This window comes from Borrelia puertoricensis (assembly GCF_023035875.1).
Classification (GTDB): Bacteria; Spirochaetota; Spirochaetia; order Borreliales; family Borreliaceae; genus Borrelia; species Borrelia puertoricensis.
Genome location: NZ_CP075401.1, coordinates 1 through 57671, shown reverse-complemented (window position 1 = coordinate 57671; position 57671 = coordinate 1). Strand labels below are relative to the sequence as shown.

44 protein-coding genes and 14 pseudogenes (1 of these 58 running past the window's edge) are annotated in these 57671 nt (G+C 32.3%); 28 read left to right on the top strand and 30 right to left on the bottom strand.

Going from position 1 to position 57671, the window contains the following annotated elements; genetic code table 11:
* The 23 genes and pseudogenes from bpuSUM_RS09850 to bpuSUM_RS09740 all read right to left on the bottom strand — a co-directional run.
* A protein-coding gene (locus bpuSUM_RS09850) for a Vsp/OspC family lipoprotein (protein WP_430644684.1) crosses the window boundary here: on the bottom strand, window positions 1-614 show its 5' portion. Its footprint begins 22 nt before the window's first position; only the first 614 of its 636 coding nucleotides appear in the window; the start codon lies at window positions 612-614; its stop codon lies beyond the left edge, outside the window.
* A 124-nt stretch (window positions 615-738) separates the two neighbouring features.
* Entirely contained in the window at window positions 739-1797 is a 1059-nt protein-coding gene (locus bpuSUM_RS09845) for a variable large family protein (protein WP_430644685.1), read from the bottom strand.
* Between the two features lie 122 nt (window positions 1798-1919).
* The gene (locus bpuSUM_RS09840; protein WP_430644691.1) at window positions 1920-3017 is read right to left on the bottom strand and encodes a variable large family protein; all 1098 of its coding nucleotides are present in this window, start codon (window positions 3015-3017) and stop codon (window positions 1920-1922) included.
* Window positions 3018-3204: 187 nt separating this feature from the next.
* Entirely contained in the window at window positions 3205-3837 is a 633-nt protein-coding gene (locus bpuSUM_RS09835; protein ID WP_247068326.1) for a Vsp/OspC family lipoprotein, read from the bottom strand.
* Between the two features lie 122 nt (window positions 3838-3959).
* Window positions 3960-5003 (bottom strand): variable large family protein, encoded by a 1044-nt coding sequence (locus tag bpuSUM_RS09830; RefSeq protein WP_430644686.1) that lies wholly within the window; start codon window positions 5001-5003, stop codon window positions 3960-3962.
* 125 nt (window positions 5004-5128) lie between these two features.
* Window positions 5129-6181 (bottom strand): annotated as a pseudogene (locus bpuSUM_RS09825) (variable large family protein).
* Between the two features lie 124 nt (window positions 6182-6305).
* Window positions 6306-6931, bottom strand: a pseudogene (locus bpuSUM_RS09820) (Vsp/OspC family lipoprotein).
* Between the two features lie 120 nt (window positions 6932-7051).
* Window positions 7052-8056: pseudogene (locus tag bpuSUM_RS09815) on the bottom strand (variable large family protein); the annotation flags it as partial.
* A gap of 98 nt (window positions 8057-8154) precedes the next feature.
* Window positions 8155-9207, bottom strand: a pseudogene (locus bpuSUM_RS09810) (variable large family protein); the annotation flags it as partial.
* Between the two features lie 170 nt (window positions 9208-9377).
* The gene (locus bpuSUM_RS09805; protein WP_347343316.1) at window positions 9378-9995 is read right to left on the bottom strand and encodes a Vsp/OspC family lipoprotein; all 618 of its coding nucleotides are present in this window, start codon (window positions 9993-9995) and stop codon (window positions 9378-9380) included.
* Window positions 9996-10208: 213 nt separating this feature from the next.
* The gene (gene bdr, locus bpuSUM_RS09800; RefSeq protein WP_247068082.1) at window positions 10209-10763 is read right to left on the bottom strand and encodes a Bdr family repetitive protein; all 555 of its coding nucleotides are present in this window, start codon (window positions 10761-10763) and stop codon (window positions 10209-10211) included.
* Between the two features lie 300 nt (window positions 10764-11063).
* Entirely contained in the window at window positions 11064-12113 is a 1050-nt protein-coding gene (locus tag bpuSUM_RS09795; protein WP_430644687.1) for a variable large family protein, read from the bottom strand.
* Window positions 12114-12230: 117 nt separating this feature from the next.
* Complete coding sequence (locus tag bpuSUM_RS09790) at window positions 12231-13280, bottom strand: variable large family protein (RefSeq protein WP_430644705.1); 1050 nt, start codon at window positions 13278-13280, stop codon at window positions 12231-12233.
* Window positions 13281-13329: 49 nt separating this feature from the next.
* Complete coding sequence (locus bpuSUM_RS09785) at window positions 13330-14406, bottom strand: variable large family protein (protein ID WP_430644688.1); 1077 nt, start codon at window positions 14404-14406, stop codon at window positions 13330-13332.
* A gap of 117 nt (window positions 14407-14523) precedes the next feature.
* Window positions 14524-15633 carry a variable large family protein gene (locus tag bpuSUM_RS09780; protein ID WP_247068134.1) on the bottom strand — a complete coding sequence of 370 codons (1110 nt, stop codon included), beginning with the start codon at window positions 15631-15633 and terminating at the stop codon, window positions 14524-14526.
* Window positions 15634-15750: 117 nt separating this feature from the next.
* Window positions 15751-16732: pseudogene (locus bpuSUM_RS09775) on the bottom strand (variable large family protein).
* A gap of 179 nt (window positions 16733-16911) precedes the next feature.
* Window positions 16912-17541, bottom strand: a complete 630-nt coding sequence (locus tag bpuSUM_RS09770; RefSeq protein ID WP_247068084.1) for a Vsp/OspC family lipoprotein — start codon at window positions 17539-17541, stop codon at window positions 16912-16914.
* A 218-nt stretch (window positions 17542-17759) separates the two neighbouring features.
* Entirely contained in the window at window positions 17760-18620 is an 861-nt protein-coding gene (gene bdr / locus bpuSUM_RS09765; RefSeq protein ID WP_247068325.1) for a Bdr family repetitive protein, read from the bottom strand.
* A 286-nt stretch (window positions 18621-18906) separates the two neighbouring features.
* Window positions 18907-19980, bottom strand: a complete 1074-nt coding sequence (locus bpuSUM_RS09760; RefSeq protein ID WP_247068324.1) for a variable large family protein — start codon at window positions 19978-19980, stop codon at window positions 18907-18909.
* A gap of 208 nt (window positions 19981-20188) precedes the next feature.
* The gene (locus tag bpuSUM_RS09755; RefSeq protein WP_283848874.1) at window positions 20189-20815 is read right to left on the bottom strand and encodes a Vsp/OspC family lipoprotein; all 627 of its coding nucleotides are present in this window, start codon (window positions 20813-20815) and stop codon (window positions 20189-20191) included.
* Window positions 20816-21044: 229 nt separating this feature from the next.
* On the bottom strand, window positions 21045-21653 hold the full coding sequence (gene bdr, locus bpuSUM_RS09750; protein WP_247068323.1) for a Bdr family repetitive protein: 609 nt from the start codon (window positions 21651-21653) through the stop codon (window positions 21045-21047).
* A gap of 41 nt (window positions 21654-21694) precedes the next feature.
* Window positions 21695-22992: pseudogene (locus tag bpuSUM_RS09745) on the bottom strand (PBSX family phage terminase large subunit).
* Window positions 22980-23546 carry a DUF603 domain-containing protein gene (locus bpuSUM_RS09740; RefSeq protein WP_247068322.1) on the bottom strand — a complete coding sequence of 189 codons (567 nt, stop codon included), beginning with the start codon at window positions 23544-23546 and terminating at the stop codon, window positions 22980-22982. Before bpuSUM_RS09740 ends, bpuSUM_RS09745 begins: the two are co-directional and overlap by 13 nt.
* A 166-nt stretch (window positions 23547-23712) precedes the next feature.
* Here bpuSUM_RS09740 and bpuSUM_RS09735 point away from each other — a divergent pair, with 166 nt between their 5' ends.
* The 3 genes and pseudogenes from bpuSUM_RS09735 to bpuSUM_RS09725 all read left to right on the top strand — a co-directional run bounded on the left by bpuSUM_RS09735 (window position 23713) and on the right by bpuSUM_RS09725 (window position 26201).
* Window positions 23713-24141 (top strand): Mlp family lipoprotein, encoded by a 429-nt coding sequence (locus tag bpuSUM_RS09735; protein ID WP_247068321.1) that lies wholly within the window; start codon window positions 23713-23715, stop codon window positions 24139-24141.
* A 422-nt stretch (window positions 24142-24563) separates the two neighbouring features.
* Window positions 24564-25013 (top strand): Mlp family lipoprotein, encoded by a 450-nt coding sequence (locus tag bpuSUM_RS09730; protein ID WP_247068320.1) that lies wholly within the window; start codon window positions 24564-24566, stop codon window positions 25011-25013.
* A gap of 447 nt (window positions 25014-25460) precedes the next feature.
* Window positions 25461-26201, top strand: a pseudogene (locus bpuSUM_RS09725) (tyrosine-type recombinase/integrase).
* Between the two features lie 82 nt (window positions 26202-26283).
* Here bpuSUM_RS09725 and bpuSUM_RS09720 read toward each other — a convergent pair.
* The 6 genes and pseudogenes from bpuSUM_RS09720 to bpuSUM_RS09695 form a co-directional block, all read right to left on the bottom strand.
* Window positions 26284-26699 (bottom strand): annotated as a pseudogene (locus tag bpuSUM_RS09720) (DUF261 family protein).
* The gene (locus bpuSUM_RS09715) at window positions 26696-27658 is read right to left on the bottom strand and encodes a DUF244 domain-containing protein (protein ID WP_247068319.1); all 963 of its coding nucleotides are present in this window, start codon (window positions 27656-27658) and stop codon (window positions 26696-26698) included. Before bpuSUM_RS09715 ends, bpuSUM_RS09720 begins: the two are co-directional and overlap by 4 nt.
* A 593-nt stretch (window positions 27659-28251) precedes the next feature.
* Entirely contained in the window at window positions 28252-28827 is a 576-nt protein-coding gene (locus bpuSUM_RS09710) for a chromosome replication/partitioning protein (protein WP_247068318.1), read from the bottom strand.
* Between the two features lie 51 nt (window positions 28828-28878).
* Window positions 28879-29637 (bottom strand): ParA family protein, encoded by a 759-nt coding sequence (locus tag bpuSUM_RS09705; RefSeq protein ID WP_247068317.1) that lies wholly within the window; start codon window positions 29635-29637, stop codon window positions 28879-28881.
* Window positions 29613-30173: a DUF226 domain-containing protein gene (locus bpuSUM_RS09700; protein ID WP_247068316.1), complete on the bottom strand. Its 561-nt coding sequence runs from the start codon at window positions 30171-30173 to the stop codon at window positions 29613-29615. Before bpuSUM_RS09700 ends, bpuSUM_RS09705 begins: the two co-directional genes overlap by 25 nt.
* A 16-nt stretch (window positions 30174-30189) precedes the next feature.
* On the bottom strand, window positions 30190-30894 hold the full coding sequence (locus bpuSUM_RS09695; protein ID WP_247068315.1) for a plasmid maintenance protein: 705 nt from the start codon (window positions 30892-30894) through the stop codon (window positions 30190-30192).
* Between the two features lie 203 nt (window positions 30895-31097).
* Here bpuSUM_RS09695 and bpuSUM_RS09690 point away from each other — a divergent pair, with 203 nt between their 5' ends.
* From bpuSUM_RS09690 to bpuSUM_RS09575, 25 genes and pseudogenes are all read left to right on the top strand, one after another.
* Window positions 31098-31280: a hypothetical protein gene (locus tag bpuSUM_RS09690; RefSeq protein ID WP_247068314.1), complete on the top strand. Its 183-nt coding sequence runs from the start codon at window positions 31098-31100 to the stop codon at window positions 31278-31280.
* Between the two features lie 118 nt (window positions 31281-31398).
* Window positions 31399-32532, top strand: a complete 1134-nt coding sequence (locus bpuSUM_RS09685; RefSeq protein ID WP_430644704.1) for a variable large family protein — start codon at window positions 31399-31401, stop codon at window positions 32530-32532.
* A 120-nt stretch (window positions 32533-32652) separates the two neighbouring features.
* Window positions 32653-33273: a Vsp/OspC family lipoprotein gene (locus tag bpuSUM_RS09680; protein ID WP_347343323.1), complete on the top strand. Its 621-nt coding sequence runs from the start codon at window positions 32653-32655 to the stop codon at window positions 33271-33273.
* A gap of 191 nt (window positions 33274-33464) precedes the next feature.
* Window positions 33465-34458 (top strand): annotated as a pseudogene (locus bpuSUM_RS09675) (variable large family protein); the annotation flags it as partial.
* 137 nt (window positions 34459-34595) lie between these two features.
* Window positions 34596-35231, top strand: coding sequence for a Vsp/OspC family lipoprotein (locus bpuSUM_RS09670; protein WP_347343322.1), 636 nt, complete (start codon window positions 34596-34598; stop codon window positions 35229-35231).
* A 221-nt stretch (window positions 35232-35452) separates the two neighbouring features.
* The gene (locus bpuSUM_RS09665; RefSeq protein ID WP_247068332.1) at window positions 35453-36475 is read left to right on the top strand and encodes a variable large family protein; all 1023 of its coding nucleotides are present in this window, start codon (window positions 35453-35455) and stop codon (window positions 36473-36475) included.
* A 294-nt stretch (window positions 36476-36769) separates the two neighbouring features.
* A complete protein-coding gene (bdr, locus tag bpuSUM_RS09660; protein ID WP_247068313.1) occupies window positions 36770-37150 on the top strand; it encodes a Bdr family repetitive protein in 381 nt (126 codons plus the stop codon).
* Window positions 37151-37359: 209 nt separating this feature from the next.
* Window positions 37360-38433, top strand: coding sequence for a variable large family protein (locus bpuSUM_RS09655; protein WP_247068312.1), 1074 nt, complete (start codon window positions 37360-37362; stop codon window positions 38431-38433).
* A gap of 113 nt (window positions 38434-38546) precedes the next feature.
* Window positions 38547-39008 (top strand): annotated as a pseudogene (locus bpuSUM_RS09650) (variable large family protein); the annotation flags it as partial.
* 68 nt (window positions 39009-39076) lie between these two features.
* A complete protein-coding gene (locus bpuSUM_RS10125; protein ID WP_430644703.1) occupies window positions 39077-39214 on the top strand; it encodes a variable large family protein in 138 nt (45 codons plus the stop codon).
* Window positions 39215-39335: 121 nt separating this feature from the next.
* Window positions 39336-39959: a Vsp/OspC family lipoprotein gene (locus bpuSUM_RS09645; protein WP_430644702.1), complete on the top strand. Its 624-nt coding sequence runs from the start codon at window positions 39336-39338 to the stop codon at window positions 39957-39959.
* 143 nt (window positions 39960-40102) lie between these two features.
* Window positions 40103-41127 (top strand): annotated as a pseudogene (locus bpuSUM_RS09640) (variable large family protein); the annotation flags it as partial.
* Window positions 41128-41243: 116 nt separating this feature from the next.
* Window positions 41244-41715 (top strand): annotated as a pseudogene (locus tag bpuSUM_RS09635) (variable large family protein); the annotation flags it as partial.
* 477 nt (window positions 41716-42192) lie between these two features.
* Window positions 42193-43251, top strand: coding sequence for a variable large family protein (locus bpuSUM_RS09630; RefSeq protein WP_247068330.1), 1059 nt, complete (start codon window positions 42193-42195; stop codon window positions 43249-43251).
* Between the two features lie 106 nt (window positions 43252-43357).
* Window positions 43358-44417 (top strand): annotated as a pseudogene (locus bpuSUM_RS09625) (variable large family protein).
* 284 nt (window positions 44418-44701) lie between these two features.
* On the top strand, window positions 44702-45214 hold the full coding sequence (gene bdr, locus bpuSUM_RS09620) for a Bdr family repetitive protein (RefSeq protein WP_247068310.1): 513 nt from the start codon (window positions 44702-44704) through the stop codon (window positions 45212-45214).
* Window positions 45215-45433: 219 nt separating this feature from the next.
* Window positions 45434-46510, top strand: coding sequence for a variable large family protein (locus bpuSUM_RS09615; protein ID WP_430644701.1), 1077 nt, complete (start codon window positions 45434-45436; stop codon window positions 46508-46510).
* A gap of 173 nt (window positions 46511-46683) precedes the next feature.
* The gene (locus bpuSUM_RS09610) at window positions 46684-47709 is read left to right on the top strand and encodes a variable large family protein (RefSeq protein WP_247068308.1); all 1026 of its coding nucleotides are present in this window, start codon (window positions 46684-46686) and stop codon (window positions 47707-47709) included.
* A gap of 534 nt (window positions 47710-48243) precedes the next feature.
* On the top strand, window positions 48244-49293 hold the full coding sequence (locus bpuSUM_RS09605) for a variable large family protein (protein WP_430644700.1): 1050 nt from the start codon (window positions 48244-48246) through the stop codon (window positions 49291-49293).
* A gap of 308 nt (window positions 49294-49601) precedes the next feature.
* A complete protein-coding gene (gene bdr, locus bpuSUM_RS09600; RefSeq protein ID WP_247068306.1) occupies window positions 49602-50255 on the top strand; it encodes a Bdr family repetitive protein in 654 nt (217 codons plus the stop codon).
* A 217-nt stretch (window positions 50256-50472) separates the two neighbouring features.
* Complete coding sequence (locus bpuSUM_RS09595; protein ID WP_247068327.1) at window positions 50473-51525, top strand: variable large family protein; 1053 nt, start codon at window positions 50473-50475, stop codon at window positions 51523-51525.
* 178 nt (window positions 51526-51703) lie between these two features.
* Complete coding sequence (locus bpuSUM_RS09590; protein WP_247068304.1) at window positions 51704-52300, top strand: Vsp/OspC family lipoprotein; 597 nt, start codon at window positions 51704-51706, stop codon at window positions 52298-52300.
* A gap of 113 nt (window positions 52301-52413) precedes the next feature.
* Window positions 52414-53402 (top strand): annotated as a pseudogene (locus bpuSUM_RS09585) (variable large family protein).
* A 379-nt stretch (window positions 53403-53781) separates the two neighbouring features.
* Window positions 53782-54690, top strand: coding sequence for a P12 family lipoprotein (locus bpuSUM_RS09580; protein WP_247067875.1), 909 nt, complete (start codon window positions 53782-53784; stop codon window positions 54688-54690).
* A gap of 635 nt (window positions 54691-55325) precedes the next feature.
* The gene (locus bpuSUM_RS09575; RefSeq protein ID WP_247068303.1) at window positions 55326-56183 is read left to right on the top strand and encodes a complement regulator-acquiring protein; all 858 of its coding nucleotides are present in this window, start codon (window positions 55326-55328) and stop codon (window positions 56181-56183) included.
* Between the two features lie 85 nt (window positions 56184-56268).
* Here bpuSUM_RS09575 and bpuSUM_RS09570 read toward each other — a convergent pair whose 3' ends face one another.
* A complete protein-coding gene (locus bpuSUM_RS09570; RefSeq protein WP_247068301.1) occupies window positions 56269-57549 on the bottom strand; it encodes a hypothetical protein in 1281 nt (426 codons plus the stop codon).
* Window positions 57550-57671: the final 122 nt, after the last annotated feature.

Sequence of the window (57671 nt, the reverse complement as noted above, 5' to 3'; positions counted from 1 at the left end):
GAAGTTGTAAGCTCATTAATTGAAGCTGTTACTGCAGCGTCTGCAGCTGTTAACAATGCATCAATTGCTGTGTTTAGTTCACCGAGCTCTTCCTTACCTTTACCTCCAGTATTATCATTTTTATCTATAGCTTTTTTTGCATCAGCATCAGAAGCATCTTCTTTACCAAGAGCTGCATTCTCACCTTTCAATTTGTCTAAGAATTTTTTACTTGATTGCTCAGCAGCAGTAACCTTTGCCTTAAGTGACTCAGGGAGTTTAGCTGACTGCTTTAATGATTTCAACTTGGTTTCTACAGTCAATATTACTTGAAACACCCCAGCAAGTAACGCTCCATTATGACCAGAATTGGTAGTATCAAGCTCATAAGAATCTTTAATTTTCGCTCCAATAGCTTTAGCAAGGTCATCAATAGACTTAACTAAAGAATGAACTTCTTTAACATCTTTAGCAAAAGCAACAGAATCTGTAATGTTCTTAGTTATTTTAGCTAGGTCAATAACAGAACCATCAGATTTAGCCACTTCATCATCTTTAAGATTTTTTCCTGAATTATTACAAGATAAGAGTAAAAATAAAGTCATTAATAACGCACATAAAGTAATTCTTTTCATTATCACGTGCCTCCTTATTACATCACAAGGGCAAAAATACAAACAAAAGGAAAACAATTCTCACAAAGATAAAAGTTTTCCTCAAATGACTTTATTTAGTTATGTATATTTTAATAATTATTTATTATTGCTGGCTACCGGTTGCTGAGTCTGCAGGTGTAGTAGAATCTAAAGATTTATCTTCTTGTGTAACTGTAGCAAGAGCATCACTAATTGTCTTTAAACCACTATCAACAGTATTTCTTATTGCTATTATTAGAGTCCTTAAAGTCTTACCAACAGCATTAGCTGCTATTCCATTGACTGCATTGGCAGATTTCTCTTCATTCTTAGCAGCAAATTTACCATCCTTAGCCATAGCTCTCAGTGCAATACCTGCAGCAATAACAGCGTCTTTCTTTGCTGAATCTTCTTTAATTTCCGTCTTGTTAACAGCAGGAACAATAGCGATCTCAGCTGCATCTTTGGCTTTTTCAATTCCATTAGCATTATCAACTTGAGGATCTTCTTTAGAGTTAGCAATAGCTTGTAAAATATCAGCACCAGTTACAGCTCCAATGCTAGCTGATGCCTTTGCAATATTTTCTTCTTTTGAACCATCTTTACCAGCATCATTAATAAAAAGATTACCAACGTCCTTTTTATCATCCCCTGTTTTATTAGCTCCTGCATCCCCCTCATCCTTTTTTAGAACCACTTCAACAATAGTCTTAATCCCTTTAACAAGAGAAACAACTGAATCCTTACTAGCAGGAGTAGCCCCATGTCCAGTTGCAGTAGCATTACCAATAACATCACCAGTAGCCCCTTTAGCAGCTTCCTTTGCTCCTGCTGCGATCTTGTCTAATGTGTTAGTGATAAAGGTATCAACAACTGTTTTAAGTTTTGAGTAATTCCCATTCTTAGCAACTTGATCTTGTAACTTCTTTTTAACAGATGTCATAGTTGTTTCAATAGAAGTGAAATAGTTACCAATGTCAGATTTCTTAGTCTCAGCATTAATGCCAAAAGCCCCAGTAACCATATCAGAAAGAGAAGTAAAAACATCTAAGAACCCTTTACCCAAATTAGCAATAGAGTTTAAGAATGTGATTTTAGGATCCTCAGCACTAGTACTGCCACTACCACAACTGAGAAGTAAAAATAAAGTCAAAAATAACGCACATAAAGTAATTCTTTTCATTATCACGTGCCTCCTTATTACATCACAAGGGCAAAAATACAAACAAAAGGAAAACAATTCTCACAAAGATAAAAGTTTTCCTCAAATGACTTTATTTAGTTATGTATATTGTTATTAATCCTTTATTGTTGTTGTCCAGTAGTTGCTGCTTCTGCAGGTGTAGTAAAATCTGCAGACTTATCTCCTTGTTTAACAGCTGCTAGAGCATCACTAATTGACTTTAAACCAGTATCAACAGTATTCCTAATAGCAATAATAAGAGTACTTAATGCTTTGCCTACAGCACTAGCAGCAACTCCTTTAGCAGACTCAGCTTCAGTCTTCTTTTCAGCAGTATCCTTAACAATAAATTTACCATCTTTAGCCATAGCTCTTAATGCTATTCCTGCTGCAATCACTGCATCTTTTTTGGATTCTGCAGTAGTAAGTTGATCATCATTAGCAGTAGAAGTACCCTTAGCTAAAGCCAAACCTGCTGCATCTTTCACTTCCTTAACTTTACCACCCTTCGTAGCATCAGCATTAGCAGCAGCAATAGCTTGTAATATGTCAGCCCCAGTTACCGCCCCTATTGATGCACTAGCAGCCGCTACATGTTTCTCTTCAGCACCCTTATCATCGGCAGTTTCAGCTCCAAATAACTTACCAATATTCTTTTTATCATCATCAGCTGGGGTAGTTTTATCTGCTTGTCCATTACCTTCTTTTATTACCAAATCAACAATTTGTTTAATCCCTTTAACAAGGTTCTTTACACTTTCTGCATCAGGACCATCACCAGCAGCATTAGATTTGACAACCTCACTAATAGCATTACCTGCAGCCCCAGTAGCAGCTGTCTTAGCTCCTTCAGCGATCTTGTCTAATGTGCCTGTAATAAAAGTATCAACAACTTCTTTTAATTTTGGATAGTTACCATTCTCTGCCACTACAATGTTTAATTTCTTTTTAACAGATGTCATAGTTTTTTCAATAGAAGTAAAATACTTACCAATATCAGATTTCTTAGTCTCAGCCTTAATACCCAAAGCTCCAGTAATCATATCAGAAAGGGAAGTAAAAACATCTAAGAACCCTTTACCCAAATTAGCAATAGAAGTTAAAAATGTGGCTTTAGGATCCTCCATCTTAGTAGTACCACTGCCACAACTAAGAAGTAAAAATAAGCAATCTAAATTATCATTAAATGATAAAACAAGATAAAAACAAGATATAAATATAAGTCTAAAAGACAAAAGTAATCAAAGGTATCATAAGAAGTATAACAAAGTAGTAAAGGAAATAAAGAAAGAAATAAAATAACAAAAAAAGCTAAGAGAAGCAAACTCTTAGCTTATTATTTATAGACTTTATTTTATAAGAAAATTACTATTAATTAAAAACTAATCTTATAATAATAATATATCTTTAGTTAGAGGATTTAACAGGACTTGTAAGCTCATTAATTGCAGATTCTACAATCTCTTTAGCGGCCTTTGATAAATCAGTAATTGCTGTGTTTAAATCATCAATCTCTTGTGCTCCTTTAGTTTTAGTTCCATGATTTTTAAGTATGGTTTGTTGTGTATGCTCTGCAGTAGCGTCATCTTTACAAAGATCATTGTCCTTTTTTACTTTTTCTAAAAATGCTGTACTTAAATTTTCAGCAGCACCAATTTTGGCCTTCAGTTCATCATAATCAAATTTTGACTTCAATGCTGTCAATTTAGTGCTTATATGTAACATTATACTATATGCTCCTGCAACTACCGCACTATTCTTATCCTTATGTGTTGCATTATCTTCAAGTTCTCCAGTATTTTTAACCTTCTTTCCAATACCCTTAGCAAGCTCATCAATGGACTTAACTAATCCCTCTATTTCCTTAATACTTACTGCAAGATCATTCGCTGATTTTATTTTCGAACTTGCTGATTTTAAATCAATAAGAGTGCCATCAGATTTAGCAGCCTGCCCATCTTTAGTAGCAGACCCTGAAGTATTACAAGAAATAAGTAAAAATAAAGTCATTAATAACGCACACAAAGTAATTCTTTTCATTATTACGTGCTTCATTTTTACCTCAGGAAGGCAAGATACAACTAAAAGGAAAACGAATCTCATGAAGAGAGAAAAGTTTTCCTCAAATGACTTTATTTAGTTATGTATTTGTTATTAATTCTTTACTGTTGCTGTCCACCAGTTGCTGCTTCTACAGGTGTAGTAGAATCTACAGATTTATCTTCTTGTTTAACTGCTGCTAGTGCTTCACTAATTGTCTTTAAACCACTATCAACAGTATTTCTTATTGCTATAGTTAAAGTACCCAATGCCTTAGTTACTGCGCTTAAAGCCGCATCCTCTACTGTTTTCTTCGCATCAGCATTAGCATTATCACTAGGACCAGCAAATTTACCACCCTTAGCCACAGACCTTAAAGCTACAGCACCTGCTATAGTTCCATCTTTAGGAGCAGCTCCAGCATTACCATCATTACCCTTAGCTAACTTAGCAGCAACACCATCATTCTTAATCATAGCTTGTAAGATGTCAGCACCAGTTACAGCCCCAACAGCCTTAGCTACATCAGCCGCTGATTTCTTTGCATTCTCAGCAGTGCCAGCATTAGCAGCAAATAATTTACCTGCTTCACCATCTCCAGCAGCAGCGGTTCTTACGGTAAGACCATCGGATTTTTTATCAGTCCCAGCCTCAGGATTACCTTTGTCTCTAAGCACTACACCTATAATCTTTCCAATTCCTTCACTAAGAGACTTAACCGAAGCTTCTTCACCAGCAGCACCTGCATTTTGATCAGCAACATTAGCAATTGGGTCATTACCTTCAGCCCCTTTAGCAGCTTCTCTAGCCCCTTCAGCGATCTTGTCTAATGTGTTAGTGATAAAGTGCTCAACAACCGATTTAAGCTTTACGTAATTCCCATTTTTTTCAACTTCATCTTGTAACTTCTCTTTAACAGATGTCATAGTTTTTTCAATATCAGAAAAGTATTTCCCTATATCGCTCTTTTTAGTATCAGCCTTAATACCCAAAGCCCCAGTAATCATATCAGAAAGAGAAGTAAAAATATCTAAGAACCCTTTACCTAAATTAGCAATAGAGTTTAAGAATGTGGTTTTAGGATCCTCAGCACTAGCACTACCACTGCCACAACTAAGAAGTAAAAATAAAGTCATTAATAACGCACATAAAGTAATTCTTTTCATTATCACGTGCCTCCTTTTTACCTCAGGAAGGCAAGATATAACTAAAAGGAAAACGAATCTCATGAAGAGATAAAAGTTTTCCTCAAATGACTTTATTTAGTTATGTATTTGTTATTAATTATTTATTATTGTCCACTAGCTGTTGAGTCTGCAGGTGTAGTAGAATCAGGATTAAATTTCATAGCATCTTTAACAGTCTTAAGCCCCCTGTCAATAGTATTTCTTATTGCTATAGTTAGAGTACCCAATGCTTTAGTTACTGCACTTGATGCTGTTCCTTTAATTTCAGAAGCAACTGCCCCTTGATCATCAGCACTAGCATTAGCAAATTTACCATCCTTAGCCATTGCCCGCAGTACTATACCTCCTGCAATGATTGCATCTTTAGGTCTACCAGTAGCGTTAACAGCTGCAACATTATTTTTAGCTAATTTAGCAGCAGCAACATTATCCTTAACCATGGCTTTCAAGATGTCAGCACCAGTTACTGCTCCAACAGCCTTAGAGGCATCAGCTACTGATTTCTTAGTTTGACCGGCATCCCCAGCATTACCAGCACCAACAAATAATTTAGTTGCTTAACCATCACCCGCATTGCCCTCAGACCTTTGCCCGCCATCTTCAGCTTTTTTATCAGTACCAGCATCAGGATTTCCTTTATCTCCCAGTACCACGTTTACAATTGATTTGACTCCCCTAATTAAATTTTCAACACTATCAGACCTCGCACCAGCACCATGAGAAGTATTATCACCAGCACCCTTATCAGAAATATTACCAAGCAGCTCATCACCTGTAGTACCAATGGCCTCACTAGCGGTCTTAGCACCCTCAATTATTTTATCAAGAGTATTAGTAATTAGAGATTGTACAGCGGTCTCAGCTGTAGCAGCATTAGGATTATTCTCAGTCTTCATATCAGCAATAATTTTCTCAAGGGATGTCTTAGTTGTTGTTAAGCTTTTTTCTATAGTCTTAAAATAGTTCCCAACATCAGATTTTTTAGTAGTAGTATTAAAACCTAAAACCCCTCCAACCATATCAGAAAGGGAAGTAAAAACATTTAAAAAGTCATTACCTAAACTAATAACCGATTTTAAGAATCTACTCTGAGTATCCCCAGCACTAGTACTCCCACTACTACAGCTAAGAAGTAAAAATAAAGTAATAAAGCAAATAAAGAAAGAATTAAAGAAACAAAAAAAGCTAAGAGAAGCAAACTCTTAGCTTATTATTTATAGACTTTATTTTATAAGAAAATAACGATTGATTAAAAACTAATCTTATAATAATAATTTATCTTTAGTTAGAGGGTTTAACAGAAGTTGTAAGCTCATTAATTGCAGATGTTACTGCATCATTAGCGGCTTTTAACAACTCATCAATTGCTGTATTTAATTTTTTAAGGTCAGTAGCAGAAGCATCGGTTCTATCTATAGCTTCTTTTGCATGAGCATCAGTAGCAGCACCATCTGCCTTACCAAGATCAGCATTTTGTCTTTAAATTTATTTAATAAATCAGTACTTGCGGTCTTAACTGCAGTAACTTTTGTTTTCAGCTCATCAGAGATTCCTTCCTTTTTCTCCAATTGTGTCAATTTAATCTTCACATGTAACACAATATTAAATGCTCCTGCTATCAATGAAGTGTTTTTGTCTTTATTATCAGCAAGTTCAGTATCAGAGTCTTTAATTTTTTTCCCAATAGCATTAGCAAGTTCATCAATGGATTTAACTAAGGTTTCTATTTCTTTAACACTCTTAGCAAAAGCAACAGAGTCTTTGATGTTCTTAGTTATTTTAGCTAAATCAATAACAGTGCCATCAGATTTAGCCACTTCATCATCTGTAAGATTCTTTCCTGAAGTATTACAAGAAATAAGCAAAAATAAAGTCAAAAATAACGCACATAAAGTAATTCTTTTCATTATCACGTGCCTCATTTTTTACTAAGGGAGGTTTTATATATAGATAAAAGGAAAACGAATCTCATGAATAGAGAAATAGTTTTCCTCAAATGACTTTATTTAGATTATTTAATAGATAATTTATTTAGCAACAGTAGGTTGAATCGAACTAGTTTCAGTGGATTCAGTAGTAATCTCAGAGTACTGTATTCCCTTAACAGCTTCTCTTATCTTATCTAGATTGCTTAATACTGTTTTCCTAATTATCAAGTCAAGTATTCCTAATACCTTATTTACAGCAGTTACAGCAGCAGCTTTAACTGCTCCATCTTCATTAGCAGCAGCACTAAATTTGCCAGCCTTAGTTATAGCTTTAAGAACAACAGCAGATGCTAGGTCAGCATTAGTAGCTGCTTTAGAACCATTAGCTTGATTAGGAGTACCAGTTGCCAATTCCCCAGCACCATAATTGGTAGCAGCATTAAGTTGAGCATTATCAGCTTTAGCATTCTTAATTTTATCAATAATTGCCCACGGATCTGCTTTTGATACTTCAGCTGCTAGTTTTGCAATTGCTCCTTGACCAGCACCAGCATTGGCAGCAATCGCAGCAGGTGCGTCAGTATTAGCATCAGCATTTACTGCATTACCAGCGTTTCCAGATTTAATTTCTATTCCAGATTTCTCTGCTGCTCCAATAATATCTTTAACCCCTGCAATAATAGCTTCAACGCTAGGTTTATCAGCAGCAACTACAGTAGCATTATTAGCAGTATCACCAATATCAGTATTACCAGCCTCTTTAGCAGTATCAGCAAGTTTAGTTAGAGCAGCAATTAGTTGCTCAAAGACATCACTAGCACTGTTAATTACACTCTTAACAAATTCAATTGTGCTGCTATTAGCATTTTTTGCTCCAGATATTTCACCTGATAACTCTTTTAACTTATTCTTAGTAGTTGTAAGTCCATCACCTATAATCTTAAAGTGTTCACCAACTATACTTTTCTTGTCACCTGATTTAACTGCTGTAAGTCCCAAAGCATCCCCAATAGTATTACCAAAAATACCAAAAATCTCTTGAAATCCTTGACCTATCTTAACTAATGAATCTAAGAAAGTATTCTTACTTTCAGCAGCCAATTTAAATTCTTAAGTTTAATTACAAATAATATAGAAGGCATCCTAAAGTTATCTCTAAGATTGCCTTCTACTCTAATTACTTAATAATTTAATTATCTATTTTATTGCTGAGCTGCTTCTTTTGGAGCTCTTGCCTCATCTATTTTTGTTTTTGCTTTCTCAAGAACATTCCTTACCGTTTTCTTAATTATATCCTCTACTGCTACTAATAGTTTATTTGCAGCAGTAACTCCTACCGCTTGTACTGCTTTTTCGTCATTATTTGCATTATGTGAAGCTAATTTACCACCTTTAACTAATGAACGTAATGCGATTCCTCCACTCACTGCACTCGGCTTTACTGCACCTTGGGCCAAATGAGCTGAATTATTTCCTCCTTTTGCAAATTCTAATGCACTTGTGTTGACATCTGCATTATTTCCTATTGTTTTATCCGCATCTCCTTCCTGTGACTTAACTATTGATGCTAATATTTCCTCACCACTTACTGCTGCTACTATTAATGCTGCTTTATCTCCCACAGCTGCTCCGGCAGCACCTGTTGTTAAGACCTTAGCTCCGTGTTCTGGATTATCTACTCCTATTATTCCTGCATTCATTTGAACATTACCCTCTTTTAGCTCTCCAACACCTACTTTATCTGCTGTGTCCACTATTCCTTTTAACGCTTTATATGCTGCTTTTAATTCATTTATACTCACTGAGGCTCCCTGTTTGTTAGCACTTGGTACCTCACCTACTACATCTTCATTGCCTACTTGACCTAAAGACTCTAGATGTGTTTTCAATGTGTTTAAAGTAGTCTTAGCCTCATCAACAGCTTCCTTAATTACCTTGTTTAGATCACCTTTATCAAGCTCTGTTTTTGATTTTTTTGCTACCTCTTCTAATTCGTCTGATGCTTGTCCAAGCTTATCACCTAGACTGTTAAAATAATTTCCTACCTGTTGCTTAGTTGTATCCTTAGTTACTCTTAAACCTAATGTACCAGAGAGTAATTCTAAAAATGAATAAAAAGCATTCTCAGCACTTCGTCCTACATCCATTAGAACTGAACTTAAAGTTCTCCCTCCTGTAGCTGCCCCGCCACCATTAGCAGCATCAACAGATTGTTGTCCACTGCCACAGCTAAGAAGTAAAAATAAGCAATATAAATTATCACTAAATGATAAAACAAGATAAAATCAATGCTAAAGGAAGTAAAGGAAGAATAAAAGAAACAAAAAAAGCTAAGAGAAGAAAACTCTTAGCTTATTATTTATAGACTTTATTTTATAAGAAAATTATCATTAATTAAAACTAATCTTATAATAATAATTTATCTTTAGTTAGAGGGTTTAACAGAAGTTGTAAGCTCCTTAATTGCAGATTCTACTGCATCCTCAGCGGTCTTTAACAACTCGCCAACTAATTGGTTGAGAGCCTTAAGTTCATTACCACCTTTACTGCCATCACCCTTAATTATATCTATAGCTTTTGCTGCATCAGCCTGATCTTTTGACTCCTCTAACTTATTTAAAAATTCATTACTTTTAGCCTTAGCTTCACCAAGCTTTTTCTTAAGTGTATCAGGGATTCCAACTTCTGTTTCTAATGCTATTAATGCAACTTTTACGGTTGATATTACTTGAAATGCTCCCGCAATTAAAGATCCATTATGATTTTTTTCACCAGCACCATCCACAAGTTGATGAGTTGCGTTATCAACTTTTTGGTCAATAGCTTTAGCAAGTTCATCAATGGACTTAACTAAAGTATGAATTTCTTTAACACTCTTAGCAAAAGCAACAGAGTCTTTGATGTTCTTAGTTATTTTAGCTAAATCAATAACAGTGCCATCAGATTTAGCCACTTCATCATCTGTAAGATTCTTTCCTGAAGTATTACAAGAAATAAGCAAAAATAAAGTCAAAAATAACGCACATAAAGTAATTCTTTTCATTATCACGTGCCTCCTTTTTACCTCAAAAAGGGGCAAGATGGATAACAAGCTTTGATAAGCACAAAACAAAAGCTAAAAGAATAAGTACTTTAACATCGCAGAGGCTGTGTGTGATTCAACGATTAATGAAGTTAAATTGTATTTTACAATTTAGTGTTTTGTAAAAAAATAATTGACAGAAAATCAATTAAATAAGGGGGTAGGTAAATAAATTTACTTTACTAATAATGACATTAATGCTAAAAATATTCCTATATTAAGAGTAATAAGGGTTCCAAACATCCAATTATGTAATCTTGATGTACTTTTAAATTCTGATGCGGTTTTATCAAGTTTATTATCAAGCTCCATCCTATTAATTTCCATATCTTTTCTAACAAGAGAAACCTCATTTCTAACATTATCTATCTTATTATCAAGTTCATTGAATTTAGTATCAATCTTGTTATCAAGTTCATTAAATTTAGTGTCAATTTTCGCATTTAAGTTATTCTCAACAGAGTCTATTTTGTTATCAAGTTCGGTTTTCACAAAAATAACTTCAGATTTTAAACTACGCTCTAACATCTCAAGCTTAAGATTAAAATTACTCTCTAAATATTCAATATCCCTATAAGTCAGTTCATTACGGTAATATCTTTTAGAGAGATCATTCGCAATAAAATCTTGCATACCCATCTTTACAAATTCTTGATATATAATCTCCTCTGTAACATGCCCATTAAAAATTTGTGTACTCTCAACAGAATGTAGCGATGAATCTTGCATAAAATCTCCTTATGTAATTATTATATAATATCTTAAGTATTATAGGAACCGTATGTTAGTAATATGTAATTTAAGAGGGTACCTAACCATAACATAAATGTTTAGTCTATTTTTTTATCTTATAAAAAAACTCAAATGTAGTCTTACAATCAATCTGTTGTTAAAGGATTGCTATCACTATGATTTAGGACCTGAGTATGATTACAGATAGTAAAAAAGGAAAACGGTTCTCATAAATAGAGAAATAGTTTTCCTCAAATGACTTTATTTAGTTATGTATATTTTATTGATAATAATTTATTATTGTCCACTAGCTGTTGAGTCTGCAGGTGTAGTAATTTCTGCAGACTTATCTTCTTGTGTAACTGTAGCAAGAGCATCACTAATTGACCTTAACCCACTATCAACAGTATTTCTAATAGCAATAATAAGAGTACTTAAAGTTTTACCAACAGCATTAGCAGCAACACCATTGACTGCATCAGCATCTTTAGCATTTTGATTAGCCGCAAACTTACCATCCTTAGCCATTGCCCTCAGTGCAATACCAGCAGCAATAACAGCATCCTTCCTTGCTGCCTCTTTAATCTCTTTTTTATCATCTTCCTTCTTAGCTGAAGCAATACTTGCAGCGTCTTTTGCTTCTTCAATATTTTTACTATTATCAGCAGTCTCTCCAGATCTAGCAATAGCTTTCAAGATGTCAGCACCAGTTACAGCCCCAATAGAAGCACTAGCTGCAGCAGCATGTGCTTCTGCACCATCAGCGTCTTTAGTACCAAACAACTTACCAATTGATTTTTTCTCTGTGTCACCAGTCTTAGTAGCATCTGCTTTACCCTCATCTTTTTTTAGCACGATCTCAACTATTTGTCCAATACCTTTAACAAGAGCGTTGACACTTGAAGTATCAGCCGGTGCAGCATTTTGACCTTCTTTAGGAGCACCACCAATATCAGTATCAGTTGTAGCACCACTAGCAGCAATCTTAGCCCCTTCTGCAATTTTATCTAATGTGTCAGTGATAAAGTTATCAACAACTTCCTTTACCTTTGGATAATTACCATTCTCTGCCACTACAATGTTTAATTTCTTTTTAACAGATGTCATAGTTTTTTCAATAGAAGTAAAATACTTACCAATATCAGATTTCTTAGTCTCAGCATTAATACCAAAAGCCCCAGTAACCATATCAGAAAGAGAAGTAAAAACATCTAAGAACCCTTTACCTAAATTAGCAATAGAGTTTAAGAAAGTGGTTTTAGGATCCTCAGCACTAGTAGTACCACTGCCACAACTAAGAAGTAAAAATAAAGTCATTAATAACGCACATAAAGTAATTCTTTTCATTATCACGTGCCTCCTTATTAACCTAAAGGGGCAAAAATACAAATAAAAGGAAAACGGTTCTTATGAAAAGAAGAGTTTTCCTCAAATGACTTTATTTAGATTATTTAATTAGATAATTTATTTAGCAGCTGTGGGTTGAGTAGTAGTACTAGCTTCGGTTGTTTCTGTAGTAATCTCAGAGTACTGTATTCCCTTAACAGTTTCTCTTATCTTATCTAGATTGCTTACTACTGTTTTCCTAATTATCAAGTCAAGTATTCCCAGTACCTTATTTACAGCAGTTACAGCAGCAGCTTTAACTGCTTCAGCATCATTAGCAGCAGCATTAGCACTAAGTTTACCATCTTTAATCATAGCTTTAAGAGCAACAGCAGCTGCTAGGTCAGCATTAGTAGCAGCTTTAGCACCATTAGCATCACCCACATTAGCACCAGTAGCTAAAACTCCTGCATCATTATTATCCCCATTAAGTTGAGCAGTATTAATTGTAGCATTTTTAATCTTATTAATAATAGCCCATGGATCAGCCTTAGCAACTTCTTCAGCAAGTTTAGGACCAGCTCCCTGTCCAGCTGCTCCAGTAGCATTAATAATAGCAGGTGCAGTAGCAGCACCTTTAGCCACTTCACCACCAGCATCTCCAGATTCGATCTTTACTCCAGACTTTTCGGCAGTTCCAATTATATTCCTAACTTCTTTAATAACAGTTTCAACGCTATCTTTATCGGCAGCAACAGCATTACCAGCACTAGAATCACCAATTGGGTTACCATCATTAGTTACACCAGCCAAATTGGTTAAGGAATCGATTAATTTATCAAAAGCATCACTAGAACTGTTAATTGCACTCTTAACAGATTCAATTGTGCTACTATTAGCATTCTTTGCATTAGATATTTCACCTGATAGCGCTTTTAACTTATTATTAGTATCTCCTAAACCTTTTTTTATCTTCTCAAAGTGTTCACCAACTTTACTTCTCTTATCACCCGATTTAACAGCTGTAAGTCCCAAAGCATCACCAATAGCATTACCAAAAAAACCAAAAACCTCTTGAAATCCTTGACCTATCTTAACTAATGAATTTAAGAAAGTGGTTTTAGATTCAGCATCTAATTTAACTTCATAAGCTCTATTACAACGAAAAAAAAAGGCAGACTTAGAGATAAGCTTGCCTTCTAATCTTAATTTTAAGTAATTAATCTAACTATCTATTTTACTGATGAGCTGCTGTTTTTGGTGCTCTTGCTTTATCTATTTCTCCTTTTGCTTTCTCAAGAACATTCTTTACTGTCTTTTTAATTATATCCTCTACTGCTACTAATAACTTATTTACTGCGGTTATTCCTACGCCTTGTACTTCTTTTTCTCCCCCTGTAGCATTATCAGCAGCACCTGCTGCTAATTTACCTGTTTTAACTAAAGAACGTAATGCTATTCCTCCTGCTACCGCTGCTGCTTTAGCTGTATCTTTTGCTAAATTATCTGCAGTACCTCCTTTAGCAAATTCCAATGAGGTTGTATTTGCAGTTGCAGCTGCTGTTACTGCTTTAACATCTCCTTCTTGTGATGCAACTATTGAAGCTAATATTTCCTCCCCACTGACTGTTGCTAGTATTGCTGCTGCTTTAGCTACATCTGCTGCTGCTGGATTACCAGCACTTGTAGCCAATATCTTAGCCCCATCTTTATTATCTTCGCCTCCATTTGCTTGTAATGTTGTAGCTCCTGCTTTTAAGGCTGTAACACCTACATCTGTTGCAACTTTTACTATCTCCTGCAAAGCCTTAAGGAATTTATTTGATTCAGCATCATCTGCTTTTGTCCCCGCACCTTGAGCATTATGTGCATGACCTACTATATTACCATCACCTATATCTTTTAAGGACTCTAAATGAGTCTTTAATGTGATTAAAGTAGCCTTAGCTGTCTCAATAGCGACTCTAATAGGATCTTTAGATGCATCGCTTGTATCAACACCTGCTGTTGCTTTAACTGCCACTTGTTCTAACTCTTCTGACGCTACTCCAAGCTTTTCACCCAAGCCGTTAAAATAGCTTCCTACATCATTTTTCTTTGTAGTTGATTTAGCAGTAAAACCTAATGTATCAGAGAGTAACTCTAAAAAAGAATAAAAAGCATTCTCAGCACTTCTACCTATATCCATGAGAACAGAACTTAAACTGCTCCCTCCTGTAGCAGCCCCGCCACCCATAGCAGACTGATGTCCACTGCCACAGCTAAGAAATAAAAATAAAGTTATCAATAACGCACATAAAGTAATTCTTTTCATTATCACGTGCCTCCTTATTACTAAAGAGGGTAAGACATAGATAAAAGGAAAACGGTTCTCATAAAGAGAGAAGAGTTTTCCTCAAATGACTTTATTTAGATTATTTAAATAGATAATTTATTTAACAACAGTAGGTTGAATAGCACTAGTTTCAGTTGATTCAGTAGTAGTCTCAAAGTACTGTATTCCCTTAACAGCTTTTCTTATCTTATCTAGTTCGCTTGCAACTGTTTTCCTAATTATCAAGTCGAGTATTCCTAATACTTTATTTACAGCAGATAATGCAGCAGCTTTAACTGCATCAGTATCTGCAGCATTAGCACTAAATTTACCACCCTTAGTAATAGCTTTGAGAGCAACAGCAGCTACTAGGTCAGCATTACTTTTAGCACCAGCATTAGCAGAAGCATTATTATTAGAAGCGGCTAATATACCAGCATCTTTCTCACCAGCATCAAGTTGAATACCATCAGTAGCCTTAGCATTTTTAATCTTATCAATAATAGCCCACGGATCAGCTTTAGCTACTTCAGATGCTAGCTTATCACCAGCTCCAGCAGAAGCATTGGCAGTATTACCTCCAAGAACAGCAAGAGCATCAGTAGTATTAGCTGCAGTAGCTATTGGACCACCAGAATTTCCAGATTCAATTTTTACACCAGACTTATCAGCTGCTCCAATAATATCTCTAACTCCTGCAATAATAGCTTCAACCCCAGCCTTTTCATCAGCACCAGGAACAGCATTAGCATTATCACCAATGTCAGCACCATCATTAGTTATCCCCGATAATTTGGTTACAGAGCTAATTAGTCGTTCAAACACATCACTAGCACTGCTAATTGCACTCTTAACAGCATCAATTGTACTGATATTAGCATTCTTTGCTTCAGATATTTTATCTGATAGCGCTTTTAACTTCTCCTTAGTAGTTGAAAGCCCATCACCTATAGTCTTAAAGTGTTCACCAACTTTACTTTTCTTATCACCCGATTTAACTGCTGTAAGTCCCAAAGCGTCTCCAATAGCATTCCCAAAGATGCCAAAAACCTCTTGAAATCCATGACCTATCTTAACTAATGAATCTAAGAAAGTGGTTTTAGGATCCTCAGCACTAGCACTAGCACTGCCACTGCCACTGCCACTGCCACTGCCACTGCCACTGCCACAACTAAGAAGTAAAAATAAAGTCATTAATAACGCACATAAAGTAATTCTTTTCATTATCACGTGCCTCCTTATTACCTCAAGGGGACAAAAATACAAATAAAAGGAAAACAAATCTCATAAAGAGAGAAATAGTTTTCCTTAAATGACTTTATTTAGATTATTTAATTAGATAATTTATTTAGTAGCAGTAGGTTGAGCAGCACCAGCTTCAGTTGATTCAATAGTAGTTTCAGAATATTGTATTCCCTTAACAGCTTCTTTTATCTTATTTAGATTGCTTGATACTGTTTTCCTAATTATAAAATCAAGTATTCCTAAAACCTTATTTACAGCACTTACAGCAGCTGATTTAACTATTTCTGCATCTGCTGCATTAGCACCAAATTTACCACCCTTAGTCATAGCCTTAAGAGCAACAGCAGCTGCTAGGTCAGCATTGGTTTTTGCAGTTCCATTATCATTCTGAGTATTACCACCAAGAGCAAGTGGACCAGATTCTGCACCAGCAGCATCAACAGCATTTCCATCGGTTTTAGCATTTTTAATCTTATCAATCATAGCCCATGAATCTGCCTTAGCTACCTCTTCAGCAAGTTTAGAACCCGTATTAGCATCAGCAGCAGCATTGTGAACCACTACTTTAAGTCCATTAGCATTTTCTACTTGACCACCAGCATCTCCAGTTTCAATCTCTACTCCAGATTTCTTTGCTACATCAATAATTGAATTTACACTTTTAATTATAGTATTAACTCCATCCTTATCAGCTGCAGCAGGAGCAGCTCCTACATTAGCATCACCAATTGGGTTCCCATCATTAGTTACCCCCAGCAAGTTTAGTTAAAGCAGAAATTAGTTGTTCAAAGACATTACTAGCATCTTTAATCGCACTTTTCACAGCTTCAATTGTGCTGACATTAGCATTTTTTGCTTCAGATATTTTATCTGATATCTCTTTTAACTTCTACTTAGTATCACCTAAACCTTTTTTTACTTTCTCAAAGTGTCCACCAACTTTACTTTTCTTGTCACCCGATTTAACTGCTGTAAGTCCCAAAGCATCACCAATAGCATTACCAAAAATACCAAAAATCTCGTAAAACCCATAACCTATCTTAACTAATGAATTTAAAAACGTGGTTTTAGGATCTTCCATCTTAGTAATCCCACTGCCACAGCTAAGAAGTAAAAGTAAAATAGTAAAGCAAGTAAAGGGAGAATTAAAGAAGAAAAAAAAAGCTAAGAGAAGCAAACTCTTAGCTTATTATTTATAGACTTTATTTTATAAGAAAATAACGATTGATTAAAAACTAATCTTATAATAATAATTTATCTTTAGTTAGAAGGTTTAGCGGGTGTTGTAAGCTCCTTAATTGCAGACGTTACTGCAGCATCAGCAGCCGTTAACAACGCATCAATTGCTGTATTGAGCTTAATAAGTTCATCAACTCCTTTATCTTTAGTACCATTACTTACAAGTATGGCTGCTTTAGCATCAGCATCACTAGCACCTTCTTTACCCAGATCAGCATTCTTCTCTTTCAGCTTATTTAAAAGTGATGTATTTGCAGCCGTTGCAGCATTAACTTTTTGCTTCAATTCATCAGAAAGTTCATTTGTTTTTGCTAATGTTCCTAATTTAGACTTTACAGTTGATATTATCTGAAATGCCCCTGCAAGCAATGATCCATTCTTACCATCCATAGTATCAAGAGTATCATCATTTTTAATTTTTTTCCCAATAGCTTTAGCAAGTTCGTCAATGGACTTAACTAAAGTATGAATTTCTTTAACACTCTTAGCAAAAGCAACAGAGTCTTTGATGTTATTAGTTATTGTAACTAGGTCAATAACAGTACCATCAGATTTAGCAGCCTGCCCATCTTTAGTAGCATTCCCTGAAGTATTACAAGAGCTAAGTAAAAATAAAGTCAAAAATAACGCACATAAAGTAATTCTTTTCATTATCACGTGCCTCCTTATTACTTCAAGGGAGAAAGATGACTAACAACATTTGATAAGATAAAAACAAAAACTAAGAACATAGGCACTATAATCTTAAAGATATTGAGCATGATATAACAATTAACAAATTTCTATTGTTATCAATAAAATTAATTAGTTTTGGTAATAAAGATAATTGATATGTAATCAATTAAAGAAAAGGTTTACTAAATTTAAATCTACTTATTCAACAATGAATAGACTATGGACATTAATGTTAAAAAAATTCCTATATTAAGGGTAATAATTGTTCCAAACATCCAACCATGAAGTCTTAGTGTACTCTTAAGTTCCATTTTGTTAACATCAATTTTGGAATCAAGTTCATTGAATTTAGTATCAATCTTAGTGTTAAGATTATTCTCAACATTGTCAATCTTGGTGTTAAGATTATTCTCAACATTGTCAATCTTGGTGTTAAGATTATTCTCAACAGTATCAATCTTATTATCCAGGTCTTTAATGTCAGATTTTAATTCATTTCTAACGTTGTCAATTTTATTATCAAGGTCTCTGATATCAGATTTTAACTCATTTTTAACGTTGTCAATTTTATTATCAAGGTCTCTGATATCAGATTTTAACTCATTTTTAACGTTGTCAATTTTATTATCAAGGTCTCTGATATCAGATTTTAATTCATTTCTAACGTTGTCAATTTTATTATCAAGGTCTCTGATATCAGATTTTAACTCATTTTTAACAGTATAAACCTTGTTATCAAGCTCATTAAATTTAGTATCAATCTTGGTATTAAAATTATTCTCAACAGAGTCTATTTTGCTATCAAGTTCAGTTTTTACAAAAAAAATCTCAGATTTTAAACTACGTTCTAACATCTCAAACTTAAGATTAAAATTACTCTCTAAATACTCAATATCTTTATAAGTCAATTCATTACGATAATATCTTTTAGAGAGATCATTTGCAATAAAATCTTGCATACCCATCTTTACAAATTCTTGATATATAATCTCCTCTGTAATATGCCCATTAAAAATTTGTGTATTAGCTACAGAATGTAATGATGAATCTTGCATAAAATCTCCTTACATAATTATTATATAATAATTTAACTGTTATAGGAAGCTTATGTTAGTCAAATGTGATTTAAAAGGGTACCTAACTATAAAATAAAATGTTTAGTCTATTTTTTTATCTTATAAAAAAGCTCAAATGTAACCTTACAATCAATCTGTTGTTAAAGGATTGCTATCACTATGATTTAGAACTGAGTATTATTACAAGATAGTAAAAAAGGAAAACGGTTCTCGTAAAAAGAGAAGAGTTTTCCTCAAATGACTTTATTTAGTTATGTATTTGTTATTAATTCTTTAATGTTGCTGATCCACTAGCTGCTGCGTCTGCAGGTGTAGTAGAATCTACAGATTTATCTTCTTGTGTAACTGTAGCAAGAGTTGCACTAATTGACTTTAAACCACTATCAACAGTATTTCTAATAGCAATAATAAGAGTACTTAAAGTCTTGTTCACTGCACTAGCAGCTGCACTATTTACTGTCGTTACAGCCTCATTTTCATTATTTTTAATAGAAAACTTACCACCCTTAGCCATAGCTCGAAGTGCAATAGCTGCTGATATTACTGCATCTTTCTTAGCTTCTGCCTCTTTAATTTCTTTTTTGTCGTTAACAACCGGAGCAATAGCAATCTCAGCTGCATCTTTGGCTTTTTCAATTCCCTCAGTACTATCAGAATTAGGATTTTCTGTAGATTTAACAATAGCTTGCAAGATATCAGCACCAGTTACTGCTCCGATCGACGCTGCAGCAGCTTGTGCCGCAGTATTATCAGCTCTATTGCCATCAGTAGTAGCAGTAAATAATTTACCAACATCTTTCTTGTTCTCAGCTTTAGTAGCATCAACCTCTGCATTTCCTTCATCTTTCTTTAGAACTACTTCTATCATTTGTTTAATTCCTTTAACAAGAGCGTTGACACTTGTAGCATCTGCTGCTACAGCATCCTCATTTTTAACAGCATTACCAATAGCATCACCACCAGTAGCCCCACCAGAAGCAGTCTTAGCTCCTTTAGCAATTTTATCTAATGTATCAGTGATAAAGGTATCAACAACTTCCTTTATCTTTAGATAATTCCCATTCTTAGCAACCTCCTCTTGTAACTTCTTTTTAACAGATGTCATAGTAGTCTCAATAGAAGTGAAATAGTTACCAATGTCAGATTTCTTAGTATCAGCCTTAATACCAAAGGCCCCAGCAACCATATCAGAAAGAGAAGTAAAAACATCTAAGAACCCCTTACCTAAATTAGCAATAGAAGTTAAAAATGTAGTTTTAGGATCCTCAGCACTAGTAGTACCACTGCCACAACTAAGAAGTAAAAATAAGCAATCTAAATTTATTAAGAGATAAAACAAGTTAAAATCAAAGCATAAATATAAGTCTAAAATTAATAAGTAATCATAAGGAAGTATGACAAAGTAGTAAAGCAAGTAAAAAAGAAATAAAGTCTATAAATAATAAGCTAAGAGAAACAAACTCCTAGCTTATTATTTATAGACTTTATTTTATAAGAAAATAACGATTAATTAAAAACTAATCTTATAACAACAATTTATCTATTAATTAAGGTTTAGCAGAAGTTGTAAGCTCATTAATTGCAGATGTTACTGCAGCTTCAGCATCCTTTAACAATGCATCAATTGCTGTGTTGAGTTTTTTAAGTTCTGCAACACCTTTATCTCCATCGGGCTTACCATTTCTATCTATAGCTTTTTGTGCATTCTCATCAGTAGCTCCTTCAATACCAAGTTCAGCATGCCCGCCTTTCAACTTATTCAAAAGCCCAGTCCCTTCGCCCTTAACATTAGTAATCTTTGCCTTCAAATCATCAGAAAGTTCTTTTTTCTTCTCTAATTGTTCTAACTTAGTTTCTACAGTTAGTATTACTTGAAATACCCCTGCAAGTAATGATCCATTCTTACCAGCCATAGCATCAAGAATACCATCATTTTTAATTTTTTTCCCAATAGCTTTAGCAAGTTCGTCAATGGACTTAACTAAAGTATGAATTTCTTTAACATCTTTAGCAAAATCTACAGAGTCGTTTATGTTATTAGTTATTGTAACTAGATCAATAAGAGCACCATCAGATTTAGCTGCGTGCCCATCTTTAGTAGCAGACCCTGAAGTATTACAAGAAATAAGTAAAAATAAAGTCAAAAATAACGCACATAAAGTAATTCTTTTCATTATCACGTGCCTCTTTTTTTACTCAGGGGGGCAAGGAGCAAGATGGTTAACAAGCTCTGAACAAAATAAAAAAGCTAAAAAATAGATAATATAACCTTGTAGAGACTAAATACAATGAGAAAATTAACAGATATTAATTGTCTCTAACAAAAAATTAAATAATTCTGTAAAAAAAATGACTAAAAATAATTGACAAAAAATCAATTAAATAAGGACTAATTAAATAAATTTACTTTACTAATAATGACATTAACGCTAAAAATATTCCTATATTAAGGGTAATAAGGGTACCAAACATCCAACCATGAAGTCTTAATGTACTCTTAAGCTCCATTTTGTTAACATCAATCTTAGTATCGAGATCTTTAATGTCAGATTTCAGTTCATTTCTAACAGTGTCAATCTTATTATCAAGTTCATTGAATTTAGCATCTATTTTGGTGTTAAGATTATTCTCAACAGTATCTATCTTATTATCCAGGTCTCTAATATCGGATTTTAAGTTCGTCTCAACCCTTTGAATCTCAGTTTGTAAGCTTGACTCTACAGATTTAATTTCAGCTTGTAAGAGTGATTCTACCTTTTCAAGCTTAAGGTTAAAGTTATTCTCTACAGTGTTTATTTTGGTATTAAGTTCATCCTTAACACTACTAATCCCATCTTCTAAGTGTTTCAATTTTATATCAAAGTTTTCTTTTAAGAATTCAATGTCTTTATAAGTCAGTTCATTTTTATAATATCTATAAGACAGGTCAATAGCAATATCTCTTTTAATACCGGCTTTAGTAAGTTCAGCGATAACCATTTGCTGAGTAATAACAGGCTGCGCAAGTCCCATAAAAACACTCCTTATGTAATTATTATATAATATTTTAACTGTTATAGGAACCTTATTTTAGTAAAATGTGCTCTGAGGGTACGCATACTTAGAGTCAATAACATATATGATGCTGATAGGCTATCTAATGAATCATCATCACTCTTACCATCTCCTTTGTACTTATAAATATCAGATATAGCTGATTTACTTGAATAATCCATAATACTAAGTTTAGATGTTGCAAATGGCTCTATTAACGTAGCAATTCTAGTAAATTTATTACTTATAGGTTTAATTGGAGCAATTTTAAAATTATGACTCATACCCGCCCTAAGTTTAAGAAACATTTTAGTCACATTCCCATGCCCAGAAATATCATCCCTATCTTCAACATATAGTTTGTGTACATTAAGGTTTGTAAGTATAGTTTTAATTGTATTTAACATTTTAGGATCACCTACTGGTAACTTTTCTTGAAAAATAAATGCATAATAACTTTGATCTACTCGCTCCAAAACACAAAGAGCTGTATTATCTCCTCCTATACTGTATGCAGGATCTAAATATGCTATTGGGGATATAAATTCATGCTTACTTGTAAGATTAACATTGGTAAATATCGCATCACAGGACGGGACCCATTCTCCAAGTAGAACCCTTGCCTTATATGTTGGAATGTCCCTGTAAATCTCTTCTTGGGTTTTAATAAATTCCTCGGGTATTAATTCATTATCATATGTTGTAAAGTTATATGTAGAGTAAATTTTTGTATTATCAATATAATCAAGCTTAAAGAAATGCTCCGGGCTGTCAGGATTGGTATCAAATATAATTGCCTGCATTCCTACTCTAAGCCTTTTTAAACATTCTATTAATGTTTCTTTATGCAGTGTAGTTGCTTCATTAACGTAAATAAGCGCTGAATTAGAGCCTCTAAACCGCTCAAAATCACTTGCCCTATCACCACCATACAAATTAACTCTTAGTGAGTCTATTTCAAAATATGATGTATTAGAAAATTTTGGCTTAAAGGATATCTTAAGCATACTAGCAATCTTTTCAAACTGCCCTAAAACATTAATCTTTAATGATTTTTGTGAATTTCCTATTATAAAATTATTAGTATCTTGCCTGTAAAGATGTCTATTCTTAATGAGCATCTTTAGATATAAATAACATGCTAGAAACGTCTTACCGCTAGCAATCCCACCTGATAGGATAATTTTACTTTGTTTATTCTTCTCGATATTACGTATTACTTTAAGTTGTTTTGAAGTTAAATATTTACTTTCAAACCTTTAAAATCAATCTCCAATGCTTTAGGCTTGATAAAATCCGTTACCTTTAAATTTGTAATTTAGAGCGCACATCTGTACCAGTAGCTTTAAGCTTTAGCATTGTCTTGTAACATAGTGACATTTTCCTAAGTTCTCTCTCCCTTTTAAACTCATCGAGTTTAAGTTTTAACTCTTCAAGCTCACGACTCTCTTCTTCTGAATGTGCAACTTTTTTACTTAAAGTCTTCTTATAAAGATTGCTAATTTGAGACTCTAATTCTTCTATTTTGTAATTATGAGTTTTAAGTTCTAACTCTAAATAACGACTAAATGAATTTATAAATTCTAGTCCCAACATACTTTTAGCCATACTAAACTGACTTTTAAGATCACGCGCCTGGGCTGTACTTTGTGATGCATGAAATAATATATTATTTAAAGTATCTTCACAAATAGTAAACTTAGCAGCACCAGTAATATACTCAGGGTCATCCTTAATCTCTTCCCACCTGCGTCTCATCTTTCCTACATTAACACGACTAACTCCAAGCTCTTTTGCTATCCTCGCGTCATTAAGCTTCCCTTCTCTAAAATACACAACATAATCATCTAATGATTTCTTTACCCTATTCATACCTTTTAATATAAGTTAACTAATAGGTTAACAAAAATATATTTAACATAAAATTTATAACAAAACAATAAATTTTACAAAAACAATTAATACTTATACGTACATGTACATTAAAGATATGTAAATAGAGATATATTTTTAAAACAAAAAAGATAAGGGGATTTATATGAATAAAATTAATTTTATTTTGGTTTTATTACTACTAATTAGTAGTTGTGAATATGAGTATGGCAATGCTACACCTAAAAGTAGAAGCAAAAGAGACTTAAGCAATGAAAGAGAACAAGTAGAAAAAACACCTGAAGACCTATTAAAAGAAAGGTTAAATGATACTGAAAAATCAAATCTGGATTTCTTAAAAGAGGCCTTGGGTGATAAGGAAAAGTTTAATCAACTTCTAAATCTAGATGAAGAAAAGATAAAATCTGCACTTAAACATATAAATGATGAACTTGCAAAATGTAATGGAGAAAATTCAAAAAATGAGAAAACAACTTTTAAAACCTTAATAAAAGAATATTTTAAAAGCAATAGTAATGATTTAGATAATTTTAAAGAACAAACATCAAGCACATGTAATGGAAGAGGAAGTTAATAAAAAAACAAGTAAAAAATAAGAAGAATGTAAGATAAAGGAAAAAGGTTAAAGATTGCAATTTAAATAATGCAAAGAAAACAAAACAAATAAAAATTATTTTTTTAACATAAACTACATAATATAAGTATAAGACTCAACTAATATACACAATATCAAACAAATAGGTTATAATACTTGAACTAATAAGAGAAAATATTTATATGAATAGATATATAAAATTGATAATATTTTACAGCTCACTGATATTTTACTGTTGTGATGGGGATAAATTAAGCAATGCACTCACTGATAATTTCAAAAGTGTTCACCATACTAATCTCAAAAACACAGAAATAGCTCCAACAAACACATAAATAGAAAAAAAATATATAATTCATTCATTTTTTACACTAATTAATGATGTATTAGAACCAAATGAATTGCCTTCGTGGACTAATCCAAAAGAAACATTTCAAAATTTTGTTATATGGGTTTCAAGTGATATCAGAAAACAAAAAGAATTAACTCTTGCGTTTACTGACGCTTATAATTTTTTAGATGAAAAAAGACAACAATATAAAGTTCAATACGATTTTAAGCAATATTTAGAAGATGGTATTCTTACTAACATGCATGATCATGGAGACGGAAAATATGGAATATCTACACAAGTAGATATAAAGAATAAAGAAATACAAGGCATTTATCCGAATGATGTATGTATTATCAAGACAAATCTTATATTGTCATTCTTTAAAAATATTTTAGAAGACATAAGTACCGCAAGTGAAAGTATCACAACTCATGAAGAAATGTTAACAATTATGATAAACATAATAAGAAATGAAACAAATCTATTGAAAAAAGAATGGTCAAAGGAAACAAATTAATAATAATAAAAAATAGAATATAATAAAAGTAAGATAAAGGCGCAATTCAAATATTCAAAACAAAAATGAGAAATAAAGAAATAAGTAAACAAACAAAAAAGTAAAGGGATTAAAAAACAGTGCAAGTAAACATTTTGTTAACCAGTGGTTAATGAATAGAGTAGGGTTAAAAAAAGAGTAAAGGGCATGATCATTGAAAAAAAATGATGAGGATAAAGAATAATTAAGATAAATAGAAAGCAAAAGTAAAAGTATTTGTAAAGTAAGATACAAAGTATTCTAGATATCTTGTGTAAAATCAATAAAATATCATCTCTATACCCACAATAAACCATACATACGTAATATTAATTAAGCAATGATATTGACATCAAAGATAAGTTTTTGTTAATATCTTTATATATAAATTAACTTATTTTTAGAACATTTAAGTTAACTAATAATCACATGATAATAAAGCAAATATTTAATGAAAAAATCGCAAAACTAATTCATGAAAATGAATTATTAAGAGAAGAAATATTATCACTTAAAAATACTCCAAAGAAACAAATAAAAAAAACCAAGCCTACTGCATTCTATTTAAATGATAAGGTCATAAGATTAGTTAAGAAAAGCATAGACAAGCTTAAACTCATAGATCCCATTTCTGGTTGGTTTGCTCATTTACTTTCTATCACTGGTTGCAGGGGCCCTGAAATACAAAATGTTAAACTGACTGATATATATAAAGAGATGAGCAGTAATGGTGAAGTATTTTATTCTATTCGTGTTAATGTAGCTAAGAAAAGAAGTAGTATTTGTATCAGAGAAGTGGTCATAAGTAAAGATGAATTTGAGATGATACAACTAGCCCATAAAACTTATTTTAAAAATAAAGGAAAAGATGAGCGTCGCACATATCTATTTCAAAAAAGCAAGATTAGATTCAATGACAATAAAATTGATATAATTGAAATATCAAAATAATTTAAAGAATTACTCAAAAAATCAGGTTTTAAAGAAAACAAATCTCTTCATCTGTGTCGTAACATATTTATTGCCACACTTAAGAGCAAAGGATATAATTCTTTTGAAATAAAGGAACTAATGAAATATTCATCTACTTCTGAGATTGATAATGTTTATGGCTTATCTAAAGCAAGTAAAATACAAGTATATAAAGATATAAAAAACAGTTTTAAATAATAACTTAATAATCAAAATTGCACATTCTCTATACTGCTATATAATCTATGCAAACGTAATATGAAGCTTTGATATAGGAGATTTATAGTTGCGTAAACACACACTTAGATTTAATATAATATTCTCTCTCTCGCTCTTTAAGTTTAAGAGAATCGTATAATACATCTGAATTATTTGTTGCCATAAAATGCGATCCTGGAATATTTCTAATTGCAACTTCACTTATTTCAACTCATTTGAGTTACATCTATAATATTTATTTTCAAAACGTACATCCCTCTTAATTCCAAAATGATTTAATATCTTACATGGATTTAAAATATAACAATTGCCCTTTATATAACCCAAATTAATGAATTTATGATAATTATCATTAATATCATAAAATTCAAAATTCTTCTCAGTAAACAGAGATACGTAATAATGCAAAGATAAAAGATAATATCCCCATTTCTGAATTTCAAAAAGTAATCTACTATCACTTTGATATATTCTCAAACTATATCCTTAATAGCTCTCTTACTCATATCTAAGTAGAACAGATTCCCACCAAAATCATAATTTATATGTTCATTTAAAGAAAATTTACGATAAAGATCATCTATTTGGAATTTAAATTTATCTTTAATAAGTTTTGTTAACCTAGAAAACTCTAAACCATGAGCCTTTTTAGTCTCCTCTTCTACCTTATCAATTTCAGATTGCAAAGCATTAATCTCGACTAGACGTCTACTTAAATTCAAAATTTCGTCTTCATCAATCTCAAGTTGACTTGATTTTACAAATTCTAAAAATTCAAGTCTGAAATCCACATAACACAACTCCTCATATACAAAATTATTTTTCAAAAAATCCCTGATAATATCACTAAGCTCGTCTAAATCAATATTTTTAATATCAATATCACTATTTGATTTTAAAGACTGGGCAATACTACTAACTTCTCTCTCCAATCTTGAAACCTCAGTCATTATATAACTAATAAAATCATCACTCTTATCAATTACACAGTTGATAGCCTCTCCACCTATGATAAAAAATAAATTTCCCTTATCTAAACCTGTACAGAGTAGCTGCATTTGTACTTGAACATAATACTTGAAGAAATATTTATCTTCTAAAAAATTACCATTCTTGTTGTATTCAATAGCTGAACTTTTTAAGTAAAAATTATCACTAACTTTGATCTCAAGTAACTCGGCTTCTCCAGCAATATTTACAAACCATCCATCAATTGTTGAATCAACTAATGTCTCACATCCCTTAACTTTTTTAAAGTAATTATATTTATCAATACCATTTGCATATTTGTTTTTATGTAACACCTCAATATTATCCACGTTCATACGAACAAATTCTCTAAATCCTAGGTTTTCTAGCTCCTTTCCCTTTCTCATGCTTAAACTATCTTCAAATGGTATTTCCCTTCCTATAACTTTAAGTATTCTATTTTTCATTTATTTTTCTAAAGCATCAGCACCAATAAACATGCTTCCAACTTCACTTGCTCCAATACGCTTTAACGATTCTCTTTGCATACTAAAGTCAACCTTACTATTAAACACATGCAAATGATTAAAATCCTTCAAACATCATTTGTCTGTACAAACCAAATTATTGCAACTTTATCTTTGATCTTTGTTCATTTATTTTTGTTATATTTGTATTCATAACTACTCCTCATAGTTTATATAATTTTTATTATATAAACTATAGTTTTTTAATAATTAGATATATTAAAATTAGTATAAAATTTAAATCCCTGTTAACAATTCTATCAAAAAAAACTGTTAACAGGGATTTAAATCTCTGCATTTTAAATTGCATCCATCAACATATAAAGAAATGCTGACTAAGATTTAAAATCTTTGATTGTAAAACTACAAGGATTACCTAGAATAGCTAGATAGTCACTAATAATAAGTTATTACATTTGTTAAACAAAATCAAGTACTATTTAACAAACACTATATTTTCAATATTAATAAATAGTTAAAAACCTCCTACTTAAATCTCATATTCCATATACTAAATTATCCTTAACAACTCCTTACTTTTCACCCTTTATACTTTTAAATTCTTTTATAAACTCTGATAGCCAATCCCTTTTACCTAAAAAAAGATTATCCAATATAAACCCTGTAAGTTTTGCATTCCTTTTATAAAAATCATAACTTTCTTGATTTTTAAGTTGAAATCTTAATGGCTTTATTGGATTTTGTCTCGACTGCCTTGCCACTCCATTCGTTTTGGTTTTAATATATCTTATAGAAGCTCTTATTCCATTAAGAGTAATAAAATCTTCCTCAAGTAAACCTGTTTCAATTGCAGTAGCCAATTTTATATATTCATAAGATTGGGTCTTTGCGAGTTTAAATTCTGATAAAAAACCTTTAAAAGAATTAAATCCTCCTTCTACATAAAGCTTATTATCATTTATCTTTTTCAAAATTTTCATAGTATCAATGACATTATATATCTCTGATTTAATATTATTTTTTAATTGTCTAACTAAATGGTCAAATTCTTCTTTTCTTTGATTTTCATTACTCTTATCAATGATATAATTGACATTATTGTCTGAAATTCTCTTATTAATTTTTAAATCAAGGTTTTTCTTATTCATAATTTTTCTCCTATATATAATAAGTTCGGCGTGCTGAACTTATTATATTTGCTAATTTTTCAATTTTAACAAAACAGAATCTAATATCTTGCTATATTCAATAATATAATCTTTTGTAAAATCAAATTTTTCATTACAACCTATTCTCTTATTTAAATCTTCTCTTTCACTTATAGCACCTAAAAATCCATTTTTAACACTTACTATTTCCATTAACCGTTTATGAGTAATATTTTTCTTAAATCTTGTTATAACAATAAACACAGGTATACCCGCCACCTCTTTTACAAATTCTCTTAATGTTTCAAATCCTTCTACAGCCCATTTCTCTGCTGTCATTGGCGATATTACACAATGACTACTGATCAAAGCAATCTTTAATGTAAAATTTCTTTTAGGATTGGTATCAATTATGACATAATCATAGCTGTCGATTACAGAATTTAATTTTGACTTTAATGCAAACTCAACAGCCAGATGACGATTGTTATAGTAATAATCTCCATTTAATTCATCCACAGTGATATAACTAGGTATTAAATCTATATTATTATCAATATTAATAATATTTTCATTAATGTCTAAACCATCTTTTATGACTTTTCCTATATTTGTTTTGGTAACGTCAACATTCTGTGCTTCTAATTCGTCGAAATAGTAACTTGTAGTAGCGGCTTGGTCATCTGTATCGATTAAAAGAACTTTATATTGATGTGATAGTAAATTTGCAAGTATTATCGAAGTTGTACTTTTACCTACTCCACCTTTAAGGCTTGCGATAGTAATTATTTTAGATTTTTTTTTATCCATTTAGTTATAACACCCCCATCTGGCAATTTCTTATTATAAAATTCATATACCTGTCTTTCTAACCTTTGTATTATTGCAAGTAATGTTTTACAGTATTTTGTATTTGATTTTTCTTTTCTAAAAAAGTAATAAATCCCTTTAACATAGCAAAACACACTACCTTTTTTAAACCTAAATTCTATGTAATGGACCTTCGAAAAGGTATATGTTTTTGTAATACCATTTTTTTCATATCGAGTTACAATATTTTTTATTGGTTTTCTATATCCGTAGTGTATGCCTAAAAATTTATCATCATCCTTTGTAGAAAATAAGTGAAATTTACAAAGTTTTTCCTTAAATAATTCTCTTAAAATTAGAAAAAATTTATCATTGTTGTTTTTATCAATTCCAAATGCATAGAAATCTTGTAAAATCTTTGTATGATATATTGTCTGATTATTTGTATTTTCTATTTTGGTAAAAATATTATTTATCCGTTTCTTTTCATCAATTTCTTGTTTTTTATCCCTCAATCTTCTTAAAGAACTTTTCATGTTATTTCCTTAAAACTTATTTTTTTTCTATACCTTTGTTAGGGTTATTTTCAATTTTCAAGACCTCCAACCATTCTTTTGTGCTTATTACGCTTTTTTCATATCTTTTTTTGTTTGCATTTGCTTCTATTTTGTCTAAGTATCTCATTGTTTTCCATTTAGACACATTTTTTATTAGATAATCTGTATTGTTTATTATCTTATTTTTACTTTCTTTTTCTATTTTTTCTTTATTATTTATATATTTATTATTAGTTATATTATGACTGACATTTTTAGTTGCATTTTTAGATTTAAAAATTTTAAACCTCCTATTTTTGAAGGGTTTTTTTTGTGTTTCTTTTGTAAATATGAATACTTTATTAGCATCATGTTCGATGATTTCTTGTTGAGCTTTAAGTAGTCTTTTTAGGTTTTTAACACTGTATTTAGTTACTGTATATCTTATGTATGAGCCATTTCCTTCTCCTAGTCTTAATAAAGTTTTTTTAATAATGCCTTTATTGCATAGAAATGTTAAATCTTTTCTTAAGGTTCTAAGTGTAATTTGTTTAAGACTATCTTTAAGTAGAAAAATGTTTAATGTATTTAGAATGAATGTTTGATTATACTTAATTGCCTTATTCTGAAAGTATCTAAGTATTGATAGTATTTTGTAATATCTATTATGATAGTCCTTTAATGGTTTTATGTAGGACAGTGCCTTTGCATTGCTATTCATTTAAATCTCCTATGTAGTTCTATTACTAGTAATAATAGCTTAATTATTACTAGTAAGTAAACTAATTTTATTAAAATTTTAATAAATATATAATTTATAGCAAAAAATTTGGCATCTCCTTGTTTTTGATATAACTCTTTTGTTATATCAAAAACAAGGAGATTAAATATGACAAGAAATAAAATATAAAATAAAAAACTAGAATGTGTAAAACAGTTAAGAAACTAAATAAACAAGCAAAAAGAAAAGTAACAGATATAATAATAAATGAGCAAAGTTCAGTAGAAAATGCAAATCAAGCAAGGATAAACTTTCTAAAGTCTCTCTACAGTTTACGTGTGAATTTAAGTAGTGTTGCTAAGAACCTTAATGGATATGGAATATAAGTATCAAGATTTTAATGAGATAATCAGAGAAATAAAGAATGTTATAAAAAGCAATAATCTAGATATTTATTTTATATAATGTCCAACTATAAAAAATTTTGATGGTGATTTAGTTAATATTATTACAACAACATTTTACAGTCCCAAGAGTGAATATAGAGAGTCATTTGATACGCTTATTTACACAGAAGAGTTTTCTTCTCTAGGAGTAAAGAATCAAAATACATTATCTCAGCTTGTAGGTTCATGCATAGCATATCCGACCATATTCTTAACTTCTATTGCTAATTTAGGTAAAGGGTTCTTAGATGTTTTTACTTCACTTTCTGATATGATTACTGTTGCTTTTGGAATTAAGGCTGAGACTAAGAAATCTGATATAGGCAAATACTTTACTTCTATTGAGACAGCAATGAATACAGTTAAAAAGAAGTTACAAGAGGAAGTTGCTAAGAATGGGAATTACTTAAAACTTAAGACAGTCGTTGATACGTTTATCACTAACACATTAGATAAAATTGCTGATGGGGCTAAGACAGTTGCTAGTGGTGCTGCAGGTAATCCTATTAGTGAGGTTGTCAGATCTAATGCTGCTAGTGATGGTCCTGCTGCCGAAAGTGTAAAGAACCTTGTTAAAGGGATTAAAGAAATTGTTGATTTGGTTTTAAAAGATGGTGATGCACAAGCAGATAAAACTACCCCAGTTGATGATGATAAAAAGAATATTGGTAAGTTATTTGGAGCTGAGACTACTGCTGATAGTAAGGGAGCTGAAGAGAAACATGTAGCGGCTGCTAGTGCATCAATAGGCGCTGTAACCGGGGCTGACATTCTAAAAGCTATTGCTGCTGCTGATCCTAGTGCTACTAAAGGTGGTAAAGTTAGTGAGGCTACGGATGCAGCTGCTCTGGCTTTAGCTAAGGGTACTGCTACTGCTAATGAGGATCAACTTGGAGATTCAGCAAAGAAAGATGCAATTATTGCGGCAGCTATTGCACTGCGGGCAATGGCTAAGGATGGTAAATTTATTGTTAAGGATACTGCTGCAAATAAAACTGAAGCTGAGTCTGCTAAAGGAGTTGCTGCAAGTGCTGTTGGTAAGACTTTAAGTACTCTTATTATTGCTATTAGGAATACTGTTGATAGTGGTTTAAAGACAATTAGTGAAGCTCTTGCTACAGTTACACAAGAAGATAAATCTGCAGATTCTACTACACCTGCAGACGCAACAGCTAGTGGACAGAAGCAATAAAAAATTATTAATAAACATAACTAAATAAAGTTATTTTAGGAAAACTCTTCTCTCTTCATGAGAACCGTTTTCCTTTTATCTATATCTTGCCTCCCTGAGGTAATAAGGAGGCACATGATAATGAAAAGAATTACTTTATGTGCGTTATTAATGACTTTATTTTTACTTAGTTCTTGTAATACTTCAGGCGCTGCTACTAAAGATGGGCAGGCGGCTAGATCTGATGGCACTATTATTGACCTAGTTACAATAACTAATAACATAACTGATGCTGTTGCTTTTGCTAAGGGTGTTACAGAAATTCATACTTTAGTTAAGTCCATTGATGCACTAGCTAAGGCTATTGGGAAAAAGATTGATGCTAATGGACTTACTACCGAAAATGCTCATAATGGATCTTTAATTGCTGGAGCATATAGTGTGATAGAAGCTGTGGATACTAAATTAGGAACATTAGCAGGAAAAGTTGGCCTCTCTAGTGATTTGAAGGCAAAGATTACTGTCGCTAAAACAGCAAGTACAGCATTTTTAACTACAGTGAAAGGTGCAAATGCTGATCTGGGTAAAGAAAATGCTTCTGATGATGATACAAAGAAGGCTCTTGTTACAAACAATGCTGATAAATCTAAAGGAGCTAAAGAGCTTGGTGAGCTTAATACAGCTATTGATGCGTTGTTAAAGGATGCTAATGATGCAGTAACAGCTGCAATTAATGCACTTACAACTTCTGCTAAACCTTAACTAAGAGATAAATTGTTATTATAAGATTAATTTTTAATCAATCGTTATTTTTTTATAAAATAAAGTCTATAAATAATAAGCTAGGAGTATTCTTCTCTTAGCTTTTTTTCCTTTTTTATTTTTTTTCTTTACTTCCTTTACAATTGCATTGACTTTAACTTGTTTTATAACTTAATAATAATTTATATTACTTATTTTTACTTCTTAGCTGTGGAAGTGGTAATATTAAGGTGGAAGATTCTCAGAGTAGGTTCTTAAAATCTATTATTAGTTTAGGTAATGATTTCTTAAATGTTTTCGCTTCTCTTGCTGATATAGTTGGAGGTGTTTTAGGGTTTAATACTACTACTAAAAAGTCTGATGTTGCAGTTTACTTTAAAACTGTTCAGGATACTGTTTCATCTACTAAGATATCCCTTGAGAAAATTGTAGAAGACATGAAATCTGAGAGTAATCCTAATGCTTCTACAACTGAAACCGCCGTTAACAAACTAGTTAGTGAAACACTTAGTAAGATAATTGATGGTGCTAAAACTGCTAGTGAGGCTATTGGTACTACAGGTGATGACCTGCTTGGTAATGTTGTTGCTCAGGATTCTGGTGGTGTTACTGGTACCGAAGTCGATAAATTAGTAAAGGGTATTAAATCAATTGTAGACGTGGTACTTAAAGAAGGTAAACATGATGCTGGTACTGATAAAAAGGCAGAAGACGGTTCTATCGCAAGAACCGCTAATGGTGATGGTGAAGCAGGTAAATTATTTGCTAACGATAATGCCGGAGCCGCTGATAATGCAAAGAAATCATCAGCTGATGCTTCTAAATCTGTTGGTGCAGTAACTGGTGCTGACATTTTAAGAGCTATTGTTAAGGATGGTAGTGAGACTTCTACTAATGCTGCTAAGGCTAATGCTAAAGATGGAACTATTAGCAGGTGCTATAGCTTTAACAGCTATGGCTAAGAATGGTAAATTTGCTGGTCCTAGTGCTGCTGATAATGATTATGCCCCTGCAGTGAAAGGTGCAACTGTAAGTGCTGTTACTAAATCATTAGGTACTTTAACTATTGCTATAAGAGAAACAATTGACTCAGGCCTTAAAACCGTTAAAGATGCTATGAATATTAATCCTGATTTTACTTCTTTAACTACTGATAATCAGACCCCTGGAACTAAGAAAAACTAATGGTCAGGACTAAAGAATTAATAACAATATACATAACTAAATAAAGTCATTTGAGAAAAATTCTTTTCTCTTCATGAGAATCGTTTTCCTTTGATCTGTATCTGACCTTTCTTGAGGTAATAAGGAGGCACGTGATAATGAAAAGAATTACTTTATGTGCATTATTAATGACTTTATTTTTACTTAGCTCTTGTAATACTTCTGGGAATGCTACTAAAGATGGGCAGGCTGCTAAATCTGATGGTACTCTTATTGACCTAGTTACAATAACTAAGAACATAAAAGACTCTGTAGATTTTGCTAAAGATGTTAAAGACGTTCATACCTTAGTTAAGTCTATTGATGAGCTCGCTAAGGCTATTGGGAAGAAAATTAAAGATGATGGTACTTTGGAAAATGAAGTGGGTAAGAATGGATCCTTAATTGCAGGAGTGCATAGTGTAGTATCAGCTGTAAAAACTAGATTAGAAAAATTAGAGAAACAAAATGGAGTTTCTAATGAGGTTAAAACCAAGATTACTGAGGTTAAGAATAAAGCTGAGACATTCTTAGGAAAATTGAAAGATAATCATAATGATCTTGGGAAAAATGAGGTTGGTGATGATGATGCACAAAAAGCTATAGATAGAACTAATCAGCCTAATGGAGATAAAGGAGCCAAAGAACTTGGTGAGCTTAACACAGCAGTAGATGCGTTGTTAACATCAGCTGAAGCTGCAGTAACAGCTGCAATTAGTGCTCTTACAACTCCTTTTAAACCCTTTAACACCTAAGGGATGAATAATTAAATTATTTATTGTAAGAAAAGATAATTGTCTGATAAAATAAAGTCTATAAATAATAAGCTAGGAGTTTGCTTCTCTTAGCTTTTTTTGTTTCTTTATTCTTTCTTTACTACTTTATTATACTTTTTTTGATTACTTATCAATTTTAGATTTATATTTATGCATTGATTTTATCTTATTTTATCTCTTAATAATAACTTAGATTACTTATTATATTTCTTAGTTGTGGGAGTGGTAGTATTAGTGCTGAGGATCCTAAAACCACATTCTTAAACTCTATTGCTAATTTAGGTAAAGGGTTCTTAGATGTTTTTACTTCACTTAGTGATATGGTTGCTGGGGCCTTTGGTATTAAAGCTGACACTAAAAAGAGCGATATTGGGAAGTATTTTACTGATATTGAAAACACTATGACATCTGTTAAAAAGAAGTTACAAGAGGAGGTTGCTAAGAACGGAAATTATGTAAAGATAAAGGAAGTTGTTGATACGTTTATTACTGATACATTAGATAAAATTGCAGAAGGAGCAAAGGAGGCATCAAAAGGGGCTACAACTGATACTGTTATTGGGAATGCTGTACACAATCAAGATGCTGTAGCAGCAGATGTTGCAAGTGTAAATTCACTTGTTAAAGGGATTAAAATTATTGTTGATGTAGTTTTAAAAGATAAAGAAGGAGATCCCACTGCTACTAAGACTGCAGAAGCTGAAAAAAAATCAATTGGTAAACTTTTTGCAAAGAAAGATGATGATAGAGCTCAAGAAGCTGAAGCTGCTGCAGCTAGTGCTTCTATTGGGGCTGTAACTGGGGCTGACATTTTGCAAGCTATTGCTAAATCCAAAGAAGATCCTAAAGTTAATGATGCTGAAGGAATTGAAAAAGCTACAGATGCAGCTGAGATTGCTATTGCTCCGGCTAAAGATGACAAAAAAGAAATTAAAGAGGCAGTAGCACAAAAGGACGCAGTTATTGCTGCTGGGATTGCACTTCGGGCAATGGCTAAGGATGGTAAATTTACTGCTAAGAATAATGAAGAGAAATCTGCTCATGCAGTTAATGGTGTTGTTGCTAGTGCTGTTGGTAAAACTTTAAGTACCCTTATTATTGCTATTAGAAATACTGTTGATAGTGGATTAAAGTCAATTAGTGATGCTCTTGTTACAGTTACACAAGAAGATAAGTCTGCAGATTCTTCTACGCCTACAGATGCAACAGTTAGTGGAAAATAATAAAGAATTAATAACAAATACATAACTAAATAAAGTCATTTAAGGAAAACTCTTCTACTCATAAGAATTGTTTTCCTTTTACTATCTGTAATAATACTCATATTTAAATAGTACTGATAGCATTTCTTTAACAACAGATTGATGGTAATATTGCATTTAAGATTTTTGGTAAACTAAAGAAAATAGACTAAATACTTTATTTTATATTTAGGGACTCTCTTAAATCACATTTAATTAACATAAGGTTCCTATAACAGTTAACATATTATATAATAATTACATAAGGAGATTGTTATGGGACTTGCTCAACCAGTAATTACTCAACAAATGGTTATAGCAGAACTTACTAAGGCTGGTATAAATAGAGATATTGCTATTGACCTGTCTTACAGATATTATAAAAATGAGCTTACTTACAAAGATATTGAGTATTTAGAGACCACTTTTAACCTTAAGCTTGAAAAGGTAGAAGAAACTTTACAAGCCGATATTAGAGACCTTGAAAATAATCTTAACACTAAGATTGATACTAAATTTAATGAACTTGATAATAAGATTGATGTTAACAAAATGGAACTTAAAAGCACATTAAGACTTCATGGTTGGATGTTTGGAACTCTAATTACCCTTAATATAGGAATATTCTTAGCATTAATGTCATTATTAGTGAAATAAATTTATTTAATTAGTCTTTATTTAATTGATTTTCTATCAATTATTTTTTTACAGAATTATTTAATTTTTCTTAACAACAATCAATCTTCTTAATTGTGATATTATAATCAATCTCTTTAAGATTATATTGCCTATATTTTTGGTTTTTGTTTTATTCAAATCTTGTTAACCATCTTGCCTACCCTTGAGTAAAAAGGAGGCACGTGATAATGAAAAGAATTACTTTATGTGCGTTATTAATGATTTTATTTTTACTTCTTAGCTGTGGTAGTGGACATCAGTCTGCTAATGGTGGTGGGGCTGCTACAGGAGGCAGCAGTTTAAGTTCTGTTCTCATGGATGTAGGTAGAAGTGCTGAGAATGCTTTTTATTCTTTTTTAGAATTACTCTCTGATACATTAGGATTCAGAATAACTAAAGATACAAAGAAGAGTGATGTAGCCAGTTATTTTAACAGTCTAGGTGATAAGCTTGGACAAGCATCAGATGAATTAGAAAAGGTAGCAGTAAAAACAACAGCAGGTTCTGATAAAGATAGCCTATTAAACAAGGTAATTAAGGATGCAGTTGATTCTGCTAAGACTACTTTAAACACATTAAAAACTCATTTAGATTCTTTAAAAGATATCGGTGATAATGACAAGGTAGGCGATGCAGCAAGTAATGCTGGGCAAGGCACAACACCAGCTGATAATGAATTGAAGAAAGCTCTTAAGGCTTTGCAGGAGATAGTAAAATCAGCAAAGGAAAAAGGTGTGAAAGAGCCAGAAGCTGGAATTACAACATTACAAGCAAATGGAGGTGCAGATAATAAGGATGGGGCTAAAATATTGTCTACAAATGGAGCTGCAACAGCAACAGATGCAGGTAAAGCCGCAGCAATACTAGCAACAGTAAGTGGTGAGGAAATATTAGCTTCAATAGTTGCATCACAAGAAGATGATCAAGCGCTAGGAGTTGCGGCAGATGCAAATACAACTGCACTAAAGTTTGCTAAGGGAGGATCAGCTGATAATCTATCAAATAGTGCTAATTCAAAGGCAGCAGCTGTAGCGGGAGGAATAGCGTTACGTTCATTAGTTAAGACAGGTAAATTAGCAGCAGGTGCTGATGATAATGCTACAGGGGGAGGGAAAGAAGTACAAGGCGTAGGGATAACCGCAGCAAATAAACTTTTAGTAGCAGTAGAAGATATAATTAAAGAGACAGTAAAGAATGTGCTTAAAACAGCAAAAGAAAAAATAGATGAGGCAAGAGCTCCAAAAGAAGCAGCTCAGCAATAAAAATAGATAATTAAATTAATTACTTAAAATTAATATTAGGAGGCAAACTTATCTCTAAGTCTGCCTTATTTTTTGTTTGTAATCAAACTTAAGAAGTTAAATTGGCTTTTTAAGCTAAAAATACTTTCTTTGATTTACTTATCAAGATAGGACATGGGTTTCAAGAGGTTTTTGGCATTTTTGGTAATACTATTGGAGACGCTTTGGGACTTACAGTAGTTAAATCGGGTGACAAGAGAAGTAAAGTTGGTGAACACTTTAAGACTATAGGTGATGGACTTTCAACTACTAAGAATAAGTTAAAAGAGCTATCAGGTGAAATATCTAATGTAAATAATGCTAATAGCAGCACAATTGAAGCTGTTAAGAGTGCAATTAACAGTTCTAGTGATATCTTTGAACAAGCAATTACTGCTTTAACTAAACTTGCTGATGTAACTAAGGACAATTTTCTGCTTGGTGATACTGCTAATAATGCTGCTGCAGTTGGTGCTGTTGCTGGTAGTGATGTTGATAAATTAGTAAGTGGAATGAAATCAATTGTAGATGTGGTACTTAAAATTAAGGTAAACATGATGCTGCTACTGATAAAAAGGCAGAAAATAGTTCTACCACAAGAACCGATAATGATGGTGCGGGTAAATTGTTTGCTGCTAATGCTGATATTGCTGATAATCCTGATTATACTGATGCAGTTAAAGGTGCAGCTGTAAGTGCAATAAACAAAGTATTGGGTACTTTAACTATTGATAGTCAGACCCCTGAAGCTAAAAATAAATGATCACGAATTGATAACAAAATACATCACTAAATAAAGTTATTTAAGGGAAACTCTTCTTTTCATAAGAATTGTTTTCCTTTTATTTATATTTGTTACCTGAGAAAAAAGGAGGCACGTGATAATGAAAAGAATTACTTTATGTGCGTTATTAATGACTTTATTTTTACTCTTATCTTGTAATACTTCAGGAAAAAATCTTACAGATGATGAAGTGGCTAAATCTGATGGCACTGTTATTGATTTAGCTAAAATAACTAAGAACATCAAAGACTCGGTTGCTTTTGCTAAGAGTGTTAAAGAAATAGAGACCTTAGTTAAATCCATTGATGAACTTGCTAATGCTATTGGCAAGAAAATCCAAAACGGAGATACTCTTGCTGATGATAGTGGTAAAAATGGTTCATTACTTGCAGGGGCATTTAGTATAATATCAGCTGTAAGCACTAAATTGGAAAAATTAGAGAAACAAGATGGAGTTTCTACTGAATTGAAGGGAAAGGTTACTGTTGTTAAAGCTGCAACTAAGAAATTTTTAGACACAGTGAAAGGAGCAAGTGGTGATCTTGGGAAAAATGAAGCTACTGATGTTCATGCAAAAAGTGCTATACTTGTAACAGATGGTACTAAAGATAAAGGGGCTAAAGAACTTGGGGAGCTTAATACAGCAATTGATGCTTTGTTAAAGGCTGCTGAAGCGGCAGTAACATCTGCAATTAATGAGCTTACAACTTCTTCTAAACCTTAATTGAGAGATAAATTGTTGTTATAAGATTACTTTTTAATCAATCGTTATTTTCTTATAAAATAAAGTCTATAAATAATAAGCTAGGAGTATTCTTCTCTTAGCTTTTTTTCCTTTTTTATTCCCTCTTTACTTCCTTTACTACTTTATTTTTACTTCTTGGCTGTGGCAGTGGACAACAGTCGGTTGATTCTGTTAATGGTGGCGGGGCAGCTACAGGAGGAAAAAGTTTAAGTTCTGTTCTCATGGATATAGGTAGAAGTGCTGAGAATGCTTTTTATTCTTTTTTAGAGTTACTTTCCGGTACATTAGGTTTTACTGCTAAATCAACTACAAAGAAAGAGGATGTAACTGGTTATTTTAGTAGCCTAGGTGCTAAGCTTGGAGTAGCATCAGATGAATTAGAAAAAGTAGCAAAAAAATCAAAAACAGAGCTTGATAAAGGTGATCTAAACAAGGTAATTAGAAGTGCAGTTGATACTGCTAAGGCTACTTTAAGCACATTAAAAACTCATTTATGATTCTTTAGGTCAAGTAGGTGATTCTAATTTAGTGGGTGATGCAGCAACTGATGCCAAAGGAGTATCAGCAAAGGAAGCTGAATTAAAGAAAGCCTTTAATTCATTGAAAGGAATTGTAGATACAGCTAAGACAGAAGGTGTTGTAAAGCCAAAAGCAGGAGACATAGCGGTAAAAGTAGGCAATGGAACAGATAATAAGGATGGTGCTAAGATATTAGCTACAGACAACAAACCAGAAGCAACTGATGCAGCTAAGGCAGCAGCAATACTAGCAACAGTAAGTGGTGAGAAAATGCTAGCATCAATAGTTAATTCAACAGAAGGAGATGTTAAAGCAGTAGCAGCAGCTGCGACTGCAAATACAACACCATTGGAATTTGCTAAAGGAGGTGATGGAGCTAATTTAGCAAAAGATACAGCTAAAGCAGCATCGGTAGCAGAAGGAATAGCTTTACGTTCCCTGGTTAAAGATGGTAAACTAGCAGCAGCTGCAGCGGATGCACAAGGAGGACAAGGAGAAGTACAAGACGTAGGGGTAAGTGCAGTAAATAAATTATTAGTAGCAGTAGAGGATATAATTAAAAAAACAGTAAAGAATGTGCTTTAAAACAGCAAAAGAAAAAATAGATGAAGCAAGAGCTTCAAAATAAGCAGCTCAGCAGTAAACTAGATAGTTAGATTAATTACTTAAAAATAATATTAGAAGGCAATTTTAGATTTATATCTAAGGTGCCTTCTATATTGTTGTAATTAACTTTAAGAAGTTAAATTGGCTGTTGAGAGTAAGAATACTTTCTTAGATTCATTAGTTAAGATAGGTCATGGGTTTTACGAGATTTTTGGTATTTTTGGTAATGTTATTGGTGATGCTTTAGGACTTACGGTAGTTAAATCTGATGACAAGAAAAGTAAAGTTGGTGAACACTCTAAGAAAATAGGAGATGGTTTTACAATTACTAAGGAGAAATTAGATGGTTTAGCAAAAGACATAACTTTTACTCCTCATGCTGATACTACAGGAGTTGAGGCTACAATTAAAGGTGCTAGTGATGTTATTGTAAAACTAATTGACTCTGTAACCAAATTATCGGGTATAATTAATGACGGTGCTGACTGCTAGTGCTGCGGCTGCAGTGGCTGTTGATGAGGCTAGTGTTAGAACTGTTATTGAAGAAGTTAAAGCTATTATTGGTGCAGCAAGGAAATCTGGAATAGCAATCAGGTCTGGAACCGCTGGTAATTCAGATTGAGCAGCTGCTGTAAGTGCAGTAAATAAGGTATTAGGAATACTTGATCTTGGTAATTAGGAAAACAGTATCAACTTAACTAGATAGAGTAGGAAAGGCTGTTAAGAAAATACAATACCCTTAGACTACTGGAATTAATTCTACAGATACTCAATCCACTGCTGCTAAATAAACAATAAATCGTCAAGTTAAATGATAAATTCATTTAAGGGAAGCAATTTTCTCTTTATTCAGGAGAGTTGTTTTCCTTTTTTTTGTATTTAGTGCTATAAATATGGTATTAAAGCCAATGTAACGACTTCTGACAACAAACCTTTTTTTTATAAGATTAATTTTTAATTCATAAATAAGTAGTTAGAGAAATAATGTTAATGAATAGGAAGTTAGGAATATTATTTTCTTAGCTTTTTTATTTTGTTCAAAGCTTGTTAACCATCTTGCCTCCCCTGGTTAATAAGGAGGCACGTGATAATGAAAAGAATTACTTTATGTGCGTTATTAATGACTTTATTTTTACTTCTTAGTTGTGGCAGTGGGAGTACTAAGATGGAAGATCCTAAAACCACATTCTTAGATTCATTAGTTAAGATAGGTCATGGGTTTTATGAGATTTTTGGTATTTTTGGTAATGCTATTGGTGATGCTTTGGGACTTACAGCAGTTAAATCCGGTGACAAGAGAAGTAAGGTTGGTGAACACTTTAAGACTATAGGAAATGGACTTATAACTACTAAGGAGAAGTTAAAAGAGCTATCAGATGAAATATCTAATGCAAAAAATGCTAATGGGAGTACAATTAAATTAGTTGAGGATGCTATTAAAGGTGCAAATGATGTTTTTGTAAAACTAATTGACTCTGTAACTAAATTATCTGGTGTAACTAAGGATGATTCTCTGCTTGGCGATACTTCTAATAATGCTGCTGCAGTTGCTGCTGATGAAAATGACGTTAAGACTATTATTGAAAATGTAAAGACAATTATTGAGGTAGCAGATAAGTCTGATGTAAAGATAGAAAAGGGCAGTGAAGGTAATGCAGTGGCTGGCAATTCTGGTGGTGAAGCAGTTACAAAATCTGGTGCTGCAGCAGCTGCTAATGTTGGTCCTAAACTTGCTGAAGAAGTATCTAAAGCAGACCCATGGGCTATGATTAATAAGATTAAAGATGCTAAGACTTCCACCGCAGCTCTTGCTGCAGGCAATGCTAATGAAGCAGGAGCTCTAGCTACTAAAATTGATGCTAATAATACTGGTGCTAAAACAAATGCAGACTTAGCTGCTGCTGTTGCTCTTAAAGCTATGATTAAGGGTGGTAAACTTAGTGCTGCTCAAAATGAAGATGGTGCAGTTAAAGCTGCTGCTTTAACTGCTGTAAATAAGGTATTAGGAATTCTTGATTTGATAATTAGAAAAACAGTAGCAAGCGAACTAGATAAGATAAGAAAAGCTGTTAAGGGAATACAGTACTCTGAAACTACTACTGAATCAACTGAAGCTAGTTCTACTCAACCTGCTGCTACTAAATAAATTATCTAATTAAATAATCTAAATAATAAGGTCATTTGAGGGAAACTTTTCTCTTCATGAGAATTGTTTTCCTTGTATTTATATCTAGCTTTCCCCTTAGTAAAAAATGAGGCACATAATAATGAAAAGAATTACTTTATGTGCGTTATTGATGACTTTATTTTTACTTCTTAGTTGTGGCAGTGGTACTACTAAGATGGAAGATCCTAAAACCACTTTCTTAACTTCTATTGCTAATTTGGGTAAGGGGTTCTTAGATGTTTTTACTTCTCTTTCTGATATGATTTCTGGGGCTTTGGGTATTAAAGCTGACACTAAGAAATTTGACATTGGTAACTATTTCACTGATATTGAAAAAACTATGAACACAGTTAAAGAGAAATTAAACACTGTAGTGGCAGAGAATAGTAAATATCCAAAATTAAAAGAAGTAGTTGATAAGTTTATTACTAACACATTAGATAAAATTGCTGATGGGGCAAAGGAGGCATCAAAAGGGGCTACCTGGTGACGATAAGATTGGTGGTGCTACTAATTCAGGACAAGATGCTGTAGCAGCAGACGTCACAAGTGTCAACTCTTTTGTTAAAGGCATTAAAACTATTATTGACGTGGTCTTGAAAGATAATGAAGGAAGTGCAGAGGCAAATAAGACCGCAGAAGATGGCAAAAAAGATATAGGTAAGTTGTTTAGTAATACTAAAGATGATGCTAAAGAAGAAAATATTGCAAAGGCAGCAGCTAGTATTGGTGCAGTGACTGGTGCTGACATCCTAAAAGCTATTGCTAAGTCTGGAAATGCTAATAATAATGTTGAAATTAATAATGCAAAAAATGCTGCTGAGATTGTTGTTGCTAAAAAGGATAGTGCTACTAAAGAGACTAAACAAAAGGATGCAGTAATAGCAGCAGGAATAGCACTACGGGCAATGGCAAATGATGGTAAATTTGCTGCTAAGAATGAAGAGAAATCTGCCAATGCAGTTAATGGTGTTGCTGCTAGTGCTGTTGGTAAGACTTTAAGTACTCTTATTATAGCAATAAGAAATACTGTTTATAATGGATTAAAGTCAATAAGCGATGCGCTCGCTACAGTTACACAAGAAGATAAATCTGCAGATTCTACTACACCTGCAGACGCAGCAGCTAATGGACAGAAACAGTAAAAGATTTATTAATAAACATAACTAAATAAAGTCATTTGAGGAAAACTCTTCTCTTTTTACGAGAACCGTTTTCCTTTTTTACTATCTTGTAATAATACTCAGTTCTAAATCATAGTGATATCAATCTTTTAACAACATATGATTAGTTTAAACTAATTAATAAACTAAAGAAAATATACTAAATATTTATGTTATAGTTAGGAACCTTCTTAAATCACATTTTACTAAAATAAGGTTCCTATAACACTTAAGATATTATATAATAATTACATAAGGAGTGTTTTATGGGACTTGCACAACCTGTTATTACTCAACAAATGGTTATAGCTGAACTGACTAGAGCTGGTATAAATAGAGATATTGCTATTGATCTGTCCTACAGATATTATAAAAATGAGCTTACTTATAAGGATATTGAATATTTAGAGACTACTTTTAACCTTAAGCTTGAAAAGGTAGAAGCACTTTTACAAGCCGAGATTAAATCTCTCAAGACTGAACTTGATACCAAGATAGATACTAAATTCAATGAACTTGATAATAAGGTTGATACAGTCAGAAATGAATTAAAATCTGACATTAAAGACCTGGATAATAAGATTGATACTGTTGAGAATAATCTTAACATCAAGATTGATACTAAGTTTAATGAACTTGATACTAAGATTGATGTTAACAAAATGGAACTTAAAAGCACATTAAAACTTCATGGTTGGATGTTTGGAACAATTATTACCCTTAATATAGGAATATTTTTAACATTAATGACCATAGTCTATTCATTGTTGAATAAGTGAATTTAAGTTAAATAAACCTTTTCTTTAATTGATTTACATATCAATTATCTTTATTACCAAAACTAATCAATTTTATTGATAACAATCAAACTTGTTTATTGTTATATCATTTCCAATTTTTGCAATGTTAAAGTATCTATGCTTTTAGTTTTTATTTTTATATTTATCAGAGGTTGTTAGTCATCTTTCCCCCTTGAATTAATAAGGAGGCACGTGATAATGAAAAGAATTACTTTATGTGCGTTATTAGTGACTTTATTTTTACTTCTTAGTTGTGGCAGTGGTACTACTAATATGGAAGATCCTAAAACCACATTCTTAACTTCTATTGCTAATTTAGGTAAAGGGTTCTTAGATGTTTTTACTTCTCTTAGTGATATGGTTGCTGGAGCCTTTGGTATTAAGGCTGACACTAAGAAATCTGACATTGGTAACTATTTCACTTCTATTGAAAAAACTATGAACACAGTTAAAGAGAAATTAAACACTGTGGTGGCAGAGAATGGTAAATATCCAAAATTAAAAGAAGTTGTTGATACTTTTATTACAGGCACATTAGACAAGATTGCTGAAGGAGCTAAGACAGCTGCTACTGGGGCTGCAGGTAATGCTATTAGTGAGGTTGTCAAATCTGATGCTGGTACTAGCGTTGACGCTACAAGTGTCAATGCCCTTGTTAAAGGGATTAAACAAATTGTTGATTTGGTAATAAAAGAAGGTAATGGACAAGCAGATAAAACTACCCCAGCTGATGATGATAAAAAGAATATTGGTAAGTTATTTGGAGCTGAAACTGCTGTTGATAAGGGTGCTGAAGAGAAACATGTAGCGGCTGCTAGTGCATCAATAGGGGCGGTAACTGGGGCTGACATATTACAAGCTATTGCTGCTGCTAATGCTGATGCTAAGAAAGATGGTAAAGTTAGTGAGGCTAAGGATGCAGCTGCTTTGGCTTTAGCTAAGGGTACTTCTACTGATAATGAGGAAAAACTTACTACTGCAGAATCCAAAAAAGATGCAGTTATTGCTGCTGCTATTGCACTGCGAGCAATGGCTAAGGATGGTAAATTTATTGTTAAGGATACTGCTGAAAAGAAGACTGAAGCTGAGTCTGCTAAAGGAGTTGCTGCTAGTGCTGTAGGCAAAGCATTAAGTACTCTTATTATTGCTATTAGGAATACTGTTGATACTGGTTTAAAGTCAATTAGTGATGCTCTAGCAGCTGTTAAACAAGGAGATAAGTCTGCAGATTTTACTACACCTGCAGAAGCAGCAACCGGTAGCCAGAAACAATAAAGAATTATTAATAACAAATACATAACTAAATAAAGTCATTTGAGGAAAACTTTTCTTTTCATAAGAATTGTTTTCCTTTTAGTTATATCTAGTTCCCCTTAGTAAAAAAGGAAGGACTATAATATGAAGAATGGATTAAGTGAGAGAATTAAAACTTAAATATAAGTATACTTATGACTTTATTTTTACTTCTTAGCTGTGGAAGTGGACATCAGTCTGCTACGGGTGGCGGAGCTGCTACAGGAGGGAGCAGTTTAAGTTCAGTTCTAATGAATATAAGTAGAAGTGCTGAGAATGCTTTTTATTCTTTTTTAGAGTTACTCTCTGATACATTAGGATTCAGAGTAACTAAAGATACAAAAAAGAGTGATGTAGCAGATTATTTTAACAGTCTAGGTGCTAAGCTTGGAAAGGCATCAGAAGAGTTAGAAGAGGTAGCAAAAAACTCAGAAACAGAGCTTGATAAAGTTGGTATAAACAAGATAATTAGAAGTGCAGTTGATACTGCTAAGGCTACTTTAATCACATTAAAAACTCATTTAGATTCTTTAAAAGATATAGGTGATGCTAACAAGGTTGTTGAAGTGACCTCCCAACAAAACGGAGCAGCAGCAAATACAGATAAATTAAAAACAGTATATAATTCATTGAAAGGAATAGTTGATATAGCTAAGACAGAAGGCGTTGAGGGGCTAAAAAAAAGTGAGGTAACATTGGCCTCAAATTCAATAGGAGTTGAGGCAAAAGATGGAGCTAAGGTCTTAACAACAGGTGCTGCTGGAGCAGCTGTGGGAGATAAAGCTGCAGCAATAGTAGCAGCAGTGAGAGGTGATGAAATGTTAGCTTCAATAGTTGCATCACAAGAAGGGGATGTTAAAGCAGTAACAGAAGATGTAAAGGCAGAGACAACACCATTGGAATTTGCAAAAGGGGGAACCGCAGATCACTTAGCAAAAGAAGCAGCTAAAGCAGCAGCTGTAGCGGGAGGAATAGCACTACGTTCGTTAGTTAAAGATGGTAAATTAGCTTCTCATTCTGGTAACGATGAAAAAGCAGTAGAAGCGGCAGGAATAACAGCGGTAAATAAACTGTTAGTATCAATAGAAGATATAATTAAGAAGACAGTAAAGAATGTTCTTGAGAAAGCAAAAGGGGAAATAGATAAAGCTAGAGCTCCAAAAACAGCAAATCAGCAGTAAAATAAATAGTTAGATTAATTACTTAAAATTAAGATTAGAAGGCAAACTTATCTCTAAGCCTGCCTTCTATATTGTTGTAATGAAATTAAAAAGTTGAATAGTTCGGTAGTAATGCAGAGAATCTTCAAACCGTATTTTAACCTCTTATAGTTAATTTAGTTTATTTGTTCCTGTAGCAATCTTGTTTAATGTTAAGAAAGGTTAAGATAAATCTGTTTATGCAGCTAATGGTGTTGTTATTAGTGCTAATTCTAAGACATTTAATCTATCGCAAGAACTGTTTTTAGTGCTTGTAAAGTAATTTCAACAGTATTTTTAATAGCAATTAGAAGATATACTAAACGATTAAATAATAAAATAAATCTTGAAATGCTATTACACCTGCAATTTTAACAGTTAACATAAATAACTAGTACAAAATAAATATATAACTAAATAAAGTCATTTGAGGAAAACTATTTCTCTATTCATGAGATTCGTTTTCCTTTTATTTGTATTTTTGCCCCTTTTGAGTAAAAAAGGAGGCACGTAATAATGAAAAGAATTACTTTATGTGCGTTATTAATGACTTTATTTTTATTTCTTAGTTGTGGCAGTGGCAGTACTAGTGCTGAGGATTCTAAAACCACTTTCTTAACTTCTATTGCTAATTTAGGTAAGGGGTTCTTAGATGTTTTTACTTTCCTTTCTGATATGATTACTGGGGCTTTTGATATTAAGTCTGAGACTAAGAAATCTGACATTGGTAAGTATTTCACTGATATTGAAAAAACTATGAACACAGTTAAAAAGAAGTTACAAACGGAAGTTAAAAAGAATGGTAACTATCTAAAGATAAAGGAAGTTGTTGATAACTTTATCACTAACACATTAGATAAAATTGCAGAAGGAGCAAAAGAAGCTGCTACTGGGGCTACTGGCGAAGATAAGATTGGTGGTGCTACTGCTGGTCAGGATGCTGTACCGGCTGATAAAACCGCCGTAAATTCTATTGTTAAAGGAATTAAAACTATTGTTGACGTAATTTTGAAAGATGGTGATGGAGATGCTACTGCTGATAAGACCGGCAGCGGAAGTGAACAAAAAACAATTGGTAAGCTGTTCGGTGAAAAGACTAATGATGGTACAGAAACACAAGCTGCTGCAGCTAGCGCATCAATTGGCGCTGTAAATGGGGCTGACATATTGCAAGCTATTGCTAACTCCTCTGAGGCTGCTGGTGAACCTACTATTCAGGCAGCTAAGAATGCTGCTGAGATTGCTGTTGCTAAACTTGAACAGGGTAAAACCCTTGATGCAGCACAAAAGGACGCAGTTATTGCTGCGGGTATTGCACTGAGAGCTATGGCTAAGGGTGGTAAATTTACTGCTAAGACTGGGGAAGATAAATCTGCTCATGCAGTTAATGGAGCAGCGGCAAGTGCTGTTGGTAAGACTTTAAGTACTCTTATTATTTCTATTAGAAATACTGTTGATAGTGGTTTAAAGACAATTAGTGAAGCACTAGCAGCAGTTAAACAAGAAGATAAATCTGTAGATTTTACTACACCTGTAGAAGCAGCAACTGGTGGACAGCAACAGTAAAGAATTAATAACAAATACATAACTAAATAAAGTCATTTGAGGAAAACCCTTCTCTTCATGAGAATTGTTTTCCTTTTTTACTATCTGTAATAGTATTCAGGTCTAAGGCTTAGTGATAGCATTTCTTTAACAATATATTAAGGTAAGTAAATGTTGTTATTAAAACCGCATTTAAGATTTTTGGTAAACTAAAGAAAATAGACTAAATACTTTATTTTATATTTAGGGACTCTCTTAAATCACATTTAATTAACATAAGGTTCCTATAATACTTAAGATATTATATAATAATTACATAAGGAGATTTTATGCAAGATTCATCGCTACATTCTGTTGAGAGTACACAAATTTTTAATGGGCATATTACAGAGGAGATTATATACCAAGAATTTGTAAAAATGGGTATGCAAGATTTTATTGCGAATGATCTCTCTAAAAGATATTACCGTAATGAACTGACTTACAGGGATATTGAATATTTAGAGAGTAATTTTAATCTTAAGCTTGAGATGTTAGAGCGTAGTTTAAAATCTGAAGTTATTTTTGTTAAGACTGAACTTGATAACAAAATAGACTCTGTTGAGAATAACTTAAATGTGAAGATTGATAATGTTAGAAATGAGTTAAAATCCGATATTAGAGACCTTGATAACAAAGTAGATGCAGTTGAAAATAATTTAAATGCGAAGATTGACACTAAATTTAATGAACTTGATAACAAGATTGATACTAAATTCAATGAACTTGATAATAAGATCGATAATGTTAGAAATGAGGTTTCTCTTGTTAGAAAAGATATGGAAATTAATAGGGTGGAGCTTGATAATAAACTTGATAAAACCGCATCAGAATTTAAAAGTACATCAAGATTACATAATTGGATGTTCGGAACTCTAATTACCCTAAATATAGGAATATTTTTAACATTAATGTCTATAGTCTATTCATTGTTGAATAAGTGAATTTAAGTTAAATAAACCTCTTCTTTATTTGATTGTATATCAGTTATTTTCTTATCAAAATCATTTAATTATTTATCAATAACAATTAATATTGTTAATTGTTATATCATGCCCAATTTCTTTAAGATTATAGGCACTATAATCTTAGTTTTTGTTTTTATTTTATTCAAAGATTGCTAACCATCTTGCCTACCCTGAGTTAATAAGGAGGCACGTGATAATGAAAAGAATTACTTTTTGTGCGTTATTAATAGCTTTATTTTTACTTCTTAGTTGTGGCAGTGGCAGTGCTAGTGCTGAGGATCCTAAAACCACTTTCTTAACTTCTATTGCTAATTTAGGTAAAGGCTTCTTAGATGTTTTTACTTCTCTTTCTGATATGGTTGCTGGGGCTTTGGGTATTAAAGCCGAGACTAAGAAATCTGATATAGGGAAATACTTTAGTGATATTGAAAAAACTGTGACATCTGTTAAAAAGAAATTAAACACTGTAGTGGCAGAGAATGGTAACTATCCAAAGATAAAGGAAGTCGTTGATAACTTTATCACTAACACATTAGATAAAATTGCTGATGGGGCTAAGGAAGCTGCTAAAGGGGCCACTGGTAGCGATGCTATTGGTGGTGCTACTACTGCTGGTCAAGATGCTGTAGCAGCAGACACTACAAGTGTTAACTTACTTGTTAAAGGGATTAAAGAAATAGTTGGTGTGGTTTTGAAAGATGGTGATGGAGATGCTACTAAAACCGCTGAAGAACAGCAAAAAACAATTGGTAAGTTGTTTAGTGAAAAGAAAGCCAATGGTGGCACAGAAGCAGAGGCGGCAGCAGCAAGTGCTTCAATTGGTGCAGTAACTGGCGCTGATATCCTAAGAGCTATTGCTAGTTCTAGTGATGCTACTGCTGGTGGAGTTGATATTGATCAAGCAAAAGATGCTGCAAGTATTGCTTCTGGTAAAACAGATAATGCTAAGGATCTTACTATAGGATCCGCAAAGAAGGATGCGGTTATTGCTGCTGGAATAGCTCTAAGAGCTATGGCTAAGGATGGTAAATTTGCTGCTAAGCAAAATGAAGATAAATCTGTTCATGCAGTTAATGGTGTTGCTGCTAGTGCTGTTGGTAAGACTTTAAGTACTCTAATAATAGCAATAAGGAATACTGTTGATAGTGGTTTGAAAACAATTAATGCAGCTCTTGCTACAGTTACACAAGAAGATAAATTTGTAGATTCTACTACACCTGCAGACTCAACAGCTAGTGGACAATAATAAATTATTATCAATAAAATATGCATAACTAAATAAAGTCATTTGAGGAAAACTCTTCTTTTCATAAGAATTGTTTTCCTTTTAGTTATATCTAACTTTCCCTTAGTAAAAAAAGGAAGGATTATAATATGAAGAATGGATTAAGTGAGAGAATTAAAACTTAAATATAAGTATACTTATGACTTTATTTTTACTTAGCTCTTGTAATAATTCAGGAAAGAATCTTACAGATGATGAAGTGGCTAAATCTGATGGCACTGTTATTGATTTAGCTAAATTAACTAAGAACATCAAAGACTCTGTTGCTTTTGCTAAAGATGTTAAAGAAGTTCATTCTTTAGTTAAATCCATTGATGAACTTGCTAAAGCTATTGGGAAAAAAATTCAACAAAATTCTGATCAATTTGCTAATGATGGTGCTCATAATGGCTCTTTAATTTCAGGTGCGTTTCAAGTAATATTGACTGTAGAAACTAAATTGAAGTCTTTAGAGGATACAGTTGGACTTTCTGATGCACTTAAGGCAAAGGTTACTAGTTCTAAGACCTCAAGTAGAGCATTCTTAGATAAAGTGAAATCAAAGCATACTGAGCTTGGTAAAGAAGGTGCTAGTGATGATGATGCTAGAGCAGCCATACTTGTAAGTCATGGTACTAAAGATAAAGGAGTTGATGAACTTGTTAAGCTCAATACAGCAATTGATGAATTATTAAAGGCTTCTGAATCGGCAGTAACATCTGCAATTAATGCGCTTACAATTCCTGCTAAACCTTAACCTAAGAGATAAATTATTATTATAAGATTAGTTTTTAATCAATTGTTATTTTCTTATAAAATAAAGTCTATAAATAATAAGCTAAGAGTTTCCTTCTCTTAGCTTTTTTTGTTATTTTTATTCTATCTTTACTTCTTAGCTGTGGCAGTGGTACTACTAGTGCTGAGGATACTCAGGGTAGATTCTTAAAGTCAGTTATTAGTTTAGGTAATGATTTCTTAAATGTTTTTACTTCACTTTCTGATATGGTTGGAGGGGTTTTAGGTTTTAATACTAATACTAAAAAATCTGATATTGGGAACTACTTTAAGACTATGCATGATACTCTTTCATCTACTAAGACATCCCTTGAGAAAATTGTTGCTGATATGAAGTCCGAAAACAATCCTAATGCAGAAGCTACTGATATGGCAGTAAAAAAACTAGTTAGTGAAACACTTGATAAGATACTTGATGGAGCAAAAATCGCTAGTGAGGATATTGGTGATGCTAGTGACCCACTTGGTAATGTTGCTGCTCAGAATGCAGGTGGTAGTGCTGGAACCGGTGTTGATAGTTTAGTTAAAGGAATTAAATCAATTGTAGAAGTGGTACTTAAAGAAGGAAATCCTGAGGCGGGGGATGATAAAAAGGCTGAAGATGGTAATACTGCAAGAACTGCTGCTGCTGGTGCGGGTAAGTTATTTGCTAACGATAATGCCGGAGCTGCTGATGCTGCAAAAAAATCAGCTGCTGATGCTGCTAAAGCTGTTGGGGCTGTAACTGGGGCTGACATTTTAAAGCTATGATTAAGGATGGTAGTGAGGCTTCTACTAATGCTGCTAAGGCTAATGCTAAAGATGGAACTATTGCAGGTGCTATTGCATTAACAGCTATGGCTAAGAATGGTAAATTCGCTAATGATAATGCTGGAACTGCGGAGGTTACTGTTGCAGTTAAGGGAGCAGCAGTAAGTGCTGTTACTAAAGCATTGGGTACTCTAACTATAGCTATAAAAAATACTATTGACAGGGGTCTTAAGACTGTTAAAGAAGCTATGAAAATTAATCCTGCTGATACTCCTTTAACTATTGATAAGCAAACCTCTGAAAATAAGAGTTAATAATCAGAATTAATAAATCATACATAACTAAATAAAGTCATTTGAGGAAAACTATTTCTCTATTCATGAGAATCGTTTTCCTTTTTTTAATTTTAGTAGATTAAATATTTGTACTAAAGATAAGACAGTAACTTTTATTCAGTTCCCTATTAATTAGGTGTAAGTAAGTATTATAAGATTAGTTTTGTTTGGTATGTAATTAATTTTATTTTGTTAAAATAATTTTAAATAGATTTTAATTATTACGGAATAAAATAATCGGGGTTTTATGGAATTTATTTTTGTTATTTAAAATAAAAGGGTGTACATTTACCAGTAATTATTATATTTCAATATAGAGACTTAATAATTAAATAATCTAATATCCCAGGAGGGAGATATGAAGAGAAGTATTTTGTCAGTATGTATGTTAGCATTATTATGTTTGTTATCATGTGATATGAATGCCCTTAATGATTTATTAAATGAAGTAAGGGAAAAGGTTTTAGATGAAAGCAAAGATAATAAAGATTTAAACCATGAACAAGGAAATCAGGAACAAAAAGAAGATGTTATAGATGATTTTGAGAAAGGAGTAGAAATACAACAGGATATGGAAATACAACCTGTTAATTCGGGATTTGAGGTGTCTAAGCAAGTAGATCCATATTATGTTCAAGAAGAAGTAATAAAAATAGAAGAAAAAGATTTAGTTCCAAGTACTGAATCCGAAAAAGAAGCACAAGAAGAAATTGAAAAGGCAGAAAGTGTGTTTCAAGCTTCTGAATTTGCTAAATTAACAGAGGAACGGATGTTAGGTCTTAAGAACGACTATGAGCAGATAAAAACCAGTTTTTATGATATTTTCTCAGAACTTAATAATAAAATTCAAAATAAAATAGAGCGTTATTCTAGACGTAATAAGAGACAGATTAATAGGATACAGATACAGAAGCTAATTCAATCTTACAATCAATTAAATGAGCAAAGGTCTAATATTGATAGACTTATGATTCAAGTTGATAGTGGACTTGATGAGTTAGGATCAGCAAAATTATTCTTTAATAAGGCTAAGGTGACATTAAAAGAAGGTATTACTGAAAGATTGATAAATAAACATAGAAATTACTGGAGGTCAAGAAGAGGAGAGAGTGATTTAGTATCTAGACAGGCACGAAGAGAAGCAGAGAATGCGTTAACTCAATTAGAATCTTCTTCTATGAAGTTAATTGAGGCAAAGGTAATAAAGAAAGAAATAGAAGAACTTATTAGTGAGGCAAAAACTGTTCTAGAGAATTTTGCAAGATAAGAATATATGTGAGGGTATGAATATATATCGTCTAATACTAGTGTTTTAAAGAAGAGTCTTCTGTGAAAGGAGATTCTTTTTTATTTAAACAGATATTAAAAAGAGGAAAAAGAATTATTGGAGGCAGTGATATTTGATGTCAAAGACCCTATTATGTTGTCAAGCTATAGTTAATCAAGAGGATAAATTGTTTTTAAAGGCTACTGGAGTTGAAGAAATTTAAAATAAAGACTTATAGATAAAGGCCAGTAGTAAATAATAAAGGTCATTTAAAGTATAAGATTTTTTTGTGATTTAAAAGGTCAAACAGAGAATATGTTTTCTTGGGTTATATATATATAAAATCATACTAATTGATAGTAATCTATTTTTGATTATTTTAGCAATTAATCTAGGGGATATAGTTGTTTGCACCAAAATCATACCAAACAATATCAAGATAAAAAGAATAGTTTTAAATAAATAACGATAGTAGTGTAAAACATAGTACTACGTCTTTTTAAGAGAGAATAAAAAAAATAGAGAATTTTAAATAAAATAATTTGTATTTTAGACAAAGTGATATATATTTTAAATTAATAATGATTATTATTTAATATAATAATCATTATTAATTTCAAGGAAGGAGAATATTTATGAGAACAAACCTATTTATATTTACATTGTTAATTATAGGATTAGTATCTTGTGATCTAAATTCTAAATTATTGGGTAGTAAAAAAGGAAACAAAGATGTTCCAAAAAAGGTTGTAGATGGTGTTCAAGGAGATGAGTCATACAAACAAGCTAATGTCGATGATTTAGCAAAGGTTGTAAATGATATTCAAGGAGATGAACCAGCAAAGGAAGATAAGGATGTTGCTGATAAGGCAGAGTTAATATCTGAGCTTAAAAAGGATACCGAAAGTCTTATTACAGTAGTAAAGAAAGATAAGGCTGAAGTTGAGGATGGAAATCAATATGAAATGAAGGATGAAGTATTTAAAGCAGTGACAGATGCTGTTAATAATAAGACACTAGATAGTGTTGAGAATAAGGAAGCAAGAAGATTATTTTATTCCTCTTTGGGATACGATAAAGGAAAAATAAAAGAATTTGCAAAGATTCTTAAAAAGATAGAATCAGATGCTACAAACAAGGGTACATGGATTAAGGATATAATAGTTGCAGGTAGAGAACATCTTCAATCTAATTTTGAGAAAGTAATTGATAAGTTAGAAAAGAGTAAAGATAAACTTGCTAAATTGAGTCTTGTTGATTTAAAAGAAGTTAAAACAAAGTTTGACGAAATTAAGTCACAAAGAGAAGCTTTTATAAAAGCTGTAGATAGTCTTATTGCATCTTATAAAGCCAAGACAGATGGTATTGATTCTGACAGTGAGAAATTAATAAAGCATGTTGAGAAAGAATATAAAGATCTAATTACAGTTAAAATTCCTGGAGTGAAATCAGTATATGATAAGATTGTAGGTGTGCTAGATACAATTAAGTAATTATTAATGATATTTAAATATAAAGGAAGATAGCTTAACATAAGCCTATCTTCCTATTTTTATTTAGAGTAAGTAAAAATCCTATTTATCTGGCAACAATACCTGTGCGAGTAAGTAAGTCTTTTACTAATGTAAGTTTTGAGTATGGATTTTTTAATGCTTGGTATAATTGGTAATTATCATAAGATGATGTAGGATATGATTGGTAATCTTTGTTATTGAGTTTTTGTATTTTTGTAATTAAAGAACTTACTTCAGTTTTGAGTTCATCTAATTTTGTCTTTGCAGATAGGTCGCTTTGTAAATTTCCACCGTAATCATTATAAGTAATGAGTATTGTAGCTGCATTGAAACCCTTTTCAATTTCACTTAGAAGTTTTTTAAGATCCGCTTCTAATTTATCTTTTGTAAATTTGGAGAGTTCTTCTCTTGCCGTTTGTTTTTCATGTTCTTCAGCTCTTATTCCATAATAATTGCTTAATTTGATCCTATGAAATTCAACTTTTTCCAAATCATCTTTTATTTGTTCAGCTAATTTAAGTGCTTGCTCAACACTATTTGTAGTTTTATTTAAGTTAAATTTATATTGGTTGTCTAATCTGGTTTCTAACTTCGAATCTTCATCCTCATCTTCGTCAAATTCATATTCCTCAATTGTTATGGAACTGTCAGAGTATGAACCTGATATTATTGGGTTTGAGTCATAATGTAAGTTATAGGTATATCCGTATTGAATATTATGTGATTCACCATTTAATGCATTCAGAGAAGTTTTACTGTTGCCTATGAGAGGAATTGGGTGTTCAATTGTCTTACTGTTTTGAGGAGAAGGATTATTAGTATTATTTTGACTTGGGTAGGTTGTATCATCATCTAGTGTTGATATGTTGTTGTGTTCTGTTGTATGAGTTAAATCTGTTTTTGCAGGAGTATTAATGACTATTTTTTGTGTTACTATATTTTCATCAGTATTTGAAGTAATGATTGAAGCATTATCAATAATGATATTACTATTAGAATAACTTTTACTTTGGCTTGTATCAGCAGTTATAATAGTAATATCTTTGTGTGCAGGCAAACTGAATTTTTCTTTTTTTGTCTCAGGTTGAGTTAAAACTGATATACTTTTTTGAGGTTTGGTTTGTTTAGGAGATATATCTTTTGTACTTTTGTTATTAATTTTAGATAGCTGATTATCACTAAAAATATTTTTCATGTCTATCTCATTAGTGTTCATCATCATGGAGTTTACTTTATCAAGTGTTTGTGAATACCTTGTGTGAATTTCTTCATCAGTAAAAAAGAACTTACAACCAATCAAACTGAGAAGTAAGGTTAAAGCCAAATATTTATTTTTTAAAATCATATTTTGCTCCTTAAAAGTTAATTATACTAGATAAGTATATATCAATATAAATGAATTATTATTAGGATGGGTAGATTTTTAAGATTGGTGTAGCGTATTTTATACTATTAAAAACTAAACTA

What these genes read in the sequence shown, in the direction of transcription:
- bpuSUM_RS09795 (WP_430644687.1), bottom strand. Translation starts at nt 12,113, where the DNA reads ATGAAAAGAATTACTTTATGTGCGTTATTAATGACTTTATTTTTACTT.
- bpuSUM_RS09785 (WP_430644688.1), bottom strand. Translation starts at nt 14,406, where the DNA reads ATGAAAAGAATTACTTTATGTGCGTTATTGATAACTTTATTTTTATTT.
- bpuSUM_RS09835 (WP_247068326.1), bottom strand. Translation starts at nt 3,837, where the DNA reads ATGAAAAGAATTACTTTGTGTGCGTTATTAATGACTTTATTTTTACTT.
- bpuSUM_RS09710 (WP_247068318.1), bottom strand. Translation starts at nt 28,827, where the DNA reads ATGAATAAGAAAAACCTTGATTTAAAAATTAATAAGAGAATTTCAGAC.
- bpuSUM_RS09590 (WP_247068304.1), top strand. Translation starts at nt 51,704, where the DNA reads ATGACTTTATTTTTACTTAGCTCTTGTAATAATTCAGGAAAGAATCTT.
- bpuSUM_RS09705 (WP_247068317.1), bottom strand. Translation starts at nt 29,637, where the DNA reads ATGGATAAAAAAAAATCTAAAATAATTACTATCGCAAGCCTTAAAGGT.
- bpuSUM_RS09755 (WP_283848874.1), bottom strand. Translation starts at nt 20,815, where the DNA reads ATGAAAAGAATTACTTTATGTGCGTTATTTTTGACTTTATTTTTACTT.
- bpuSUM_RS09700 (WP_247068316.1), bottom strand. Translation starts at nt 30,173, where the DNA reads ATGAAAAGTTCTTTAAGAAGATTGAGGGATAAAAAACAAGAAATTGAT.
- bpuSUM_RS09845 (WP_430644685.1), bottom strand. Translation starts at nt 1,797, where the DNA reads ATGAAAAGAATTACTTTATGTGCGTTATTTTTGACTTTATTTTTACTT.
- bpuSUM_RS09830 (WP_430644686.1), bottom strand. Translation starts at nt 5,003, where the DNA reads ATGAAAAGAATTACTTTATGTGCGTTATTAATGACTTTATTTTTACTT.
- bpuSUM_RS09655 (WP_247068312.1), top strand. Translation starts at nt 37,360, where the DNA reads ATGAAAAGAATTACTTTATGTGCGTTATTAATGATTTTATTTTTACTT.
- bdr (WP_247068313.1), top strand. Translation starts at nt 36,770, where the DNA reads ATGGGACTTGCTCAACCAGTAATTACTCAACAAATGGTTATAGCAGAA.
- bpuSUM_RS09680 (WP_347343323.1), top strand. Translation starts at nt 32,653, where the DNA reads ATGAAAAGAATTACTTTATGTGCGTTATTAATGACTTTATTTTTACTT.
- bpuSUM_RS09740 (WP_247068322.1), bottom strand. Translation starts at nt 23,546, where the DNA reads ATGAATAGGGTAAAGAAATCATTAGATGATTATGTTGTGTATTTTAGA.
- bdr (WP_247068306.1), top strand. Translation starts at nt 49,602, where the DNA reads ATGCAAGATTCATCGCTACATTCTGTTGAGAGTACACAAATTTTTAAT.
- bpuSUM_RS09695 (WP_247068315.1), bottom strand. Translation starts at nt 30,894, where the DNA reads ATGAATAGCAATGCAAAGGCACTGTCCTACATAAAACCATTAAAGGAC.
- bdr (WP_247068323.1), bottom strand. Translation starts at nt 21,653, where the DNA reads ATGGGACTTGCGCAGCCTGTTATTACTCAGCAAATGGTTATCGCTGAA.
- bdr (WP_247068082.1), bottom strand. Translation starts at nt 10,763, where the DNA reads ATGCAAGATTCATCGCTACATTCTGTTGAGAGTACACAAATTTTTAAT.
- bpuSUM_RS09580 (WP_247067875.1), top strand. Translation starts at nt 53,782, where the DNA reads ATGAAGAGAAGTATTTTGTCAGTATGTATGTTAGCATTATTATGTTTG.
- bpuSUM_RS09575 (WP_247068303.1), top strand. Translation starts at nt 55,326, where the DNA reads ATGAGAACAAACCTATTTATATTTACATTGTTAATTATAGGATTAGTA.
- bpuSUM_RS09615 (WP_430644701.1), top strand. Translation starts at nt 45,434, where the DNA reads ATGAAAAGAATTACTTTATGTGCGTTATTAGTGACTTTATTTTTACTT.
- bpuSUM_RS09570 (WP_247068301.1), bottom strand. Translation starts at nt 57,549, where the DNA reads ATGATTTTAAAAAATAAATATTTGGCTTTAACCTTACTTCTCAGTTTG.
- bpuSUM_RS09670 (WP_347343322.1), top strand. Translation starts at nt 34,596, where the DNA reads ATGAAAAGAATTACTTTATGTGCATTATTAATGACTTTATTTTTACTT.
- bdr (WP_247068325.1), bottom strand. Translation starts at nt 18,620, where the DNA reads ATGCAAGATTCATCATTACATTCTGTAGCTAATACACAAATTTTTAAT.
- bpuSUM_RS09690 (WP_247068314.1), top strand. Translation starts at nt 31,098, where the DNA reads ATGTGTAAAACAGTTAAGAAACTAAATAAACAAGCAAAAAGAAAAGTA.
- bpuSUM_RS09645 (WP_430644702.1), top strand. Translation starts at nt 39,336, where the DNA reads ATGAAAAGAATTACTTTATGTGCGTTATTAATGACTTTATTTTTACTC.
- bpuSUM_RS09610 (WP_247068308.1), top strand. Translation starts at nt 46,684, where the DNA reads ATGACTTTATTTTTACTTCTTAGCTGTGGAAGTGGACATCAGTCTGCT.
- bdr (WP_247068310.1), top strand. Translation starts at nt 44,702, where the DNA reads ATGGGACTTGCACAACCTGTTATTACTCAACAAATGGTTATAGCTGAA.
- bpuSUM_RS09605 (WP_430644700.1), top strand. Translation starts at nt 48,244, where the DNA reads ATGAAAAGAATTACTTTATGTGCGTTATTAATGACTTTATTTTTATTT.
- bpuSUM_RS09715 (WP_247068319.1), bottom strand. Translation starts at nt 27,658, where the DNA reads ATGAAAAATAGAATACTTAAAGTTATAGGAAGGGAAATACCATTTGAA.
- bpuSUM_RS09805 (WP_347343316.1), bottom strand. Translation starts at nt 9,995, where the DNA reads ATGAAAAGAATTACTTTATGTGCGTTATTTTTGACTTTATTTTTGCTT.
- bpuSUM_RS09735 (WP_247068321.1), top strand. Translation starts at nt 23,713, where the DNA reads ATGAATAAAATTAATTTTATTTTGGTTTTATTACTACTAATTAGTAGT.
- bpuSUM_RS09770 (WP_247068084.1), bottom strand. Translation starts at nt 17,541, where the DNA reads ATGAAAAGAATTACTTTATGTGCGTTATTTTTGACTTTATTTTTACTT.